This is a genomic window from Brevibacillus sp. SIMBA_040 (genome assembly GCF_046535075.1).
Taxonomy (GTDB): Bacteria; Bacillota; Bacilli; order Brevibacillales; family Brevibacillaceae; genus Brevibacillus.
The window spans coordinates 1-57,671 of sequence record NZ_JAWRXI010000015.1 but is presented as its reverse complement, the minus strand read 5'-3'; the positions used below and the strand labels follow the sequence as shown (position 1 = coordinate 57,671).

65 protein-coding genes, 2 tRNA genes and 1 pseudogene are annotated in these 57,671 nt (G+C 41.3%); 51 read left to right on the top strand and 17 right to left on the bottom strand.

Translation table 11 applies throughout. The annotated features are described in order from the left end of the window. The first annotated feature begins 87 nt into the window (after positions 1-87). The 6 genes from SB752_RS22860 (at position 88) to SB752_RS22835 (ending at position 4,512) form a co-directional block, all read left to right on the top strand. Positions 88-513, top strand: a complete 426-nt coding sequence (locus tag SB752_RS22860) for a TerB family tellurite resistance protein (RefSeq protein ID WP_103108791.1) — start codon at positions 88-90, stop codon at positions 511-513. A gap of 108 nt (positions 514-621) precedes the next feature. Next, positions 622-1,422 (top strand): 5'/3'-nucleotidase SurE, encoded by an 801-nt coding sequence (surE, locus tag SB752_RS22855; protein ID WP_410717840.1) that lies wholly within the window; start codon positions 622-624, stop codon positions 1,420-1,422. A gap of 4 nt (positions 1,423-1,426) precedes the next feature. Continuing rightward, a complete protein-coding gene (locus tag SB752_RS22850) occupies positions 1,427-2,467 on the top strand; it encodes a hypothetical protein (RefSeq protein ID WP_410717839.1) in 1,041 nt (346 codons plus the stop codon). A gap of 149 nt (positions 2,468-2,616) precedes the next feature. Further along, a complete protein-coding gene (locus tag SB752_RS22845; protein WP_410717838.1) occupies positions 2,617-3,105 on the top strand; it encodes a hypothetical protein in 489 nt (162 codons plus the stop codon). Between the two features lie 92 nt (positions 3,106-3,197). Next, positions 3,198-3,794: an RNA 2',3'-cyclic phosphodiesterase gene (gene thpR, locus SB752_RS22840; protein ID WP_410717837.1), complete on the top strand. Its 597-nt coding sequence runs from the start codon at positions 3,198-3,200 to the stop codon at positions 3,792-3,794. A gap of 49 nt (positions 3,795-3,843) precedes the next feature. Next, positions 3,844-4,512 carry a hypothetical protein gene (locus SB752_RS22835; RefSeq protein ID WP_410717836.1) on the top strand — a complete coding sequence of 223 codons (669 nt, stop codon included), beginning with the start codon at positions 3,844-3,846 and terminating at the stop codon, positions 4,510-4,512. A gap of 45 nt (positions 4,513-4,557) precedes the next feature. Here SB752_RS22835 and SB752_RS22830 read toward each other — a convergent pair whose 3' ends face one another. The 3 genes from SB752_RS22830 to SB752_RS22820 form a co-directional block, all read right to left on the bottom strand. Continuing rightward, a complete protein-coding gene (locus SB752_RS22830; RefSeq protein ID WP_410717835.1) occupies positions 4,558-4,986 on the bottom strand; it encodes a pentapeptide repeat-containing protein in 429 nt (142 codons plus the stop codon). Positions 4,987-5,228: 242 nt separating this feature from the next. Next, a complete protein-coding gene (locus SB752_RS22825; protein ID WP_410717834.1) occupies positions 5,229-5,705 on the bottom strand; it encodes a chemotaxis protein CheW in 477 nt (158 codons plus the stop codon). Positions 5,706-5,932: 227 nt separating this feature from the next. Then, positions 5,933-6,454, bottom strand: coding sequence for an ADP-heptose synthase (locus tag SB752_RS22820; protein WP_410717833.1), 522 nt, complete (start codon positions 6,452-6,454; stop codon positions 5,933-5,935). Between the two features lie 135 nt (positions 6,455-6,589). On the opposite strand from SB752_RS22820, the gene SB752_RS22815 reads away from it, so the two are divergent. Continuing rightward, positions 6,590-7,282, top strand: coding sequence for a TerC family protein (locus tag SB752_RS22815; protein WP_410717832.1), 693 nt, complete (start codon positions 6,590-6,592; stop codon positions 7,280-7,282). A 3-nt stretch (positions 7,283-7,285) separates the two neighbouring features. Here the strand turns inward: SB752_RS22815 and SB752_RS22810 are convergent, their stop codons facing one another. Beyond that, the gene (locus SB752_RS22810) at positions 7,286-8,374 is read right to left on the bottom strand and encodes an HD-GYP domain-containing protein (RefSeq protein ID WP_410717831.1); all 1,089 of its coding nucleotides are present in this window, start codon (positions 8,372-8,374) and stop codon (positions 7,286-7,288) included. A 181-nt stretch (positions 8,375-8,555) separates the two neighbouring features. Beyond that, positions 8,556-9,173, bottom strand: coding sequence for a MerR family transcriptional regulator (locus tag SB752_RS22805; protein ID WP_410717830.1), 618 nt, complete (start codon positions 9,171-9,173; stop codon positions 8,556-8,558). 235 nt (positions 9,174-9,408) lie between these two features. Here SB752_RS22805 and SB752_RS22800 point away from each other — a divergent pair, with 235 nt between their 5' ends. From SB752_RS22800 to fabI, 3 genes are all read left to right on the top strand, one after another. Further along, complete coding sequence (locus SB752_RS22800) at positions 9,409-10,131, top strand: ZIP family metal transporter (RefSeq protein ID WP_410717829.1); 723 nt, start codon at positions 9,409-9,411, stop codon at positions 10,129-10,131. Positions 10,132-10,198: 67 nt separating this feature from the next. After that, positions 10,199-10,354 (top strand): hypothetical protein, encoded by a 156-nt coding sequence (locus SB752_RS22795; RefSeq protein WP_410717828.1) that lies wholly within the window; start codon positions 10,199-10,201, stop codon positions 10,352-10,354. Positions 10,355-10,470: 116 nt separating this feature from the next. Then, positions 10,471-11,244 (top strand): enoyl-ACP reductase FabI, encoded by a 774-nt coding sequence (gene fabI / locus SB752_RS22790; protein ID WP_410717827.1) that lies wholly within the window; start codon positions 10,471-10,473, stop codon positions 11,242-11,244. 140 nt (positions 11,245-11,384) lie between these two features. Here fabI and SB752_RS22785 read toward each other — a convergent pair whose 3' ends face one another. After that, on the bottom strand, positions 11,385-13,838 hold the full coding sequence (locus SB752_RS22785) for a UvrD-helicase domain-containing protein (RefSeq protein ID WP_410717918.1): 2,454 nt from the start codon (positions 13,836-13,838) through the stop codon (positions 11,385-11,387). Between the two features lie 112 nt (positions 13,839-13,950). Beyond that, positions 13,951-15,270: a hemolysin family protein gene (locus tag SB752_RS22780; protein WP_410717917.1), complete on the bottom strand. Its 1,320-nt coding sequence runs from the start codon at positions 15,268-15,270 to the stop codon at positions 13,951-13,953. A gap of 295 nt (positions 15,271-15,565) precedes the next feature. Here SB752_RS22780 and SB752_RS22775 point away from each other — a divergent pair, with 295 nt between their 5' ends. Together SB752_RS22775 and SB752_RS22770 are read left to right on the top strand one after the other, a co-directional pair. Further along, on the top strand, positions 15,566-16,237 hold the full coding sequence (locus SB752_RS22775) for a YitT family protein (RefSeq protein ID WP_410717916.1): 672 nt from the start codon (positions 15,566-15,568) through the stop codon (positions 16,235-16,237). A gap of 51 nt (positions 16,238-16,288) precedes the next feature. Then, on the top strand, positions 16,289-17,209 hold the full coding sequence (locus SB752_RS22770) for an MBL fold metallo-hydrolase (RefSeq protein WP_410717915.1): 921 nt from the start codon (positions 16,289-16,291) through the stop codon (positions 17,207-17,209). Here SB752_RS22770 and SB752_RS22765 read toward each other — a convergent pair. Beyond that, positions 17,179-17,541 carry a hypothetical protein gene (locus SB752_RS22765; RefSeq protein ID WP_103108806.1) on the bottom strand — a complete coding sequence of 121 codons (363 nt, stop codon included), beginning with the start codon at positions 17,539-17,541 and terminating at the stop codon, positions 17,179-17,181. The genes SB752_RS22770 and SB752_RS22765 overlap by 31 nt on opposite strands. A gap of 108 nt (positions 17,542-17,649) precedes the next feature. Between SB752_RS22765 and SB752_RS22760 the strand changes: the two genes are divergently transcribed. Further along, positions 17,650-18,492 (top strand): PHP domain-containing protein, encoded by an 843-nt coding sequence (locus SB752_RS22760; protein ID WP_410717826.1) that lies wholly within the window; start codon positions 17,650-17,652, stop codon positions 18,490-18,492. Positions 18,493-18,588: 96 nt separating this feature from the next. On the opposite strand, the gene SB752_RS22755 is transcribed toward SB752_RS22760, so the two are convergent. From SB752_RS22755 to SB752_RS22740, 4 genes are all read right to left on the bottom strand, one after another. After that, positions 18,589-19,011 (bottom strand): DUF3995 domain-containing protein, encoded by a 423-nt coding sequence (locus SB752_RS22755; RefSeq protein WP_410717825.1) that lies wholly within the window; start codon positions 19,009-19,011, stop codon positions 18,589-18,591. Between the two features lie 211 nt (positions 19,012-19,222). Then, a complete protein-coding gene (locus SB752_RS22750; RefSeq protein ID WP_410717824.1) occupies positions 19,223-19,738 on the bottom strand; it encodes a TetR/AcrR family transcriptional regulator in 516 nt (171 codons plus the stop codon). Positions 19,739-19,871: 133 nt separating this feature from the next. Then, positions 19,872-20,330 (bottom strand): GNAT family N-acetyltransferase, encoded by a 459-nt coding sequence (locus tag SB752_RS22745; RefSeq protein ID WP_410717914.1) that lies wholly within the window; start codon positions 20,328-20,330, stop codon positions 19,872-19,874. 80 nt (positions 20,331-20,410) lie between these two features. Continuing rightward, positions 20,411-20,920, bottom strand: coding sequence for a YjcG family protein (locus tag SB752_RS22740; RefSeq protein WP_410717913.1), 510 nt, complete (start codon positions 20,918-20,920; stop codon positions 20,411-20,413). 147 nt (positions 20,921-21,067) lie between these two features. On the opposite strand from SB752_RS22740, the gene SB752_RS22735 reads away from it, so the two are divergent. Further along, on the top strand, positions 21,068-21,226 hold the full coding sequence (locus SB752_RS22735) for a hypothetical protein (RefSeq protein WP_162839524.1): 159 nt from the start codon (positions 21,068-21,070) through the stop codon (positions 21,224-21,226). 2 nt (positions 21,227-21,228) lie between these two features. Here the strand turns inward: SB752_RS22735 and SB752_RS22730 are convergent, their stop codons facing one another. Next, entirely contained in the window at positions 21,229-21,933 is a 705-nt protein-coding gene (locus SB752_RS22730; protein WP_410717823.1) for an alpha/beta hydrolase, read from the bottom strand. 170 nt (positions 21,934-22,103) lie between these two features. On the opposite strand from SB752_RS22730, the gene SB752_RS22725 reads away from it, so the two are divergent. The 12 genes from SB752_RS22725 (at position 22,104) to SB752_RS22670 (ending at position 32,864) form a co-directional block, all read left to right on the top strand. After that, positions 22,104-22,697 (top strand): phosphatidylglycerophosphatase A family protein, encoded by a 594-nt coding sequence (locus tag SB752_RS22725; RefSeq protein WP_410717822.1) that lies wholly within the window; start codon positions 22,104-22,106, stop codon positions 22,695-22,697. Positions 22,698-23,064: 367 nt separating this feature from the next. Then, positions 23,065-23,141: transfer RNA gene (locus SB752_RS22720), tRNA-Ile, on the top strand. Positions 23,142-23,169: 28 nt separating this feature from the next. Beyond that, positions 23,170-23,245: transfer RNA gene (locus SB752_RS22715), tRNA-Val, on the top strand. Between the two features lie 127 nt (positions 23,246-23,372). Beyond that, positions 23,373-24,293, top strand: coding sequence for a tyrosine-type recombinase/integrase (locus SB752_RS22710; protein ID WP_410717821.1), 921 nt, complete (start codon positions 23,373-23,375; stop codon positions 24,291-24,293). 450 nt (positions 24,294-24,743) lie between these two features. Next, positions 24,744-25,835, top strand: a complete 1,092-nt coding sequence (locus SB752_RS22705) for a stalk domain-containing protein (protein WP_410717820.1) — start codon at positions 24,744-24,746, stop codon at positions 25,833-25,835. A gap of 571 nt (positions 25,836-26,406) precedes the next feature. Further along, on the top strand, positions 26,407-26,622 hold the full coding sequence (locus tag SB752_RS22700) for a hypothetical protein (RefSeq protein WP_410717819.1): 216 nt from the start codon (positions 26,407-26,409) through the stop codon (positions 26,620-26,622). Positions 26,623-26,881: 259 nt separating this feature from the next. Then, positions 26,882-27,184, top strand: a complete 303-nt coding sequence (locus tag SB752_RS22695) for a MarR family transcriptional regulator (RefSeq protein ID WP_410717818.1) — start codon at positions 26,882-26,884, stop codon at positions 27,182-27,184. A 20-nt stretch (positions 27,185-27,204) separates the two neighbouring features. Then, positions 27,205-27,855, top strand: coding sequence for a hypothetical protein (locus tag SB752_RS22690; RefSeq protein ID WP_410717817.1), 651 nt, complete (start codon positions 27,205-27,207; stop codon positions 27,853-27,855). A gap of 63 nt (positions 27,856-27,918) precedes the next feature. Further along, complete coding sequence (locus SB752_RS22685; protein WP_410717816.1) at positions 27,919-28,605, top strand: HNH endonuclease; 687 nt, start codon at positions 27,919-27,921, stop codon at positions 28,603-28,605. Between the two features lie 23 nt (positions 28,606-28,628). Next, positions 28,629-28,898 carry a hypothetical protein gene (locus tag SB752_RS22680; protein WP_410717815.1) on the top strand — a complete coding sequence of 90 codons (270 nt, stop codon included), beginning with the start codon at positions 28,629-28,631 and terminating at the stop codon, positions 28,896-28,898. Between the two features lie 524 nt (positions 28,899-29,422). Beyond that, positions 29,423-30,862 (top strand): metallophosphoesterase family protein, encoded by a 1,440-nt coding sequence (locus SB752_RS22675; protein ID WP_410717814.1) that lies wholly within the window; start codon positions 29,423-29,425, stop codon positions 30,860-30,862. 244 nt (positions 30,863-31,106) lie between these two features. After that, the gene (locus SB752_RS22670) at positions 31,107-32,864 is read left to right on the top strand and encodes a DUF2326 domain-containing protein (RefSeq protein WP_410717813.1); all 1,758 of its coding nucleotides are present in this window, start codon (positions 31,107-31,109) and stop codon (positions 32,862-32,864) included. Positions 32,865-33,010: 146 nt separating this feature from the next. Here the strand turns inward: SB752_RS22670 and SB752_RS22665 are convergent, their stop codons facing one another. After that, positions 33,011-33,280: a hypothetical protein gene (locus SB752_RS22665; protein ID WP_410717812.1), complete on the bottom strand. Its 270-nt coding sequence runs from the start codon at positions 33,278-33,280 to the stop codon at positions 33,011-33,013. Positions 33,281-33,383: 103 nt separating this feature from the next. Between SB752_RS22665 and SB752_RS22660 the strand changes: the two genes are divergently transcribed. Then, on the top strand, positions 33,384-34,013 hold the full coding sequence (locus tag SB752_RS22660; RefSeq protein WP_410717811.1) for a MarR family transcriptional regulator: 630 nt from the start codon (positions 33,384-33,386) through the stop codon (positions 34,011-34,013). A 182-nt stretch (positions 34,014-34,195) separates the two neighbouring features. Continuing rightward, complete coding sequence (locus SB752_RS22655) at positions 34,196-35,140, top strand: ATP-binding protein (protein WP_410717810.1); 945 nt, start codon at positions 34,196-34,198, stop codon at positions 35,138-35,140. 236 nt (positions 35,141-35,376) lie between these two features. Here the strand turns inward: SB752_RS22655 and SB752_RS22650 are convergent, their stop codons facing one another. Next, positions 35,377-35,613 (bottom strand): hypothetical protein, encoded by a 237-nt coding sequence (locus tag SB752_RS22650; RefSeq protein WP_410717809.1) that lies wholly within the window; start codon positions 35,611-35,613, stop codon positions 35,377-35,379. Between the two features lie 154 nt (positions 35,614-35,767). Next, complete coding sequence (locus SB752_RS22645) at positions 35,768-36,388, bottom strand: hypothetical protein (protein WP_410717808.1); 621 nt, start codon at positions 36,386-36,388, stop codon at positions 35,768-35,770. A 639-nt stretch (positions 36,389-37,027) separates the two neighbouring features. Here SB752_RS22645 and SB752_RS22640 point away from each other — a divergent pair. From SB752_RS22640 to SB752_RS22615, 6 genes are all read left to right on the top strand, one after another. After that, entirely contained in the window at positions 37,028-37,159 is a 132-nt protein-coding gene (locus tag SB752_RS22640; RefSeq protein ID WP_410717807.1) for a hypothetical protein, read from the top strand. 23 nt (positions 37,160-37,182) lie between these two features. Next, entirely contained in the window at positions 37,183-37,401 is a 219-nt protein-coding gene (locus tag SB752_RS22635) for a hypothetical protein (RefSeq protein WP_410717806.1), read from the top strand. 27 nt (positions 37,402-37,428) lie between these two features. After that, a complete protein-coding gene (locus SB752_RS22630; RefSeq protein ID WP_410717805.1) occupies positions 37,429-37,680 on the top strand; it encodes a YgiT-type zinc finger domain-containing protein in 252 nt (83 codons plus the stop codon). A 561-nt stretch (positions 37,681-38,241) separates the two neighbouring features. Further along, a complete protein-coding gene (locus SB752_RS22625) occupies positions 38,242-38,877 on the top strand; it encodes a hypothetical protein (protein ID WP_410717804.1) in 636 nt (211 codons plus the stop codon). Between the two features lie 239 nt (positions 38,878-39,116). After that, on the top strand, positions 39,117-42,068 hold the full coding sequence (locus tag SB752_RS22620) for a hypothetical protein (RefSeq protein ID WP_410717803.1): 2,952 nt from the start codon (positions 39,117-39,119) through the stop codon (positions 42,066-42,068). Positions 42,069-42,325: 257 nt separating this feature from the next. Further along, a complete protein-coding gene (locus tag SB752_RS22615) occupies positions 42,326-42,736 on the top strand; it encodes a hypothetical protein (protein WP_410717802.1) in 411 nt (136 codons plus the stop codon). Positions 42,737-42,778: 42 nt separating this feature from the next. Here SB752_RS22615 and SB752_RS22610 read toward each other — a convergent pair whose 3' ends face one another. Continuing rightward, the gene (locus tag SB752_RS22610) at positions 42,779-43,141 is read right to left on the bottom strand and encodes a hypothetical protein (protein WP_410717801.1); all 363 of its coding nucleotides are present in this window, start codon (positions 43,139-43,141) and stop codon (positions 42,779-42,781) included. Positions 43,142-43,806: 665 nt separating this feature from the next. Here SB752_RS22610 and SB752_RS22605 point away from each other — a divergent pair. From SB752_RS22605 to SB752_RS22525, 17 genes and pseudogenes are all read left to right on the top strand, one after another. Further along, complete coding sequence (locus SB752_RS22605; RefSeq protein ID WP_410717800.1) at positions 43,807-44,502, top strand: hypothetical protein; 696 nt, start codon at positions 43,807-43,809, stop codon at positions 44,500-44,502. 143 nt (positions 44,503-44,645) lie between these two features. Continuing rightward, positions 44,646-45,845, top strand: coding sequence for a type I restriction enzyme HsdR N-terminal domain-containing protein (locus tag SB752_RS22600; protein ID WP_410717799.1), 1,200 nt, complete (start codon positions 44,646-44,648; stop codon positions 45,843-45,845). A gap of 126 nt (positions 45,846-45,971) precedes the next feature. After that, complete coding sequence (locus SB752_RS22595; RefSeq protein WP_410717798.1) at positions 45,972-46,391, top strand: hypothetical protein; 420 nt, start codon at positions 45,972-45,974, stop codon at positions 46,389-46,391. A gap of 515 nt (positions 46,392-46,906) precedes the next feature. Continuing rightward, on the top strand, positions 46,907-47,077 hold the full coding sequence (locus tag SB752_RS22590; RefSeq protein ID WP_410717797.1) for a hypothetical protein: 171 nt from the start codon (positions 46,907-46,909) through the stop codon (positions 47,075-47,077). Positions 47,078-47,425: 348 nt separating this feature from the next. Then, positions 47,426-47,920, top strand: coding sequence for a YgiT-type zinc finger protein (locus tag SB752_RS22585; RefSeq protein WP_410717796.1), 495 nt, complete (start codon positions 47,426-47,428; stop codon positions 47,918-47,920). 85 nt (positions 47,921-48,005) lie between these two features. Then, positions 48,006-48,602, top strand: a complete 597-nt coding sequence (locus SB752_RS22580; protein ID WP_410717795.1) for a hypothetical protein — start codon at positions 48,006-48,008, stop codon at positions 48,600-48,602. A gap of 253 nt (positions 48,603-48,855) precedes the next feature. Continuing rightward, the gene (locus SB752_RS22575) at positions 48,856-49,761 is read left to right on the top strand and encodes a UvrD-helicase domain-containing protein (protein ID WP_410717794.1); all 906 of its coding nucleotides are present in this window, start codon (positions 48,856-48,858) and stop codon (positions 49,759-49,761) included. A gap of 707 nt (positions 49,762-50,468) precedes the next feature. Then, positions 50,469-51,731: pseudogene (ltrA, locus tag SB752_RS22570) on the top strand (group II intron reverse transcriptase/maturase). Between the two features lie 986 nt (positions 51,732-52,717). Continuing rightward, a complete protein-coding gene (locus SB752_RS22565; RefSeq protein WP_410717793.1) occupies positions 52,718-53,455 on the top strand; it encodes a hypothetical protein in 738 nt (245 codons plus the stop codon). A gap of 12 nt (positions 53,456-53,467) precedes the next feature. After that, positions 53,468-54,163 carry a hypothetical protein gene (locus SB752_RS22560; RefSeq protein WP_410717792.1) on the top strand — a complete coding sequence of 232 codons (696 nt, stop codon included), beginning with the start codon at positions 53,468-53,470 and terminating at the stop codon, positions 54,161-54,163. Between the two features lie 47 nt (positions 54,164-54,210). Continuing rightward, on the top strand, positions 54,211-54,792 hold the full coding sequence (locus SB752_RS22555; protein ID WP_410717791.1) for an N-acetyltransferase: 582 nt from the start codon (positions 54,211-54,213) through the stop codon (positions 54,790-54,792). A gap of 63 nt (positions 54,793-54,855) precedes the next feature. Continuing rightward, positions 54,856-55,395 (top strand): hypothetical protein, encoded by a 540-nt coding sequence (locus tag SB752_RS22550; protein ID WP_410717790.1) that lies wholly within the window; start codon positions 54,856-54,858, stop codon positions 55,393-55,395. 43 nt (positions 55,396-55,438) lie between these two features. Beyond that, on the top strand, positions 55,439-55,936 hold the full coding sequence (locus SB752_RS22545) for a hypothetical protein (protein WP_410717789.1): 498 nt from the start codon (positions 55,439-55,441) through the stop codon (positions 55,934-55,936). 40 nt (positions 55,937-55,976) lie between these two features. Further along, a complete protein-coding gene (locus SB752_RS22540) occupies positions 55,977-56,273 on the top strand; it encodes a hypothetical protein (RefSeq protein ID WP_410717788.1) in 297 nt (98 codons plus the stop codon). A 25-nt stretch (positions 56,274-56,298) separates the two neighbouring features. Then, positions 56,299-56,694 (top strand): hypothetical protein, encoded by a 396-nt coding sequence (locus SB752_RS22535; RefSeq protein WP_410717787.1) that lies wholly within the window; start codon positions 56,299-56,301, stop codon positions 56,692-56,694. 49 nt (positions 56,695-56,743) lie between these two features. Continuing rightward, positions 56,744-57,211: a DUF2628 domain-containing protein gene (locus SB752_RS22530; RefSeq protein ID WP_410717786.1), complete on the top strand. Its 468-nt coding sequence runs from the start codon at positions 56,744-56,746 to the stop codon at positions 57,209-57,211. A gap of 34 nt (positions 57,212-57,245) precedes the next feature. Further along, positions 57,246-57,611, top strand: coding sequence for a hypothetical protein (locus tag SB752_RS22525; RefSeq protein WP_410717785.1), 366 nt, complete (start codon positions 57,246-57,248; stop codon positions 57,609-57,611). The last annotated feature ends 60 nt before the right edge of the window (positions 57,612-57,671 follow it).

Here is a 57,671-nt window from a genome sequence, read left to right as displayed (position 1 = left end):
CCGCTTTCCTCTTTCATCGTATAATTACGTAGAGAGATATTCTTATCAATAACATGACATCACCACGTTTGGAGGAGGAAGTGCGCGTTGTTTACAAGAACGGAAAAGGACAAACATATTTTGTTTGCTTCGATTCGATTGATGATATGCGTCGGACATGCAGACGGTTATATAGGAAATAAAGAATTCGATCAAATTCACGATATTGTGAATGCGGAGCATTTTACGTTAAAAGAACGGCAAATTTTGATGGATGATCTGGATTATCCGAAACGTCCAGAAGTGATCGTCGAAGATTTGGTGGACCTCACGCAAAACGAAAAGCTAATTATGATGCGTAAGCTGTACCACATGGCGCTGATTGATCGCAAGCTGTCTGCCATGGAGACGAGGGAAATTGCGCGGATCGCCTCTCTCATCGGTATATCAAAAGAAAAGCAGGCACAGGTAGAAGAGTGGATTCGCGAAGGCATCGCATGGCGCGAGCGTTGGAAAGAAATCGTTGGAGACTAGGGAAGGGCCCCATTTCAATTGGGGTCCTTTCACTTTTTTTGGTACAATAGGAAGTGTACAGGGGTAATGAAAATGAGAGTATTTGTGCCACGATGAAGGAGGAAACGTATGTTTCGAATCTTAGTTACGAATGACGACGGCATTGAAGCACTGGGGATTAAACGGTTAACAGAAGCTTTGCTCACCCTGGAAGGTGCAGAAATCTATGTGGTTGCCCCTGTGGAGGAAAAAAGCGGGGTAGGTCATGGTGTGACGTATCGGAGTGCACTAGCTCCAGAGAAGCATGATTTTTACGGTTTGCCGGTAAAGGCATGGGCGATTAACGGGAATCCCGCCGATTGTGTAAAATCCGCTTACTATTTGCTGTTTGAAGATGGTCACAAGCCAGATATCGTGTTTTCCGGGATCAATGTCGGCACAAACCTGGGCAGAGATATTTATTACTCGGGAACGTGCAGCGGTGCCCGTGAAGCTGTTCTGCTCGGAATACCTGGGATTGCCCTTTCCTACGATAACTGGTTCGATCAGGATAACTACGGCGAAGTAGTCGAAATGATACAACCGCTGGTAAAGGAATTTCGTGAAAAGGCGCAAAAACGGGAGCTACCACCGAATGTTTTCTGGAACATCAACATCCCGCATGTTCCACTTAACAAAATCAAAGGCATTGTGCCTGCAACTCTCTCCATGAATCACTATGAGGACAAATATAGTGAAGAGGCAGAAGGATTCTTTTTGATGCGTGAATATCCTGAGGTTATGCCGCTTGCCGAGCCACTTGATTATGATCTGGTCAAGCATGATTACATCGCGGTCACGCCTGTCCACATTGACGCGACAGATCGGCCCTTTTTGCAGGAAATGGGAGAGTGGTCTTTCGTAAAAGAGTGGGGAAAGCGAGAGGAATAACGGGATGGAGAATGAATTTTTTCCGCAGCTGACACCGGATTCAACCCTGGTAGCCCCTGACGAGAGCACTCAGGGAGAAGTTTTGGACAAGGAAAAATATCATGATCTATACAAACTGGTAGAAGAAGACGGACTCCCGTATTTCACCCGGTTAAACGGACATGGTGAGGTTGAGCTATATTTGGTATTTGAAACAGTGGATGCCTTTAGTGAGCAAACAAGAGATGCTGTTTCGATCGAATTCAAGACCTATCAAAATAAATTGTTAGCCGTCATTTGGACGCTTACCGATCCTTTGCAGCCGCTTGGCTTTCCGCTTAGCTTTGATATATGCTCAGCAGAGGAAAGATTTATGGCGCTAACGATCCTGCAGCAGCCGTTTACGTATCTTCACTATCTTGCCTATGAAGATGGACAGATCACTCACATCTATTCGGAGGATATTCATTTTTCTACGGATGAATTAGCGCGTGCACACAAAATGATTCGCTCGCTTTACGACGGCACACCCGAGTCGATGCCAGAGGCTGCCGAGGTCCGGGAAGAAGAGACACAGACGATATCCGCGTTGTCCTTGCCTGACGCTGTGCTTCTGGAAGCTGGCATGGCCTTTGTTTTACAGTACAAAAGGATGCTGGCGACGCATGGAGAAGAGGAAGCCCAGCAGCTTTTGATGAGCACGGCCCTGCAAGCGGTTTGGGTGATGCGCAGGCACTCCCGCAGCGAGGTAAGAGATTCCTCCTTTACGGTTTGGGCAGCTGAACGGGACGATCAGTTTCGTTTGGTGGTGACCCCGAGCCTTGCTCATTTGTTTGAGGTGGTACATATGTCAGAGGATGAAGCCAATCCCTTCTCTCGCTTTTTGATGACGCTGCCTGAATTCGTACAAACCGAAGACGCTTCTCCGCTTCAGCTTGGAGCCTTTCCACTTTTGCGCTATGAAAGCGGGCAGCTCTATCATTTAGAGCTGGATGAAACGGTTCAGGAGCATCTCGGCGGCTTGTTTACGCAAGCGTTTCCAGCGGTTCCGAATCCATACGTGTGATTGTTGAAACATTGCGAAAAATAGTTTCATAGGAATTTTTTGCGCTTCGATGAAATAAGGGTAAATAAGTCATTTTTCAACAAAGGATATGACAAGGGGGATTTCGAAGTTAAGTAGTACAGATAATCCGCTGGGGAGAGGTGACGACGATGTACGCTGTTAAATCCGATGTTTTTCAGGTTGTATCTGATTGCGCTCACCGTTTTCAAGAAGAGATTGAGCAAGTGGCAGGGCGTCATTCGCTAACAATCGAAAGGGGATTTCCAGCTCTGGAACTGCAAGTCCATCCACAATTCCAAGCGTTGTTGGAATACACACTGTGGGGGGAATCGGGCTTAGTCGCCATCCATGGCAAATTAAACGTGCGCGATGATGTTGGGGCACAAACGGATTCATTTTCTATTATGATGAAATTCTCTTTGTCATACGATCCTACGCTGGATATGGAAGCGAAAAAGCAGCGTATTGAAGAATTTTTGTATGGCGAAGTGGACCTTTTCTGGAACATTCCACCTGCAGGCCATATCGGTCACGTCGAATTGACAATTCGCTTTATGTATCAACCCGGTTCAGGCAGGCTTGGTGAATACGTACGCAGTGTTCTGGGCATCGTAACCGGAAAGATGCTCGCTGCTTAAAAAAAGCAATGGAAAAATAGCTCTCCGATCAGGGAGGGCTATTTGTTTTCGTTTAGGTAGCATTTTTCCAAAAGAGGATAGGTGATTGACTCATGCGTATATTCGTAGCGTTAGACATACCACAAGAAGCGGCAGCGTACATGGCTGACATACAGTCGCGACTCAAGCAGGAAATTAGCGTGAGACGCTGGCAGCCTTTGCATAACTTGCATTTGACCCTGCATTTTTTAGGTGATGTCAACGAAGATCTTGTGCCCGCGATATGCGAGGATATGGATATTGTCAGTGCGATTATCAATCCGTTCACCTTGCGTGTCGGAGGGTTTGGCGCTTTTCCGCATGCGGATAAACCGCGAGTATTGTGGCTCGGGCTACGCGGCCAGGTAAGCTCGCTTAAGCAACTACATCTATTGCTGGGAAAACGGTTTGATTTGCATCAGGACTTAGCCTATGATCGAAAAAGCTATCGTCCGCATGTTACCCTGGCGCACGGACCCGAAGAGCAGGAAAACGGATTGCCACTCGATGAATGGAATGACAGATATCTGGCCTTGGAACCTCCACAGTGGAAGGCGAAGCATGTGCATCTGTACCGATCTGAGCTGTTGCCGACAGGAGCGGTACATACGATTATACATACGAGCACGTTTGATAAAGATCACAGCAAAAAACAAGCGGTACCTGAATAGAATAGGAAGAGTGATTAGGGAAAGCCTTCCAGAAAGCGGTGGAAAACGAATGGGTGAGTTCACGACCGGCATTCTTTATCCACGCAAATACGAACCGAAAGTATTGATTGCCTTGTCCAAGATCGATCAGTCATACTTCCACAGAAACGTCAACGGCGACTGGAACGCTTTTTTCCTGCAGGATGAGTGGCTGCAAACCTCATCGACCGTCCAATTTTTATTGCAGCTGTCGAAGCACTACGTGCCGCTTCTATGGTTTCATGATGCGGAAGACAACGGCTGGGGGTTTCGATTGTTCGATGCCGGCTATGAAGTATCCTCTGCAACGATTAGCTACTCACTCGACGTTGAAATGGCAGAAGAGGAATTTGGTCGGCTCTATCCGGATGTAAACCTGCAGGAAAGGATTACAGACAGCGAGGACGTTCGCCAAAAGTATGAGGACATATTGGATCGGGTTGTACGTTCGGAGTTGTATCGGCGAGAGGTTGGGAAAGGGATTACCCGAATCAGGCCGCAATCCTTTAACCGGATCACGGGACCAAAACAGGTGCAACAACTGCGCTCGCTCTTTGACTTGCAGCTATTGACTGACGTGGATGACGAGACCGGGGCTTCTTTGTTATACGACTCAGTAGACCTGTTTAAGGAGATTCTGGGAATCGAAGAAATGGTATGGGTCAATTACGCGTATTTGGCCAGTGGTGGAAGGGAGTGAGAAGTGAGGAAAAGGGTGGGAAAAGCTCCCGCCCTTTTTAACGTGTTATTTTGGTTCAGTAGTTCCGTACTGTTTCATTAACTTCTCAATATCTACTCCGTTTATCACCAATCCGGAAATGTTGCAGTTGTCCATCCTGACATTCGATAAATTACAATCCCGAAACAGGCCTTGATCGAAATTGCATTTGCTGAATTGAACTGGGGTAGTATTGAATTCGACATCGGGCTGATTTGGGTTGCCAAATCCTATGCATTCGAAATGGGCGCCACCCCACTGTGCACCATTAATATGTAGCTCGCTCAAATTGGCATCAGCGATACGAAAACCCGTCAAGTTTACATCATGCATATTCATACCACTAAGGTTACAGCACTGAAGACTGAGCTGCTCCGCCCGTACATTTTTGAAGGTGGAATGGGATACATCTGCATTCGTAACATCCAGGGCAGCCTTGTCATTTTCTACTTTCATGGTCTCACTCCTATACGAAAAGGAATTGAATGATGCTTCCAGTGTAGAATGTTTGTTCTGTTTTGTCTATGTTAACCCTACTCGACACCAGCAATCGCGGAAATATTGCAGGTGGTCACAGCATATCACACTCCGAGTCCAAATAAGTACAATCATATAGTACGGATGGCACGGCAGAGAGGTTTCCGGGATGTAAAAAACCCAGAACCATCGAAGGTCTGGGCTAGACGAGCAAACGAGTATTATTTTTTCCACTGTCCAAAAATTTCATCCACATCCAAAAGCATGATCAGCTTGTCATTCATACGGGCAATTCCTTGCAAATACTTGCCGTCCACACCAGCGATGATCGGCGGTGCGGGTTCAATCAGCCTTTGAGGAATATTCAAGACCTCTGACACAGCTTCCACGATAATTCCGATACCCAGTCCTTCTAATTGCAAATCGACGAATCGTGTATCATCTGTCTCGGGCGTTGCCTCCAACCCGAACATCTTCGGCAGGTTGATGATCGGCAAAATCCGTCCGCGTAGATCAATAACCCCTTCCACATAAAGCGGTGATTTTGGAAAGCGTGTTACTGGCAAAGGCTTGATAATTTCACGTACTAATGAGATGGGAAGTCCGTAGTACTCATTCCCCATTTTGAACAAAATGGATTGGGCGGTCGTTCCTTCTGTATCCCATTCCGCTGAATTGCTTCGTTGTGTCAGTTCCATACAAACATTCCTCCCCGGACCACTTTCCATTCTTTACCCATATTGTACCATGGACAAACCTATCCAGTGAGGTTTTTCTTCCTCTCGAAGGCCCGATTCGAGAGGAAACCGATCGTCAAAGACTAAAAAGAAAAGACGAGCCATTTTCTTTTGGAGAAATAGCCATAATAGGAAATAGACCGACAAGCATTGCCTGTCAGTCTTTCTCTAATCAGCAAATCAGGAGGCTAGGGCTCACGCAAATCGTTCAGCGAAATACCTTGCTCCAAGGCAAAGTCAAAATCATCCACATCGTAAAATTGAACGGGCACAATATATTCCAAAATCCGATCCTGGTAGTCTGGCTGATCGGTAATCAGCGGAACTTCAAATCGTATCGATGTAAGCAGAAGCTGGGTTTCAACAGGATCAAAAATCTCACCCCACATTGCGTTATCCTCGACTTTGATGATCGTCAAGGTAACACCGTTAGGAAAAGTGAAGGGCACCTTGGACCAAGGGGCGACCAATCCTTTTTCCAGTCGCTTACGATTGAATGGATCGGAAAAAAACTGACTCATTTCCTGCATGACCCGGCGCACGTACTGATCGTCGCCAGAGTAGGGCATGATAGGTTCTGGGCTTTGGATAAATTCGTCCAATTCATAGATTGTCGACGCGGGTATCAGGTATTCTACCGGTTGCGATGGCGCCATCAACTCCCCGTAGATAGCCAGCATAATCGCTTCAATAACGAATTGTTTCGACATTTCGACAACCCTCCTCGTTACCATCATACTGAAATCCTCGATGGACAACAACCCCGGACAAAAAGGGGAGTGCAGGGCACGTATTCGATTTTCCACCAAACAGACACTGCTGACAGCATAAGAGGAAGTAGGAGGGTGCATTACTTGCTGGAATCGACATTTTTCTCATCACTGTTACTCATCATTACGATTAATATCGTGCTTAGCGGGGACAACGCGGTGGTTATTGCAGTAGCATGTCGCAAGCTGCCGCCTGTACAACGCAAAAAAGCAATTTTGTGGGGGACGTTTCTCGCCGTTATCGTCAGGGTAATGGCTACGATCCTTGCTGTTTATTTGCTACAAATCCCTTACCTGTATCTCGTGGGGGGCGTTATTCTTTTATGGATCAGCTACAAGCTGCTGCGGGATGAAGAGGAGAGCGAACAAATAGATGCAAGTGACGATCTCGTCCAGGCTGTCAAAACCATCGTTGTCGCTGATGTGATGATGGGGCTTGATAATGTTCTGGCGATTGCCGGCGCAGCAAAAGGAAGCATTCTCTTGATCGTGCTCGGTCTACTGATCAGCATTCCACTCATGATTTTTGGCAGTCAGCTCATTTTAAAAGCGATGGAGCGGTTTCAATGGCTCGTCTACGTGGGGGCTGCTGTACTTGCGCTGGCTGCAGCCAATATGATCGTGACAGAGAGAGTCGTATCTGATTGGATCGCGGGCCAAGGCTGGCTTGAGGCGAGTATAAAGATTGCGATAGTCGCCCTCGTCTTGATACTGGGGCTGTGGCAGCGTACCCATACGGGTGAAAAAGAGCAGCAAAGCGAGCGCTGATGATTACAACGATTTTACGATGGTAACCGATACCCATTCCTTGTCATACAGATTGATCTCGTAAGGGGAGTCCACTGGCGATCCGTCCTCCTCTTGCAGGATACGAATGATGGGCCGATTAACTGCAAGCGGGTTTACATAGGAAACGACACCAATGTGTCCTGAGCTTAAAAGGACTGTGGTCGCGATTGGATAGATAGCCACGTGCTGGAGAAAGATTTTGAGCAGATCAATATCAAAATAAGTATTCCCAGAAGCAAACAAAAATTCAGTGGCATCGCTAGGCGAGTAGCTTTTACGAAAAGGGCGGGGAGAAATCAGCGCATCGTATACGTCCGCGATGGCGACAATACGTGCATACTCATGGATATTTTTTTCACAGAGCTGCCTGGGGTAGCCCGTTCCGTTATAACGCTCATGATGCTGCAGGGCACAGTGAGCAGAGACGACAGAAATATTGTGCTGATGCCGCAAAATGTTGAAGCCATCCTCCGTATGGTATTGAATGCGCTGACGCTCTTCCTGTGACAGCTCTGTTCGCATCGTCAACAGCTCCTTTGGAACCTGAGTCATCCCGATATCGAACAGAAGAGCTCCAATACCTAGCTCCATCATCTGACTTTGGTTATAACCCTTTGCGAGTCCCACTACGCCAGCCAGTACGGCTACGTTGACAGCGTGGTGAAAAAAATAACCATCCAATACGTGGAGGTTGGACAGATTGACCATGACATCTCTGCGGCCGCTGAGATCGGTTAAAATTTCTCGAAACACCTTTTGAAAGCTGCTGCCAAAGTCAGGCACGGATGTGCGCCCTTTTATATGGGGCTGATCCATCAATGTCGTCATCGTCTTGTAAACCGTATCTACTGCATCTTTCCGAGTCTCATCGCGAATGACATCTTCAGGTATGATATCGTCAGTGTACTTGTCCTGAACGTAGAGGGTATCAATCCCTAAACGAACAAGCCGTTCAATGTAACGGGCTGTCAATTCCACCCCTTGACCCAAGAGAACGTTTCCATTTTCCAGGAACACGCTTTTGGCTATTACATCTCCCGGCTTGACCGAGGTAATATGCAGTTTTCTCACAACGAAAGACCCCTGTCCTTTTTTGTTTTAATGTGAATAGTCCTACTTTTTCGGTTAGTTGTCCTAGTGCAAATATATCACAAGAAAAGGAAGGAGACTACCTTTGACCCATTCTTTCAAAAATTATTTTAACGAATAATAATTTATATGCGGTTATGCAGAAGCCTCAATAGGGGCTTTCTTACTGTTCCGCGGCTCGATCCGATCTCGTAAACCAACGGAACGGGTTGAGTGACCAGCGTGGTTCATAACGAGCGTAGCGCTCTTTGCGCCGGGTCAAGCGCTGCTGCATCAGATCCATTTCAAAAGTAACACGACGCATTTCCAAGCGCAGAGACTCTTGCATCTCTTCGATGTCAGCGATTTTTTGCAGAATGGTTGCTTGCATATGGTTTAAAGAAGAGAGCTGAGTCAGTTCGTTTTGGAACTGCATCAACGTTTCTTGTACCGTCAATTCCATCTCGCGCATGCCGCTAGAAGGCTTATTCGGTGTGCCTACAGTGACCGCCGTTTCATCTGACAGAGACAACTCTTCGGAAAAGAGCATGTCCTCTGAAATCCGGCCTTCCTCAATGAGTTGCTTTTGAATCTCTTTTAGGGAGCTATTTCCACTGTCTTTACGTTCCTTTACTTCCTTCAGAAGCGTAAAGCCCTTCTCGCTGATCAAATAGTGACCCTGCGGATTTTTCAGACGCTCTTGTAAGGGTACAAACAAGTCAAGCCAGTTACGCAGCGTACGAACATGTACGTCTAGGCGATCAGCTACCTCTTTCGAAGCCATCCAAACTTGTACATCCATCCCGAATCACTCCTTTTTTTCCCCTCAGTATTCCCGGTGGACTCATTATAGCACCATTTTTTTCCGGGAAAGGCAAAATCGACAAAGGTTCTAAAAAGAAGTGATGTTTCGTCCGATTTGGACAGGCACGCATATTTTGTCAAAAGGAAGTGGGCCATTCATAATGACCCGGACATGAGCGTACACATGGAAAGAATACACGTCCATACCTATTGATGAGGAGAGGACCGTACGTATGCAGCCTGAGTTCTGGTTAGTTTTTGGATCTGCCGCAGTAGCGAGTAGTGTCGGCGGATTGCTGCTATGCTTGCGCGCGTGGTCTACCCAGTCCTTATTTGCCATGATCAGTGCAGGAGCGGGACTGCTTTTCGCAATTACGATGCTGGACCTAGTGCCACACGTACTAGAACAAGAAGGGCAGCGAGTCATGCCTTTTGTTTTGATAGGCTTCGTGCTGATGTTCACGCTTGAATTGATTGGCAAGGCTGGAAAAGAAGTGGGCTCGACCGGGGTCATTGGTGTGTTGACGGGTTTCTTGCTGCATGCATTTGTCGAAGGCATGTCGCTGATTGCGAGCTTTCAAATGAACGCAAACGTAGGAGTATCCGTGCTTCTGGCTATGCTTTTGCATAAAGTTCCTGACGGCGTGACGGTGGCTTCCTTGTTGCTTGCGGCTACGCGTTCTCGACAAAAAGCTTTTTGGGGGGCTTCCTCTCTCGGGCTTGCGACGATTATCGGAGCGGGAAGTGTTGGTATTGTAGAGCGCATTTTTCCCCCAAGCTGGTCAGGCGTCATTCTGGCTATGACCGCAGGCATTTTTTTGTATGTCTCGGCAAGCCACCTCATTCCTTATATTTTGAGTGCGAAAAAGGCGCAGCTCGGTGCTTATTTTGTCGGAGCGATTCTCGTTTACATGGTGTTGACCACTTATTTGCAAGGAAGTCATGTGCATGTATAAACAGCGGACTCCGTTGCCAGTCTAAGAAAAGAATGGCATTCTCTATCCGAGAAAAGGAGTCCTGAAGATGAAAACAACGAAAGCAAACAGCAGCATGGAGGAACAAGTACATAGACAGGCTGAATTCCCGGCAAAAGGAACCTCGCTCAATCCGCTGGACGAAGAATGGGTGTTTTCAGGCACTCAATTGACTTCAGTTGACCAGCCTGCCAGCACGGAATAGGTCAGGGTGTGTTATGCTTGGTCCCTTTTCGAGAAAATCCCTACCCAGCCCCTCTCGTAACCGTGGACGAGATCGGTTATAATGGCAGGGGAATATGTTGGAAAGGGGCATACATAATGAATACATTGTTACAAGGCAAAAATATCGTCATCATGGGTGTTGCGAATCACCGTAGCATTGCCTGGGGAATTGCACAATCCTTGCATAATGCAGGAGCGAACCTGATCTTTACCTATCAGGGAGAACGTCTGCGTGAGAACGTAGCGGAATTGACAGAGAAAATCGGAGCAGATTCGCTCCTCGTAAACTGCGATGTGACCAAGGACGAGGACGTAGAAGCAGCATTTGCGTTGATCAAGGAAAAAGTCGGCGTTATCCATGGTTTGGCACACTGCATCGCTTTTGCCAAAACAGAGGAGCTGGAAGGTGAGTACGTCAACACTTCCCGCGACGGCTATGCATTGGCGCAAGACATCAGCGCGTACTCTCTGGTAGCGGTAGCTCGTGCAGCACGTCCTTTGATGACCGAAGGCGGAAGCATCGTGACCATGACTTATCTGGGTGGCGAGCGTGCAGTACCTAACTACAACGTCATGGGTGTTGCCAAAGCGGCACTTGATGCATCCGTTCGCTATTTGGCTAACGACCTGGGCAAGGAAAACATCCGTGTAAATGCGATCTCGGCAGGTCCGATTCGTACGCTGGCTGCAAAAGGAATCCGCAACTTCAACTCCGTATTGAAGGAAATTGAAGAAAAAGCACCTTTGCGCCGTACGATTGACCAATCCGAGGTAGGCGACACAGCACTGTTTTTGTTCAGCAATCTGTCGAGAGGCATTACCGGAGAAATCCTGCACGTCGATGCTGGCTATAGCATCATTGGCGGCTAAATGAATAACAGGCTCCTGTTCCCCGCATACTATACAAAACAATCGTTTTGTTAACTGCGAGGAAGGGAGCCTTACTTATGTTTCCATTGATTACGAACATGGAAGAATTTTTAATTTATATGGGCGGAGGGTTTCAGTATTTACCTGCCCATTTCGGCGATGAAGCGGGAGGTTCTGGTCTTGCGTCCGAATCGCTCCCGGGGGATACCGATACAGAGGCTGTGCCTGGCACGGGTAATCGCAACATATAACAGTCTGCGTTCTTCCTCCAGGGCAGCATTTCCACCCTTGCGCAGCTCGTCCAGCGTGTATTCATGAGGGATTGCGCCTTCTACCAGATCGGGTAAAAAGACGTGATCGTACTCAAGTCCCTTGGCACGATGAATACTAAGTACATGTACTGCTTCATCAGGGAGTGGCCGCTGCGTGCGCCACTCTTTTTCGTTTTGGGTCATCTGCTGGATGTAGGCCAAAAAGTCACTGACTGTGGCATGTCGTTTCGCTGCTGCCAAGATCTGTTGCAGCTCGTCGCTCCAGCGTTCCCGGCCATCTTCCCGGTCGCGGGAGCGTTTTTTCAAATAATCCCGCAGCTTGCCATCCTCATATATCAGCTCGAGTGCTTGTGCGGGCGGACAGTCCTTTGCAGCAGATAATATTTCGGTAACCGCCTGCAAATGCTTTCGCTGGTATGGCTTTAGCTGGGTGAGAAGAGGCAGGACATGCAAAATCGGAATATCCTCGATAATGGCTTGGCTGCGTAGCGCGTTCCACATATCTGCTGAGATGTAGAGCGTTGGCAAGATTTCTTTCAAAGCGTCAGTATCATCCGGGTTGACTGCAAGTCGCAAGTAATGCAGTGTCCAGCGCACTGTTTGCCGTTGATAAAAGGAGTCTTCCTCCTGTGTATAGTGAAAGGGGATGCCAGCTTCACTCAAACGCTCCAGGATTGGGCGGGCGGATTCGTTTGTCCGATACAGAACGGCGCACTCGCCTAGAATGGCCCCTTGCTCGCGGCGATGAATGATTTCATCAACGATGCGTGATGCCTGTTCTTCCTCGTCTTCGGGCTCGAATATATACGTGTCTCCTTCCTCGCTATGAAAGGAGAGGCATTCCTTTGCCCAGCGAGCACGATTGTGGCCAATCAAGGAGTACCCCAGACTGACGATAGAAGCATGTGAACGATAATTCACTTCCAGTGTAATAGATTTGGCCTCCGGAAAATCGTTGGTGAAGCCCAGTATGTATTGGGGATCACTGCCGCGAAATCCGTAGATCGACTGGTCGTCGTCACCGATGACACATAGATTGTTTTGCGGCGCGGCAAGCAGCTTGACTGTTTCGTACTGGATGCGGTTGATGTCTTGAAACTCATCGATCATCACGTGTGTAATTCGATTTTGGTAGCGCTGCAATAGCTGAGTGTCTTCACGCAGCATTTCATAGCAGCCGAGCAGCATGTCGTCAAAGTCAAACCAATTATGCTTTTTCTTGGTTGCTTCGTAAATCGGATAGAGTGCTTGTGCTCGTTTCTCCGAGGAGCTGTCGAGCTCTCGATACGCAACGTCCTGAGGGAGGAGGTATTCGTTTTTCCAGCGACTGACGATCCCCAGCGCTTCCTGTATGTCATTTTCCTTTAGGGCGATCAGATCATCATGTCCAAGTAAAGCACCTGTTTCCCTCAACAGGCGCCACTTTTGCCAATCCTTTTTCAAGAGACGCTGCTGGTCCCAACGATCAGGCTGATGGTGCATAAGCATACGGTAAAAAATGCTGTGAAACGTACCTGCTATCAGCTCGCGTGCTTGGTGGGGAGGAAGCTGACGGGCAATGCGCTGCTTGATTTCATCCGCTGCCTTGGTTGTAAAGGTGACCACCATAATTTGTTTCGGCTCTATGCCGCAAGCTTGAATCAGATGGGCAGTGCGCGCCGTCATCACTCTTGTTTTGCCGCTGCCAGCTCCTGCTAAAATGAGTAAAGTTCCGTCTGTTGTCTCGACTGCCTGTCGTTGACCGGGGTGCAGCGGCTCATCTCTTTTTTGCTCAAGCAGATGCTGGATGCTTTTCTTTGGCGTCAAACGCTTGCGAAAAATCGGCGGCTTGGGTGGTGGCGGGGGAGTTGTGGTGCTACTGCCAATTGTTCTTTTTTTAGGCATGCGAAAGGAACCGATCATCACGGAATCATCATCTTCTATCGTATCGGCTTGCGGAGGATCTGATTGATCCGAAGAGAAAGCGAGTTCATCCTTGTTCAAGTCGTGCGCGGTTTGCCCATTCGTGTATGCTTGTCCACCGTCTGCGCCCGTATCTTTGCGCAAGGCTGCCTCAAAGGCGGTTGCTGCCGTCTCATCCAGCGCTTGCAGCCAGTTCGAATTTTCGGAACCAGCTCGGTCGCTATCCAAAAGCGGGCAGACAGCTCCTTCTGGATGAGCAAAATAAGGCTCGTAGCTTATCCCTGCAATCAATCGAAGCGCCGCTGCGCAGGCTGGACACCGTACCTGATCCTGCCGGGCAGCCATGCGCCAAAACGGTATGCGATTGTATGTCTCAGGTAGCAACAGGATGGGTTTGTTGTCTAGTAGGGCAAAGTTCATCATGACACCTCGAAAAGATGATAGGGAGTACCGGCGTATCTAATCGCTCGCCTTTACATGGAAAGAAGAAGTGCCCCCTGGCGGCAGGGGACACTTGCCAATAATCGTGTCGTTAGGATTGAGCGTGCAAAAGCACGGTATCTTCTGGCAGGGCTTCTGGTGCGTCTTCGCCCACGTAGGAAATGTTTACCCGCGTAATCCGGTGGTTTTCCAGCTCGCTGATGGTGAAGAGATAGCCCTGGAACATAACCGTCTTGCCATTTGCGACTTCCTCGTTTAGCTGGCTGTAGAGCCAACCAGCAATCGTGTCTACCTCATCGGAAACGACTTCGATGGTAATGTAGTCGTTCAATTCATTTAACAGCGTTTTTCCTGAAACGGAGAGAGCGTTGTTGGTGCTTTCTTCAATTTCGGGACGTTCATTCTCGTCAAATTCGTCCTGGATATCCCCAACAATTTCTTCGAGAATGTCTTCCATTGTGAGAAGACCTGCTGTTCCTCCATACTCATCGATGACGATTGCCAGCTGTGAGCGGCGTTTTTGCATCAATCGCAGCACGTGACTGATCTCCATCGATTCAGGTACAGTGAGGAGCGGACGGAGGAAGTTTTTTAATTCTGCCTTGCCTGTACTCAGAGCAGACAGGTAAAAATCAGAGATGTGGACAAAGCCGATCAATCTGTCCTTGTCTTCGTGAGCGACAGGGAAGCGGGAATGACGCGATTCCTTCATGATCTGGAGGTTTTCCTCAAAGGTGTTGTCATCGTACAGACAAATCATGTCAATCCGGGGAATCATGATTTCCCGGGCAAGCCGTTCGGAAAACTCAAAAACATTGTCAACAAGCGCCATTTCTGTTTGGTCGATATGCCCGCTTTTGTGACTCTGGTTAACCAGCAGACGAATTTCCTCTTCGGTATGAGCCGACTCATTCTCTGAAGCCGGTTCAATTCCAAATCGTCTGATTAAAAGATTTGCTGCTCCATTCAAAAACCAGATGAGCGGATAGCTCAGCTTGTAGAAAAACATGAGTGGAGCGGCCGTCCAAAGCGAGGTTGCCTCTGCTTTTTGAATAGCCAACGACTTGGGCGCTAGTTCGCCTAAAACGATATGCAAAAAAGTAATGATCGCAAAAGCAATAGCGAGTGAAATCGGGCCACCCAAGTATTGAGGTAAGTGGAAAAATGCTACCATGGGTTCGACGTAATGGGCGATTGCAGGCTCACCAACCCAGCCTAACCCGAGTGATGCCAGCGTGATTCCGAGCTGGCAGGCGGACAGATAGGCGTCTAGTTGCTTAGTGACCTTTTGCGCGTAGCGGGCTCTTTGGTTGTTGCCTTCGCTTACGAGCTGGGTCAGGCGGGTTTGGCGAACTTTTACCAACGAGAATTCTGCTGCGACGAAGAATCCGTTCAAAAGAACCAAAAACATCACGAGCAGCAGATTCAGCGTAATCTCCCCTATCGGACTCTCCAAGCATACCTCCAGCCTCCCGCAGTACGAAAGGTGGAGAATTCACCTCCGTTATTGTAAATGTACTTTCAATGTACGAAATCATTTGTGTAAACATTCGTATATTCGTTGTTATAGGTTAGTATACCAATTGGTCAACCGAAGAGTCAAAACGTTCCGATTCCCATATGTGCTAACAACGAGACGGATGGACATACCCGAAACCACTGAATCATACACATAAACGAGTAACTGTCCAAGGGAGGGGAGGAGACTGAACTGGCTGCATAAAAGCGTTGCAATTCTATCAGGTAGTGTGTTGGTCGCAGCAGGAGTCAACCTGTTTCTCGTCCCGCACCGTTTGATGGATGGAGGAATGATCGGAATTGGTCTTTTGGCGACGTATTACATGCAATTACCACCTGGTCTAGTGATGATTTTTGTGAGTCTTCCTGTGTATGTGATCGTATTTTTTTATGATAGACGGCTGTTTTATCACAGCTTTCATGGGATGCTCATCTCCTCGTTTTTCATCGATGTGCTTTCCGATTTACGAGGGTGGAATCTATGGTCAACCTCCAGCTCCGCAGTTACCGGAGGTGTTATGATCGGGATGGGGGTGGGTCTGATGCTTGCCTACGAAACGAATACGGGAGGGACAGACTTGCTTGCCCAATTTTTAGCCAGACGCTTCAAGCTGCGTGTCGCCCTCCTGATTCTAGCGATAGATGGATTGATCGTGGCATGCTCTCTGCAAACGATTGGGATGGAACGGACAATTTTTTCTTTCATCACGATTATTGCCGTTGCAGCGACGACGCATATGTTCAGTGGAATCAGCAGTAAGCGGCGGCCACCATACACTGTCATCGGTCCTCTCGCTACTTTTGAGAACCTGCAAATCCCTCAAAAGGGGAAGGGATGGCGATTGCTTTGGAGAAAATAAGTAGGAAAAGGATGAAATGAGGGACAAATTTTGTCTACCAATACACCACAAATGATAACGGAGCGTGTCGGTTATTTTCCCGGTCACGTCAATATTGGCTTGATCATCGGGAGCACGGGGGCGGTCTTGATTGATTCTGGACTCGATACTCAAACAGCCAAGAAAATTAAGAAAGGACTGGACGCCATCGCCCAGCCCTTGTGTGCTATCATACAAACGCACGCGCATGCCGACCACTTCGGGGGCAACGCCTATCTACTCGGATGCTGGCCCGAAGCACAGGTCTACGCGTCACCGCTAGAAGAGGCTATCATTCGTTATCCAATTCTCGAACCAATCTACCTGAATATGGGGGCAGAACCACTTGCGGACCTTCGTAACAAATTCCTTCTTGCCCAAGCTTCGCGGGTGGACCACCTCCTTCCCCTGGAGGATTCAGTAGAGATTGATGGCATAACCTTCTATATCCTTTCTCTGCCGGGACATAGCTGGCAACAAGTCGGTGTCGTGTGCGAAAATATTTGCTTTGCCGCCGACAGTTATTTAGGCGAAGAGGTATTGGAGAAGCATAAACTCCCCTTTCTCGTAGATGCTTATGAAACCTTGCTCAGCCTAAACAAGCTCTTGGACACGAGTTACGCGGGATATTTGCCTGGTCACGGACCATATATCACCTCCCCGGTCAGCGCCGTGCAAAAAAATGTCGAATGGCATCAGCGAATCTATGCGGTAATCGAAGAAATTTTGGAAGAAGAGCATACGTTGGAGAATGCATTGGCGCTCTTATGTGAGCGGTTACACATTTCGATGGAGAACGCTTCCAGTTTCGTCCTGTTTCGGACGGCGTTCATGGGGTATCTCATCGGACTTCAAAAAGAAGAGAGAGTTGAATACCGGTTTGCCCAAAATCGATGGCTGTGGAGAAGAGTCAAAACAGAAGTTCAGGATGGTGCAGTAGGGGACGAGAGGTAGTCTGCAATTTCGGCGAGCTTATGCTCCGCTGCTTCACGCACGGCTTTGGGAATGAAGAAAAGCTCTTCGGAAGCTGTGCTCATGTAGAATTTGGCTTCCAGATACGGATGCCCCAGCTTGACGGTGAGCTCGCCTTTTCCTGTTGTCGTACTGGTGAAGTTCGTCGGGATGCGTAGAAAATAAGTACTGCTGCTTGCGGAGTCGTACATGACGACATCATACGTGGGCATGGAATCCCCACCTGATCGGCGAAAGCCCTGCTGTCGCAGCATTTTATCGACATAGGAGAGTGGCTGCACGACGCCGGTCAGGGTTTTGTTTTTTAACCGCATGGACATCCTCCTCGGCTCACCCTATAAGAAATCGGGTTTGGTACCATCCTATGTGCGGCAATCAGAATTCAGACGTAGAGAAAAAAGAAATGAAGGAGTGGTAGTACCATGTACCAACAAGCAGATTTACATACCCATACAAAAGCGTCAGACGGAACCTGCGAACCGGCAGAAAACGTGCGATTGGCAAAAGAGGCAGGCTTAAAGGCTCTCGCTATCACGGATCATGATACAGTGGCAGGAGTTCCTGAGGCGCTCGCAGCTGGCAGGGAGCTTGGGATCGAAGTCATTCCCGGCGTAGAGGTCAGCTCGGTAGGGCGAGGACAGGATATTCACGTACTTGGGTATTTTATCCCGTATGAGGACAGCACTTTTCAGGAGCGCCTGGTCGGCTTGCGTGAGACGCGTCATGAGCGTAATCAGCTGTTGATTGCAAAGCTGCAGGAGCTGGGAATTCCCATTACGCTCGAAAACGTATACCGCCGCAAGCAGGGCACGGACAAAAATATTGGGCGTCCACATATTGCCGAAGAACTGATTGAGCTAGGAATTGTGAACACGATCGAAGAGGCTTTTGAGAAGTATTTGGGAAAAGGGGCGGCAGCGTATGTGAATCCCCCGCGCATTACTCCACAAGAAGCGATCCGATTGATACAGGAGGCAGGGGGAGCCGCTGTCTTGGCACATCCGGGTCTTTATGACGATGACGAGCTGGTGCAGGAGCTGATTGCTTTTGGGCTGGACGGCATTGAGGTCAATCACCCAGACAATACAGAGGAGCAAAGACTCGTATACAGCAGCTGGGCAAAGGAGAATGGCCTCGTCATGACCGGAGGCTCGGATTTCCACGGCTGGCGCGGTGAAGAGCCGTTTCATGCTATGCTTGGTTCCCATACAGCCCAGATTGAGGCAGTGGAGCGGCTCAGGGAGATTGCAGCAAAAAGAAAATAATGGCTCACGAAGAAACCCCCGTCTGAAACGTTGTTTGCACGTTTGGAGACGGGGGTTGTCGTTTTTGCAGCGGTTAGCTGCTCGGCCATCCATCATCTAAAGTATGGCGAGAACGAAGGAGAAGCCAAGCCATAAACATAGTGGACTGAACAGCCATGTATCGTTATGGGCAAATCGAGTATGTCTGACTTTTTTGAAGAAGCCGATATAGCGGAAATCGCCCACGGCGCGGAGGAAAAATACGACTGCGCAAATCAAGCTCCCCCATCTCAGAAGGGCAGGGGGAAACGATAAGGAAAGGTATCCGCTTTGTGTCAGTAGTAAAAAAGCGGTCAGTGTCAGCAAAAGAGCAACGATTAATGTCGGTCCCTTACCTGGGGTAAAGAGGCGGCGGGATTCATCGGAAGTACGTGGAATGACTTCACCCAAGCTCCAGCGTCCTCCCACTGCCCAGTAAATATGAAGCAGAGAAACGAAGAGCAAGATGGCTGCTGACGATACAACAAAAAAGGTGGTCATATGATTCTCTCCTCTACTCATTTTTGATAAAAAGTGCGTGTGGGTAACTGTTTGGCGGCAAGATACGGTAGCGTATGTTTTGGGTATGAAAGCCCTCGGCTATCTCATTTTGTACAGGTAGGGATTAATAAAATTCCGTTACGATGTAAGGGTAAACGCGGCTCCGCCAAAAGGTAAGGCGTAGCCGGGATTATGGATGAGAAAGCGATTGTTACTTCCATGCCAGAAAATGAGCAAGTGCTGCCTGTACATCCATTTCAGCGTTGATTTCGGTACGCAGGAGCCAGCCTACGTATATGAAATAGGCGAGCTCAGCTCGTGCTACAGCCTCGGTTCTCGAGACCCCATTCTTTTGGTACAGAGATGCTACATAATCAATTCTGCGTTTTTCGATTTCGATGAGGCGTTGACGGAGGGCTGCATTTTGCTTCGCCCACGCATACATGGCCGCTTCGAGTTTTTGTTCCCTTGAAAAAAGCTCGCCGAGAAGCTGCCCCAATGTCTGGTTTGCTGAGTCCGGGGTATGAATAATTCTTTCTGTTGTATGTTCTTCCCAGTAGCTGATCATGGAATCGAGCAAATCCTGACGATCCTGGAAGTGGTGATAAAAGCTTCCCTTGCTAATGTTCATTTCACGGGCGAGTGCTTCCACACGGACTGATTCGATGCCTGCTTCAGTGAGCTTGGTGAGTGCAGCCCTGACCCAGTCCTCGCGCATATATTGCATGGTTCACCTCATAGATACGCTAGCGTATGTTTTGTTTGTTTCCAGCATAATCCAACGGGGGAGGGAAGTCAAACAAAAAACAACCTTGCCGTCAGGTCTCGTAACGACAAGGCTGTTTCGTAAAAGAGAAGATCTATTTTTTGCGCAAATTTTTTACCATAGCGATGTGCTCGATACCAGCGTCATCGAAAATGTCTCCATACGCTTCATAGCCCAATTTTTCATAAAAACGCTGCGCATGAGTCTGTGCATTCAGCTTTAGTGTTTCGTAGCCTTGGTTCTGCGCTGTTTCTTCCATCACCATCATAATTTGACGACCCAGTCCCGTACCGCGCTCCGATTGGAGGACGGCAACGCGCTCGATTTTCCCTACACCAGGTGCATATGTACGCAGACGGCTCGCAGCTACTGGCTGTTCTTCCTTATAAACGACAAAATGAATCGTTTCGCTATTCGCCTCGTCGTGTTCATCGATTTCTATTTCTGCGGGAACTTCCTGTTCCACAATGAATACTGCTTTGCGGACGGACAGGGCATCGGCCATTTCTTTTTCGCTGCTGACGGATTGAATTTGGTATGTTGTTTGGTTCATCATGTCACACGTCCTTTGCTTTGGAAAAAAGATTCCTCCCTGCCAGTGAATGCACAGGGAGGGTTGTTATCTACTTTACGTTACTTTTTTAAGAGGAAAGTCTGGTAAACGCTCCAAATGCCATCTTCCAATTGGTAGATCAGGTGGAAACGGTCAATTTCACTTGTTAAATCGAGCTTCGCCATGCTCAACTGACCTGTTACATCCCGTAGCTCATCGTCGGACAGATCTCGTCCGATGGTCAGATGCGGAACGAAAGCATAGGTCTCTTTTTCGTGTACACATTGGTTCACGATTTTTTGGTGCAGCTCATTGAATGGCTCCTTGTTCTGGACAGCCATGTAGATGACGTTGTTCGTCGGATGGAAAGAAGAAAAACGGTGGAAATTTGCTGTAAAGCTATCAGTTGAGGAGGCAACCTGCTCCAGATGGCTAACCAGCTCTGGCAGCTTGGATTCGTCCAGTTCGAAGCCTTCTTTCAAGCGCATATATGGCGGTACCAAAGCATATGCCGGGTCGTAACGCTTTCGGTAAGAATTGGCGACTTCTTGCACCTTGCTGGATGGGAAAACTACGATACTGTACATCATAAGAACCACTCCTCCTTCACTATCTCTCATGCTCTTACATCCTATTATTTTAACAGAAAATTCTTCATTTGTGTAATGTTACGCGTGGGTCCGTATATTCCTGAGGCCGCAGGAAAGACTGTGTAGTGCAAGGAGGTGCCGTACAACATGTATATGGCCATGATGATTACATTCATTTTTCTCGTCCTGCTCTTGCTGTCTGTACTGACCTTCACCATCCTGTCGGCTATACGGAAAGGTGATTTCGAAGACGCACTCGTCCCGGCAGTGAAGGAAGAAGGTCCGCAGGAAGAACAGCCACGGTAAGTTTACCCGTAAAGCGTGCACAGCATGCGCGGCAGATTGGCTTGCCAAAAGCCCCACGTATGGTCACCCTCAAAGGTCTCATAGACCAGGGTGGCCATTTTCTTTTGCAAAATATCGCGCAACTCGGCGTTAGCAGAGACGAGATCGAGAGTCCCACGACCAGACTCAACAGCAGTCTCTTCTGTACCAATTTCCAGATAAAGGTTCAGGGGCACGATAAAGTCAGTTTCTTCAACACGCTTGTTTAATGCTGCGTCCATCGCAGCAGATTGGCATGCCACTTGGCCAAAGGTATGCGGGTAAGATAAAGCCGTAAAAAGGGAAACCACACCTCCGAGCGATTCGCCCAGGAGCGTCCGGCCGTTGCCGAGTGGGTGCGTAGAATAATGTGTATCGATGTAGCTGACAACCTCTTCTGCCAAAAAGCGACGATAGGCCAGATGCTCCTGCCCATCGGGATGGTAGCGGCTTTGCCGTTTCGTTTTATCCACAGGAAGGAAGACGGCCAGCAGATCAGGGAGCCTTTTTTCTTCGATTAGCTTGTCCAATAGTGTTGCCATTCTGCCCATAGACAAGTAATCTTCTCCATCCTGTACATAGATGACCGGATAAGAGTAGAGCGGCGAATAACGGGCAGGGGTGTAGACAATCAGCTTTTCCGGCGAACCGAGATGCCGACTGTCCATAAAGATTTCCTCAAGAGCCACAGCGTTGTCCTCCTTATGGGATGTTCTGGTGCTAATTATACAGGAGTGGGGAAGGCTTGCCCAAGTGTTTCGTGTGCTCGATTTGAATGAAAGGTTGTCGCAATTTTGACACCGTATGATACTATGATAAAAACGACTTCACTCGATTTGCGGAAGGGGTTGTCTCTTATATGAAGAAGCAGGTTCACAGCATCGAAGTCAGAAACGCTGCACTCGCACGCCTGTCAGAACGCGGCGTGACAGTAGAAGATATCGCGGAGATTGTGTACCTCATGCAGTCACCATACCATCCTGGCTTGACGATGGAGCCATGCATTGAAAGCGTCAAAGCTGTACTCGAAAAACGCGAAATGCAGCATGCCATTTTAGTTGGCATTGAACTCGATACATTGGCTGAAAAAGGACTTTTGTCTGAGCCGCTCCAATCCATCATCGCATCAGACGAAGGCTTGTTTGGTTGCGACGAGACATTGGCACTTGGTTCTGTATTTGGATATGGAAGCATCGCGGTAACGACCTTTGGTCATTTGGATAAGCACAAGGTTGGCGTGATTAAACGATTGGATACGAAAACGGCTGAGGGCCGTGTGCATACGTTTTTAGATGATTTGGTCGCCAGTGTGGCTGCCAATGCGTCCAGCCGGATGGCTCACCGGATGAGAGATGAGCAGGAGGCAGAAATGGCGAGAGCAGAGGCGCTGCGTGAGCACGAGGCTGAGCTGCGTGTGGAGGAGAAAGGGAAAGGGACTGAGCAGGCTGGGTAGGTTTTTGGTGGGCTTTCCTTTGGGGGAATTGTTACCTAACTACCTTTGAGCAGGCTAGCATGAAAAGCCATTTTCTTTGCGGGTACTGTTTTTGTATGCGAGGCGGTTTGTGGTTGTGAGCTGCTTTGGGTATGAGGGAGGGAGCCTGTGGAGGGGGTGGCTTTTTTTGCTGGGAGTGGCGAGATTAAACCTTACTGTTTTGTTTTGGGAAGTGGATGACGAAATCGCTCATGCAAGGTGTTTTACTTGGGTTTTTTAGTGTTCTTTTGGTATGAGTGAAAAAAATTACAAAAAATCATTATTTCCTCTTGAAATTGAATTAGTGATGCTGTATAGTAATAAATGTGATCGACGTCCGAGACGATTCGGGCCCTTAGCTCAGTTGGTCAGAGCGGTCGGCTCATAACCGATTGGTCGTAGGTTCGAGTCCTACAGGGCCCACCATTAAATGATTACATAAGTAAGTCCCAATGATCCGGTAGCTCAGTTGGGAGAGCACCATCTTGACAGGGTGGGGGTCGCTGGTTCGAACCCAGTCCGGATCACCATATATTGAAAAATCAGGGTTTGTAGGGCTACAGGGCTTAGGAAAAAGATTGTGGTCGAGTACAAACCGATTTTCTTAGAGAAAGCACACTATCTTTTAGTTGATTAAAACTAAAGGGGTGTGCTTTTATGTTGTTGAAATTTGCAATCAAGGATTTTCGGGATGACAGGGAGTATAAGAACTTGTCCTCTCGGACAATTGAGAATTACTTAGGCAATCTGCAAGAGTTCCATGATTATTGCGTCACTAAATCACTGCTTAATGTTTCAGATGTTACACTGAACATCATCAAGGAATATTTGCTTTATTGTCAAAGAGAGAAGAAAAACAACATCACAACTTCAAATAGTAAACTGCATGTACTTAAAATATTTTTTAATTATCTCCAAGAAATTGAGTTGATTACAGAAAAAGAAAATCCGACAAAACGTTTGAAGTATGGGAAGGAGGATATTAAGATTGAAGTCTTTCAAGATTCCCATATTAAAAAGATGTTGGGGTACTATCAGAGAATAAAGCAACGTGAAAAATCCTTTTATGCTTATCGAGATTATACGATTATTGTTTTCTTGCTTGGAACAGGAGTCAGACTTGGAGAACTTGTTAATCTTAGATGGTCTGAAATTAACATGGTAAGCGGAACCATTACTGTTTGGGGGAAGAAACGTCAGCAAAGTAGTATACCGATAACAGATAAGTTAATGAAGGAGCTTTGTGAGTATAAAGTCTTCTGCCAACAAGTATTTGGCAGTGTCAGTGATTTTGTCTTCACTTCCACTGAAAACGAAAAGCTTACCGAGAATGCACTGAAGTGCATTTTTAAGAGGTTAAAGACAATTATGAATTTCACTGATGTACGTCTTTCAGCCCACACGTTCAGACACAGTTTCGCACATCGGATGCTGATGAATGGTTGTGATGTTTTCACCTTGCAGAAAATGCTTAGGCATACCAACATTGCAATGACACAGCGATATCTTGCAATTTGGGGAACTGCATTAAAAGAGCAAAATGATCGTTACAATCCGCTGAATAACATAAATTTATAGTTATTGTAATGGATAAGGAGCAAGAGTAAGAAAGCAAGAGACATGCAAGGTTAAGGACAGAGGGAAGAAAAAAATTGTCTCACCTCAAGCACTGACCATTTCCTTCCCCAAGACTTATTTTTAACTGGCAATGGAAGAATTCGGTCTAAGAGGGGGAAAGGGTTTATTCTTCTAAGGGGTTAGAATTTTGAAAGGGACCATCCAGATACCTTAGAAAAAGTAAAAAATCCCAATAAAGTCGAGTTGGACTCAGAGATACTTTTCTGAAGTCCTTCGGCTTTTCTTATAGTTATAAGGTGTTGGGGGAGAGTATTCGATAAGAAAAATGATAAATCCATAAATCGAATTCAAGGGAAGAGAGTTGAAGAGTTTAAAAATTTTAATAAAGTGGTATATATTGTATTGGTATAATATTCCTAACATCTGAACAAAGGAAGTGAGGAAAGCATCTTGAGAAAACAAGCTATAGCTCTGACAGCTATGCTATCTATGACCTTGACCCTATCAACACCATTTGCTGTTCCAACCTGGGCGAATACTGCTCCAGTGAAGCAACAACCTGGCCAATCGATAGCACCTAAGCCTCCAGTAACGGTTCCAAGCACAACAACCCCGTCTTCTCCTGCTTTTTATGTAAATGGAAAAGACGTTACCAAACAGGGTGAGGCTACCTATCGCGCTGGAGTCTTGTATCTCCCTCTCGAATCTGTGGTAACAGGCATGGGTGATTCCTTTACATGGATTACAAAGCCGAGAGTCGCAAATGTGAAAACAAAAAGCGGTAAAGAGGTAATAGTTACGATTGCAAAAGCAGATGTTGTCGTAAGTGGCAAAAATGTGCCTGTTTCAACGTTACAACTTCAAGGGACGAGCGTGCGGATGCAGGCAAAGCCAGTTGTTATTAATGACATGCTTTATGTTCCTTACGACTTCTTCAAGAACGTTTTGGGATACCCAGTTGAGATCAACAAAAACGGTAGCAAAGAAAATATCACGGTTGGACAAGGTGCTCCGATCCCTACTCCTGTACCCTTACCGACAAAGCCGATTACAATCGATCCACGCTATCCTTTGCCAACTGGCACAATAATTCCTCAAATCACTTCCACTTGGACTTCTGATAAGCAGAAGAATATGCAAATTCTTGCAGATGAGTTGGAGTTTACAAATCTTGGAGCTGGAGCTGTTTACAGTCCTTATGGTAGAGGTGCTACAGCAATTGGTCTTTCGGCGAATGATCTTGAGAAATATGACACTTCTATTCAAATCGATGTGTGGATGGGATCAGAATATACTCCTCTCGACCATAAGATTCCTTATATTGCTAAGTCTCTTTTCCACTTCTATTTCTCACAAGACGGAGACAAACTTTGGAAAATTGCAGACGATGCTTTCAATGGAAAAAATGTGAGCCAGTATTTGAATAAGATGTTGACCTACAACAATCGTCAAGTCAAACTGATGAATGTTAAGGGGAGTCTTGTAATAATCGTAGGTAAACCAGGAATAAAATACGACAAAGACTGGAACGTAAGCAAATAGTTTCTTATTTTTCTCAAAGGACTTAAACCTTATATAGATCTCTATGATCACTTGTTTTTCACAATGACTGGGTGAATAATGGAGTATTATCTAATCCCAGCTTTACGTTTCTAAAACAAAAGCATAATTTAAAAGAGAGGGTAATACGATGAGCAGTAGATTGAATCAAGCCGACCTATGGCTTATTGAGGAGATTACCATCGAGTTACAAAAAGAATTTAATATCTCTATCGAGAAAGCCAAGGATTGCATTCGAAATTCTAATCTAATGCCAATGTTGTATTCGAATCCGGTATTTGTTCATCATGAAGACCCTACCTCTTGGGTTCGAATCATTGCACATCAAAATAAGTTGAAGAAGTTTATTGTCTAATGAGTTTTGGAATCTGTAAGACCAGGCATTTCGCTCTGGTCTTTTTGTTACTCTGAACAGTTTAAGCCTCCGTACTATTGATTGTTCTCTTACTCCCTTTCCCTTCAAGCATCTTCAAACACCAAATCGGTAGTAAACAATTAGTTTCTACATAAAATCTATTGGAGATGACAAATCAAATAGAGGAGGTGCTTTCTATTGTATGGGCATCAGTTTTATCGGATCTCACTTTCAAAAAGAATTGAGTATCTAAACAAAGAATTGCAATCAGGGAAATATGAATCATTAGAGGTATTAGCGGCGGCATTATTCATTGATATCGAAGATTTGAAGGAAGAATTTAGGAAGGAGGGATACTTCTTCGTTCAGGACTTGAATCAGTTTGTGCACATTCAAATGGGGAAGACGGGGTAAAAGGATGATATTTTATATATCCTCTTTGAGGAGTGGCCGATGGCGATGTGTAGGTTGACAATTATGGTAATGAGCCATGGGTATACAATAAGTCAAAATAGTGGCTCTTCTCTCCTGGGGAGCCGCTATTTTATGTTAAATGTCTATAGTGGAAATCAATTATTCTAATATACGCAAACTTAGTTAATATAAAAAAACATATTTGTATATTCTCTAAAGTTATTGTAGCATATAGTCAGATTCAGGAGGGATTATGTGGATGGGAGTAAAACAGTCTAAGAATAAAGATTCGGTAAAGGTAACACATGATTTTTTACTCGATTGTGCAAAAAATAAAAATCTTACTAAGAAGAGCTACAGGATCTTGCTATACTTGCTCACGGTCGCATCATCAAAGAGATTGGAACAGATTAGCCAAAAAGAAATTTCTGAAGAATTGGACATGGACAAATCATCGGTTTCGCTTGCCATTCGCAGTCTTGTCGAAGAAGGGTATATAAGTCACATTCCTTTTTTACAGAGTTGCCTTTTTATTGATCCAGATGATAATGATGAATTTTAGTGAGGAAGGGTTGTATAAACATGAGTAAAAATCGAAATGTGAAAGAAGTAAAAAATGATTATAAAAAACAGGACGAAAACGCTAAGAAGTTAATTAAAATCTTGGCGAAGATGCAAATGTTGGAGGAAGATTTCGGATATTTTCACGATTATTTTCATCAAGAAATTGAAAGTGCATTAAAAGAGCAACACCTACTTCAAAAAAGAAGGAAATATCAATTGATTTGTTTCACTCTATGGGGATATCAGGTCAATCTGATTCAATCCATGAGCATAGCGGTTGATTTTTTAAACAAATCAACGCTAAAGGAATATATGACGAAAAAATTCAAATTGGATAAAGCTATTGATGAATTGGTAAGGATTCGAAATCAATCGGCACATCCCAATCTTGATTTTGCAGGATTAGACATTTTGTTCAAAAGGAAAACTGCATCATACATGATTCAGATTATAACTAATCATTTGACCGAAAAATTAAAAGAGAAGTATGGTCTCAAAAATTATCAACTCAGTGAACTAACACAGTATCATTATGAAAAACAAATGAAAAAAGATGTTGATCGTGAAAAAGATTACTTTGTAAGTGCGATTGGAAATAAATTCAAGAGAAGCGGTTATGAAACAACAGAATCGTTTAAAACCAGAAGAGAATTCGAAAGTGGTAATTAACTTATCTGGAGAAATGAAAAATAATTAAAATGATTTGATTAGAAAGGTAAATGGTCAATATCCATGAACAAAGAAGGCTTCATAATCTGGTTGAGAAGTAGTCGCGAAATCAAAGAATATTCGATAAATAAATATGCGAATGCAATTGTAACTATCTCATTTGAGCTCAAGGGCTATGGACTAAGGGAATTGAATCTGTTCGAAATCTCAGATTCATCGTTAATTGATAGGATTCTCCTGCATCCTGAGTTTAAAGCTAAGGATAAAAAAGGAAATCGGATGTACAGTACAGCGTTGAAACATTTAAAAAAATACATCGAGCAATTTAGGAATGCAGAATCTAAGCCTCATATTGTGCCGTTAGTTGAGGAAGTAGAAACTGAAGTGGAAGTTACTAATAGGATTGATTCGGAGTATGAAGAAGGGAAAGAACAACTTCGATTACATAAGATTAGAGAACGTGACCCTCGACTTATTAAGGAAGCTAAGAGGAGATTCAAGAAAAAGTATGGAGAATTATTCTGTGAAGCCTGTGGAATTAATTTCGAGAAGATATACGGAGAGCGAGGGAAAGATTTTATCGAGGGTCATCATAAGAAACCAGTTTCGGAGATGAATGAAGGTGAGACTACAAAAGTTGAAGATATCGGAATGATGTGCTCCAATTGTCATCGAATGATACATCGTATTCCAATGATTAGTATAGAGGAATTAAAAAGGAGTCTCAAAGTTAATTTCTTTGAGGTATAGGGCAACAACCTGGGGGATTGTCTATGGTAATATTTTTTCATCATCGAGAACAAGACTATGAAGATTGGTGTAACGAACACAAAGAGGGATATGTATTTAATCATGCAGGAGGAATGACAGGTAATGTGCTTCACGTTGTTGGTTGTAAGCATTTAACAGCTTCACGTTACATTGGCACTTACACAACACGCTATCCAAAGTATTGCTCAGATAACATAAAGGAGCTATCTGACAAAGCCGATGAAGTCAGCAAACCGTATGGTTGGAGACAATGTAAGGACTGTTTTAAATAATAAGTATGAGATTAGCAAAAAAACTCAGTTGAATAAATACAGTGGGATTGTGATTGTGAACATTTCGTCAACTGGTGTCGTTACTGAGTTACCTCGCTAAGATTAGCTCAATAAATCCATTTCTTCGCCCGCTATCTGTAGAGGGACATGATATAATGTTCCTTTTCAAGTAATCGATACATAAACTGTTATTGAGAAAAATAGAGATGTGTCAGATCATTTGCTGATAAATCTCTATTTTTTATTTATCCAGAAAACGTGTCTTTTCATAAATGGTAATGTCCTCAAAGTTCCCCAATTTTCAAAAATGACAAATTGCTTCACGTTTCGACTCTTGGTCTTATCCCTCTATAACTGTATCAACATGTACGCTTTTACCACAAGGATTCCTCTTAAAAAGTACAAAATTAGCCATACAGTGGCGCAAGATAACAGAGAGACTTACCAACATAATGAAGGATTTGGAAATTTTTTGTCGAATGATTATGACGAATATAACAATGAAATTAGCAAAGAGGGATCATATGCTTATTAAGTGGGCACATCTTTCTGATATACATTACATGTACAAAAATTATGAGACTACGGTAATGAGGGACAAGCTAATTGAGTATCTTGAATCAAACAAAAATGATGTTGACTACCTCTTCATAACTGGTGATATAACACATAAAGGTAGCGAGTACAGCTCTGAAGTGATCAGTTTCTTAGATGATGTAATAGCCGCTATAGAAATTGAAAAAAGTGAAATCTTTTTGGTTCCAGGAAACCATGATATAAAACGTAACCCTATGGCAGACAGATTGGTTGCCAATATTTTAAGTTCAAACGATGCAAAACAGGAGATAAATAGTTTGGATGACGATACATATCAATTCCTCGTATCTGGACAACAACCGTTTTTTGATTTCTATAGGAGTTTTTTGGGGGATGAATATCCTAAAGATGCTTTACATTTTGTAAAAAAGCGTGAGGGATTTAATGTCATCCATATTAATACTTGTTTAGCTGCTGGAACAACAGGATCAGAGGGTAACATCCTTGTAGGGCTGAATAAGCTATACGAGACTTTTAAGCAAATTCCTGACGATGATACCATCAATATTGCAATTGGCCACCATACAATTGGATGCATTCATGAATCAGAGAAAGAAAGTTTACTGCATAGATTCTCTGATGCGAAAATAGATATTTATCTAAATGGCCATGTCCATAGAGCAAAATATCATCACGATACAAATAACTATAATGAAACTTATTTCTTTACATCAGGGTCGTTTATGGTAGACGAATATTCTGATCCACTTTTTATGACAGGATTCATTGACACAGAAGAAGCTTCTGGCGAAGTTGTTTATCATAAGTGGAATAGCAGAGGTGAGTTTTGGCATATTGACAACACAGTGGGGAGGAAAGCAAAAACTGGTAACTATCCCTTTGAAATCAACCGATTAAAAAAAAAGACAAATATAGCTGAGTGCCAACATTTGAAATCTGAGGTTGATGAAGTTGACGTTGATGAAGATGATTTTAAGGATTTCTTAATTGATTTTCATACTACCCTAAGTTCTGGATACCAAGTGAATGAAGCATTAGTTCCAAAAGATATTACCGAGAAATTTGTTAATATGCTGTGTTCTCCAACGTTCAGATATCAATTTGATAAATGTTCAATATACTTCCCGATAATCAATAAAATGTTGGGTACAACATCATTTTTCGGCATTGATAAAAGGTTCATTATTCCAAATGTCATTTTTACTGAATACTTACACGTTCTATATAGTCAAAGTAATGGAGATTTAATACTGCTCCATATGATAAATAATTTGTATAGCAAGTATGGGAGTAAAGTTAGTTATTCTGAGGACAGGCTTAAATCTTATATTCGCATACTAATTTTTTGGAGTATTTATGAGTGTGATATTTTCAATGAAGATAAGCGACAAAAGGATGTAATATAAATGGATTTTTTTTTAATGAATAAGTACCAATCTGTTGAGGAAAATGTTCTTGTTACATCTAAGATCTTGTATGAATTATTAGATAAACAAAAGCATATAGACCAACTTTTTCTGGAGTTTGCTCAAAGCCGAAACATCACTTTGAATTTGAATATTGAAAGGGTACTTTATTTATCTCTGACTTTTTTATATTCCTTTGATTTAATTTGTTTGAATAACAATCTTGTGATGAGGACGAAGAAGAATGATACTTAATGAGGTAATTATATATAGTCATCAACATAAAGAAGTTTTGAAGGAATACAAGTTTAATCCTTTTGGATTAAATGTTATTGTCGGTGAAAAAAAGGGGAAAGGTCAGGAAACCAATGGGGTAGGAAAGACCACAATGGTTGAGTCAATAAACTACCTCTTGGGTGGATCTTGTCCTGAAGATTTTTTCGGAAAACAGCCTCTTACTGAGAAGGATATTATGATCATTCTTCAACTTGTCTCTGAGGGTAAGATTCTTTATTTAGGTCGTTTAATAAATCAGCCCAATAAAGGCTTTATTCTTCCTGGAGAGACACTATCATTTGACTTATCCAATTGGATTGATAAAGAAGATGAGGATTATAAAAAGTATATACAAGATGTAATCATAGGTTTGAAACCTGAAGATCCTTCGTTCTCTGCACTTAGAGAATATATAATTCGTGACGAAAAAGCAGGTTTTATAAAAATTGGATTGCCTGACAGAAATGCAATGTATGAAGCAATTTATCTTGCTTTTTTGTTTGGTTTACCACATGACTTTGAAAAAGAAATAGCAAAATATAAGAAGATGCAGAGAGATAACAATCAAAAATTAAACCTAATAAACGCTCTAAAAGATGAAATTAGTGATTTAAGATTGCGCGAAAGAAAGCTAAACAAGGAAATTCAAGAATTGGATGCTATTATCCAAAAGGTTAACTTATCCAAAAAATTAACCAAGGATGCAGAAAACTATCAAATTTCTAAAACGGAATACAATCAAATCCAAAATTCACTCTTTGAATTACAACATATAAAAAAACAGTATCAGAGCAATATTAATGATTTGCAAGCAAAATTGGAGGAAATCAAAACAATAAATGATATACAACCGTTTTATGAGCAGATAATTGGATATTTTCCAGAACGGGTCAAGAAAAATCAAGAAGATCTACAACAATTTTATAGCTTTATGGTGGAAAGTAGAGGCAAGTATTTTTCCCATAAAATAAGTGAAATTGATTACGAAATCCAACAAAAACAAAATAGAATTGAAGAGCTAAATAAGGCGATAAAGAGGCAGACGAAATCATTTAGAAATACGGATATCATTTCAGATATTACGAAAATTACTGAAGACAAGAATATAAAATATGAAGAATTAGCGCAAATTAAAGTAAAAATAAGTATGTACCAAGAGAAGACAAATATAACGGCTGAAATAAATAGGATAAAGCAAGAGGTACTAAGGCAAATTGACATGAAACTCGATATTTTCAAGAGTTATGGAAATAAGATTTCAGAAATTAAGGAGTTGTTCAATAAACTTGTATCAGAAGCATATGATGAAACTGGAGTTTTTGACATCGAGTTAGTAAATGATACTGCTCTGAATGCTACAACTGGAAGGGTGAAAATTAACTGTACAATTGATGATGAAAAATCACACGGGCGTCTACATATGAAAATCAACATGTTTGACTTAACTTGGTTATTACACGGACTGGATAAAAGAGACAATTTAACATTTTTAATACATGACGGTTCTTATTCGAAGCCAAACGGAATAGCTAAATTCAAACTTTTAAAGTGTATAGATAAAGAATTAAAGGTTCGTAAAAAAGGACAATACTTTGTTACGATTAATGTAAATGAATTAGAGGAATCCGAAATTTCCGAGCTGAATGATGACAAATGTATTGTAGCAAAGCTTATTAGAACAGAAGATAATAAGCAACGATTTTTTGGTTTTAGATATACCTCATAGATGAATCTAAGAAATAGATATAAAAAAGTCTGAGCCACCTTTATTTAAGGTGGCTTCATTGTGGTGCCTTACGGAACCAAAAACATCATTTCAGACCTGTTAGTACAACTCTATTGTATGATGAAAGGGATAGATAAAATACTTAATTAGTTTCGAGAAATATCTTCACCTTGAGCGACGTCAGCAATAATGCTCCAGCACTTCTTCAACTCCTCGAAAACTTCAGGATTTTCACTGTATCGTCTGTTTTCAAGGAGGTCTTTTAGATTGGATGGTAAATCAACTGTTAAGGGGGATGTCTTTTGTAAGAAAGTATGTAAGACCTTTAAAAGTACACAGCATCTAATAGGATCATCATCTTTAAAAAGCTCTACGGCATGCTGAAATATTAACCGATCTTCTTGAGTGATTTTCATACTTTTCAGTCCCATCCATTCAATTTATTCAATTATACTTGTCTCATCATGTTGTGAATAGCAAATTAAGTTCTCATAAACTTATTAAAAGGGGAATGTTCATTTGAGATCCTTAAAGGATAAAATTATTGAACTACTAAAAGATCAAAGTGGTTTAACCGATAGAGAAATTACCGATATACTGTTAGGAAAAGGAATGCCGCAGCAGTCAGTTAATCAGGCATGTAGATCTCTTGTAGAGAAGGGGATAATCGAACGAGTCAATAGAAATAACGGATTATTAGGAAATTACATCGTTACTGGCTCACTAAAAACAGAATCGATTATGATACAGAAGCTTGAGATCTTGGAAAAGAGTGCATCTGTATTGACAGAGGATACCTTGAAAGAGGTATTGAAAAAACATCTACAATCGGATGGCTGGGAAATGGAGATAGCATGGGGGAGAACTCCTGGAATCGACATAAATGCGTATAGAGGTACGGAACGGTGGATTATTGAAGTGAAAGGCTTAGGGTCATCGAACCCAATGAACGTAAACTACTTTTTGGGAGTCCTGGCAGAGACACTACAAAGAATGGATGACCCAGATGCGAAGTACAGCATTGCACTACCTGATGTTAAACAATTTCGCAACCTTTGGGGAAGGCTACCGCTATTGGCTAAGAAAAGGACTGGAATTTCGGCTATCTTCATTAATGAAGCAGGGGAAGTAATCGAGAGCACAACCTAAAAGGTAAAATGTTCTATTCTGCCCAGGGGATGACGAGAACTATCATTCTTTTTGCTGTTGAGATATTAGTCTCAGTTGTTTTGAGTGTAGGAATTCCCTGCACTTATGAACGACTCTAAAGTCATAATATATGTAATAATCACTACAACTCCTTTAATGAGAGGAAATAGGGGGAGATAGAAGTGGATTTATCTCAAATCATTGAGTTTGAAAACGAAAGTACCTATGTAGATTTCAAGAAGAGTCAATACCAAAACAACGAAGATCTATTGAAAGATATCATGGCGATGGCAAATGCTAATATTGAAAATAATAAGCGATACATAATCATTGGCGTTAAGCATTTACCAGATGGAAGTAGAGAGGTTCATCCGATTCCCAAAAATGAGTTTAGGGATGATTCAGTCTATCAGGAATTAATCAGAAGTAATATTGAACCAGAAATTCAGTTTCAATATGTGCCATTCACTTATAAGGGCAATCTTCTCGGTGTCTTTGAGATTACGGGATGCAATAATCGTCCATATGTAATGAAGAAGCCGTACAAAAATCTGGATCAAGGCCTTTGCTATATTCGTAGAGGTTCCCAAAACGGGAGAGCGATAAGGGAAGATCTTGAAGTCATGTATGAGGAAAGGTATAAACGGCAACGAGAGCTTGAGATCAAGAACTCCTATTTACATCTCTTAAAACAAGAATTTAAGAATAACAGTTGGCTTTTGTGGCGTATGGATATATTCGTCTCAGAGGGACCTATCATCAAAGAACTTTGGGCGACAGCAGGTGAAATCTCAAATCATTTTGTTTTTGAGGCATGGGATTCATTAATGCGATCAGGCATCATCGCTTCTCTTGAGTTTGAAGAAATGGAAACATATCGCTATGCGATCAAGGCCATGCGGGATGCCATTTATTATGTTAGAGAGGCATCTGCAAATTGGATGCGAATACTTGCCTGGGATCACCCTATTGTAGAGTCGAAGGTTACAATACTTGAACTACGACAATCAATTCCGCCTAAGCAGGTACTTCAACAAAACGTTAAGAATTGTAAGGATGCAATAAATACCGCAAAAGAAGCAATTCGTGTGGCGATAGAACGTTTAGAATCCAGGCACAATGTATAGATAGGGCGCTCATTTTTAAGCAGAATTGCTTTTTTAACAAGTTGGAAAAGGGGTAAAGGATTGAGCAACCGATAGGAAGCCTACAAGTTAACAGATCGGAGAAGAGGAGTATCTCATCTCTCACCGATTCCAACTTATATTTAATATCTAATGGATCGCATCCCTGAGCGTTGGTGATATTTTTTGATAACTGGATTTCAATGTTTGAGATTGAAGACTGTCGTCGTTTAGATTTATTAATAATTGAACAAACCTTCTTTTAGTTCTTCTCCATGACCAGTACCATCACCATTGTCAATCATTTTGAATAACGTCCATCTAACTCTACTTTCTGTAAAGTCCCAGGTTCTAATCGTGTATTCTTCTTCGTTCCTCGTAATCCAGACTCTATCCAAATCAAAATCTTCAATTTCAAAGTTTTCATCTCCAAACACTTCGATAGCAAGGCTTCTAACTGCCATAGGAATTTCCATTATGATTTCTCCTTTGTAATTTGATTTCCGATTTTCAGTATAGGTATTTGGTCAATACATTTGAACGAGAAAACGATCGAGTAACATCTGCTACCTTCAAAAGTAGAGGGGAGACCAGAGAGAGGAGAGTGTGTGAATTTTTCCCTTCTCCCAACTACTCCTCAATCCCTACAACAACACCATAATCATGGCATTGGATGGTCATGTACTCCTTATTATAAGGAATTGCTATTGGAACACTTCCATTTGCTCTGATGACAAGCATAATTGTGGGATTGAGTTCGTCTACATATGCAACATATTGGCTCACGATTTGATAAGAGCTACCTTTTTTTAAAGGAATGATTGTCTCTTCCCAGATAACTTGCGAGTCTTTCCAGATATCTATCACTCTGCATCTTTCCATTCTGTGGATTTTTCCAAGGAACTTATAATCATTTGCTTCCCAATTCCACGAAAACACACCCTCTCGGCAAGCGATAAAGCCATCTTCTTCCCATGGATAGATTTGATCATCCTCGGTTTCGTTTCCGTATTTGTCTACACCTGTATCTAATGCTTGTTGCTGATCTAAGATTTCCTGGCGTAAGCAATCGATACTTGCCAACTCTTCGTGATCGATAATGGACAAAACTCCGCACAAATCATCTTCATGATCCCCGTATATATACATGACCTGTGTTAGATTTGCATTGCTTTTGGGTAAATGCAATAGCTGAACCTCTTCCTCTTTGTTGCTGCCTTTCCAGTTGTTTAGCTCAATTACGTTGTTCATGGTTATTACCTTCTTTTTTTACTGTTACTCGATTAAACGGAGGACTTGGCAAGAAGTTGCACCTGGAGAAAAATTTTATAATCTGCCCACAGAAACAGCCTAACAGGGTCATTGGTATAGTGTATAAGCCTACTCCCTGTCTTTCCTTCCCAATCAGTCAGGAAGAATTAAAAGCCAGGTTAGATCAATTGAATGTTTCTCATTATGATGATGAGGTGTACATTAATATCTACTTGATTGATTCCGATTTTCGCTCAAAAAAAGCAGGCCTTGATAGCATGGGGATGCTCAGACATGTCCATGTCACATCTGATTTTTTGAACTGGTACATGTCAGAAGGCATTGGGTATTTGAATCGAATCTGGATGTTAGATTAAACTGATACTGTTTGTTATACAACAGCATTGAGTTTATCGTCGGTCTGTATCATTTGGCGTATTGACTTGACTTGGCAACTTAGGTAGAATACAAAATTATTAGTCCAATATAAAAACAAGGGTGATCTAAATGAAAAGGTCAAAAAACTTTATCAAGAACAACCTAATAAAACGTTGAACGCTCAGGTAGAGATGCCTGAGCGTTTTTTAATGGTGTTTTGAATGCAACTCTATTAACAATCAAACAAGGAGATGGTATCAAATGAAAACTCTGTTACACAAATTTACTCAAAAGCAGTTTGTCCAGAACGTCATTATTGAAGTAGTCGCTGATTTACTCATGATTGTTATGGCCATCGTCGTTGCTTACTATATCAGGACTATATTGTTTTAGTCCGTATCACAGGGAGGAGAATTATGATGAGTCAAAACCAAGAAATCGACCATTACCATCGTTTTATTTCGATTTTGGAGAACGAGGACGAGTGCCTGTTTGTTATTCCAACATCGATCCTCAAGCAAGCTGACATGCAGATCGGTGACGAGTTTATCGCCATGCCGAAAAAAGGCGGAGGACTGGTTATCAAAAAGTTGAATGATACGGAACTGTTTCTGAATTTGGAGATTACCTTTTGATAAACCTCATAGGAAAGAGGTGGAATTATGTTAGCAGACGAAGAATGTACACTTCAAATAACTGTGAAGGCTTGCATATGCGGAAGCATTGCAAGATATAAAACAGGCACAGTAGCACATTATATAGGTGCTAATCGAATCTTGTTGCACAATGATCCTCACTACTATTGTTCTTTTTGCAAGCAAATTACCTATGATATCAATTTGAAAATCACTCCATTATTGAAATTTGCTTATTCAAATGGATTAAAGGAGATTGATTGGAATCAAAGAGAATGAGGTCTGACAAGTAATGTGATACGCAAAAATGGACAAATGTACCAAAGGAGAAAAAGAAGAAGCATAAAAAAACAAGGATATCAATTGATGGGGGCATTGTTATGGAAAATGACTTCGAAAAAGTAGCCGTAATCGAAAAGAAATACCCTAATCTTTGGAAGTGGAGAGCCACAGAATGTATAGCGTCGGTTTGTTCTCAAGCGGTAATGGATGAAGTTGATCAAAAAGCTTGATAGCTAATTACGTAAAATAAACTATTGATGGCTGCAACAAAAATAACATTTGTTCGTTTAATCGAGTATACAGGATTGTTGTAGACAAGCTGACTTGGAGAAGCATAACTTATTATGAAAGACTTCATATAACTTATTCATATTATTCATACAGGTTGTGTATCAATTGCACAATTTTTATGCAAGACATCACACATAGTATGAAGAAGTTACACAAATGTTATGAATAAGTTTCATAACTTAGTATGAAATATCTCAAGGTCAGAACGAAAAACTGTACCGTTGTTTGTTGATACAATCGAAAAAATAAAAAAAGGAGTGATTGGAAGTGATAAAAAAATTGAAAGTAGTAGCAACTGTGTTGTCTACGGCAAGCGCATTGTTAGCGAGTGTTACCGCTGTTTATGCGGCGGAAAAATATTCACTAACTCAAGTCGGAAAAAACTATGCTATAAGGGCTCCTGAGAAGCCGGATCAAAGGTATCCATTCCCAGAGGGGTGGACTCCAAATCAAATCATGGCTACATGGACCTCTGATAAACAGAAGAATATGCAAATTTTAGCGGATGAGTTGGAGTTTGTAAATCTTGGAGCGGGTGCGGCATATAGTCCATATGGTAAAGGGCCAGGGACTACATCAATTCTTGTGTCCGCAGATGCAACTGAAAATTACGATACTCTAATCACTATCAGTGTTTGGAAGGGCTCCAACTACCTACCACTTGATAATAAGATTCCATATATTATGAAAGAACTTTTCCGATTCTACTTCCCAAATGAGGGATCGAAGCTATGGCAAATAGCAGATGATGCGTTTAATAATAAGAATGTTGACAAGTACCTTAATAAAACTCTGACATATGATGACCGTCAAGTAAAAATGATGAATGTACAAGGAAATCTTGTTATCGTTGTCGGTAAACCAGGTACCAAATACGATAGTGAATGGAATGTAATTAGATAGTATTGTTCTCAATTCTAAGTAGGAGCTGAAAAAGCTCCTATTTTTTATGAGGTTTAAGAAGAAGGTTTAATTGTGTTTTGGTTTATCCACCCCCCGATCTTTTTTCCACCGTAAAATTATGAGTCGACTACCTTAACAATATGATAATTATACGATTAATAGTCAGACGTGCTTCGACCAATTATCTCTATCAACCTATCAAGGAAAGGTAAATAATTAAAGGAAAAAGGAGGGGGAAAATGAGAAAAATAAAATGGACTGGAATAATTACTACTGTACTTCTAACAGGGGTTGCTCTGATTGGAATAAGTAGTACAGGAAGTGAATCAATTAAAGGTCAAGCGGCAGGATTTGGTGGGGATAGGAAAGTCATTCCGGATTATGCTGGTCGTAATCCAGATGTTGATCCACCGTATTCATTTATTTTCAATCCAAAGTATAACGGACCACAGAACAAATACTATGGATCCAATGTGAGGTTCTACGAAGAGCTATATCGTGGAGAGTTTCTTTGGTATTCAAAAGTTCCGCCTATAGATGCTACAGAAGCAGACAAAGACATGTCCACGATGTATGAAAACCGACTAAGGGTTTGGGGCGGAAATGATGCAGACTGGTTAGTAAACCCCAGCTATAGTTGGAACCTAAAAAAAGGACGAAGCGCTCCGGGGAAACAAGATTATTGGGGCGACAATACGGGAACAACGCTCATTACATCAGGACCGTATGCGGGAAAGGAGTATGAATGGAGATATTTGGGCTATACATTTGACGGAAATAGCCCAGTGGACAACCCTTACTTTCCGCCAGATATCACACCTTCTAAATGGGAGCCTTGGAAGAAAAATTGGATTGAAAGGCCATGGAGTAAAGGATATACCACGCAGACTTATTATGATGGATTAGCAGAAAAAGTCCAATTTTTCATTGACTACTTTTTCCCCGCAAATCCAAATTTTCGAAGACCATCAATGGATATTCGAGCAGACGCGGCGGATTGGGCAAACAAATTCACTCTTCAATCGGATCCGACTCGCTCAACAGCAATCGTCACGGGATTCCACGTCGTAAATGGTAAAGTTTTCTATGCCAGCTTATTGCTCAAGACGCCCTCTCAGCCCAATTTGAGGCTGATCACCTATGAGGTCTACGACAAAGAGACTGGAAAACTCATTGGACAGCAATTGCTGAATGCTAACGACAATAAAGATTTTACAGAAACTCGCAACTACTTTGACTCAAATGGAAATAAAGTTGAAAAAGCCTCTATTGAGAAAGGAAAAACCTATGTCATTAAGGCAAAAGTCAAAAACATGGTTGTACCTGAATTGGCTGGTAAAGATACTACCTATACCCCCATTCGTTTGAATCAAAAATATGCGTATGATTTGACTTCTTATAAGTATGGTGAATGGGAAGAAACCTACATGGATTCTGTAGTAACTACTCAATCAGCTACTACGATCAAGTATGGTGGAACTGTTGATTTCTCGAAGCAGCAACGAGGTGGATCGGGTGAAATGACGTGGGAATACACAGTTCCTGATGAGGTTAAGAAGGAAATCGTATTTGAAGCTGATATCGTAGAAGGTTTTAAGAAAAAACGTGAAAATATTTGGTCACAAGACGATGTGGGACGACTGCGTTTCTTCATCAAACCAGAAGATATTTCCATTGGCGATGCACAACTCATTGATAGCAAAGGAAATGTTGTGGAAGATGTGATCCCAGATCAAACGTATGGACTTCGTATCTTCGTTAAAAAGTTCGAAGGTGATAAAATCGTTGGTGATCCAAAGGATCCAAAGAATCCGTACGCTTCTGTTGACGTTGAGATAACGGATAAAGGGTCTGTTTCTCGCACCATCCCAGGAACGGTAGCTAAAGATTCTTTAACGAAAAAAGGAGACACCATTGCTATTGATGTCCCAAGGGCGATCACTCCAAAAACGTCAATTATCTTTGCAAGATGGCAAATTGCTCAAAAGCATCGAGACAATGGACATAGCCAAATTCCTGAGAATGATGGATGGCGTTCAAAAACATGGGCATCTGAGGTTAACATCAGTGTTAAAGACTTTAGAGTAAAACCTCAAGCAATCCTGCGTCCGAAAGACAAAGAAGCAGGAAAAGAGAACTTGACTTTCCAATTCACAGTTATGAACCAAAACAGAGAGAAGCAAACGAAAGATATTTCGTATGTGATTCGAAGTCAAGGAAATGATGTGTATAAGGGTTCCATTTCTGCTCCAGCGAACAAGCAAATCCCTGTTAGCGTATCGGTTCCGAATGTTCCCCTCTTCTTCGGAGAAGTTCCATTTGAAGTAGAGGTCAATCCAGCGCCTCGTAAATGGATTGAATTCAAGAAGGACGGTTCAGATCCTTACATCGATAATAAGGCAAATAACGCTATTCACGTATACCAAAATCAAGAGCCAATTGCAAAATGTGAAATTGTCCATCCGCAGAACAATTGGACGACAACTTATTCCTTGTATGAATGGGAAGGACACCGAGAATCTTATGAATCATGCCACACGAATTCAGATGGAGAAGAGAGCTGTCGGACTGTCACCTATTGTGTAACAGATTGGGATCATGAATGGGAAGAAACGAAATCTCACTATGAACGTTACGAAATTAAGAATGTATTCTTCCGAAGCAAACTCACCGATGATACACAAGGTGGATGGGTGGATATACTGAAACAACCAGGTAAAGTGAAGGCTGGTTATGGCTTTGAAATAAAATTTGTTGTTCAGTATACAACGAATAATTACTCAGCTGCACCGAAACCATGGAGATCTGGATGTAGTGGTAAAACAGTGAGTCCAGGATGGAGTTCAGTTGAAACGCCTCAAAGCATCACAGTGACAATGCCATACTCTGATCAAAGCGGTCAACCGGTAGTTTATAATTTGACACCAACTTCCACATCGGGAACATGGGATAATAAGACTGAGGTATATGAAATGCCAATGCGAAATGCGTTCAACATGAAATCCACAAGAGAAATCTTCGTGAACGAAGGGGCAAGAGACGCAAAATATAGCATTCGCATAGATACCTTCCCATTCTATGGTTCATATGACAAGCCACCGACTGATGATATCCTTTGTGACACAAAGCAAATCATTATTCAAATTCTCGGTGCCAATAGTGATGACGTAAAAAGTCATGTGACCCAATGATTTATTGATACATGTAATAAAGGGATTAGGCGTAAAATGCTCCTAATCCTTTTTTTTATGCTAAGCAGCAAGAACATTTGTATTGTTGCCTTGAAAACTCTATCATCTTATTTCCATCTGTCTGTTTTTCCGTTATCAGAACATCAATACCAAACTATAATATGGCAAACATAAATGAAAAGGCGAATGAAAGATTCAAATTTGTAGCAAGGCAGGGTTTTGTTCAGGAAATAAAAATTAAGAAGGGAATTGATATCATGATCAAGAAGATGGTTTCTTATTTTGTAGGTTTGTTGATTCTTTCCTTTTTGTTGGGAGGCGCTATATCTTTTGCTTTGGATTATGTATCATATTTAATTCTGTTTATTTTGTCGATTTCTCCGATTTATGGAGCGTTCAGAATTCAAAGAAATTGGTCAAAAGGAATGTTTTCTCTTTTTAAGATGTTCCTTTTTCGTAAAGTATCAGTAACTTTATTATTGGCAGGCTTTATCGTAATGTTGATGCTCTACAAGGTCATTTTTGTGACACTTGCTTATGGTTTGTTGCTTAGTATCGGGGGAACGGCAACAATTTATCTGTTGTGGGAGAGTGTCCGATATGGACTACAAAGGTGGAAATCAATACAGATCGTATCATTCTTTCAGGCATTTAAAAGTGCCTGGTAAAATGGAAAAAGACAGCCTTACAAGCTGTCTTTTTTTGCGTATTTACGACAAATAGGTATCTAATACTTCATCCATAATTTCAACGGGTATCGACCATTTAGAACCCATAATGTCTATGATTTTCACGGAAGAGAGATTGAGTGTATTTGCCTGCTCGACTGGAATCCCAAACTCATGAGCAAACTTTAAACCAGCTTCAATTTTGTGAGCCTCTATATCCAAGAAATTCATAAAGTCATCTTGCTCTTTCTCAGAGGAGAATAGGTCATCTTTTTGGATACCGTATATAGTAGTTCCTATCAATTCACCAAATTGTGAATAAATCTCGAAATTCATATCATGCTTATCCAGTTTTGTTGGTTCCAGAAAAAAGTTACGATCTTTGAATTGAACAATGTTTGTCATTGAAAAAACCTCCTGATAGTATTTGGGCAATCTTCTTATTCTTCAATACGATAGTTGATGAACTGTAAACCTACTCCTTCCTAACTCTGTTTTTGCGGAATCCAAATCCCAACCTGTTAATATTGCGAACGAAAAGCGTCCACCTTATCTCTACATCTGCTGATATCATAGGCAATTGCCGACGAGAACATAACAGATTCTTCTATATTTTGTTCAAACACTTGTTCTTATTTTAGGGAATTACAGGAATGAACACAAGGTTTTTTTGCTATTTAAGTAAAATAAAACCTATAAAATTATGAAGAAAACTCTATTGAAACTACAAATAGAATAATATAGTAGAAACGGTAATTAACAGCATCCTCAAAATCGACTAAACATACTGGGACTACTATGAGGTATGCCTAATATCAACACTCTATTAATTTCTTTATCACGGGGGTATGGAGAATACGTCATAAACCTCGCTCACTCATGCACACTCGTTGTAATGTATTAGAAAATCATGGTAACTTATGTGTAGGCCTCTGGAAATTTATACAGCAAGGTTTGACGTTATTCGTTTTCATGAGGTAGAGGTGAGGATCTGGTTCACGCTTGGATAATTGGTAGGCTTGTTTACTGCCTTCCAGTGGCCTTAACAATAATGCATTAGGGGGCAGTTGATGTTGGGTAAAGAGATTATCAAAGATTTTATTCTTGATCACGATGAGGTTCTAAAAAATCCAAATGCAACATGTGCAGACCTAATAGAGCTGAAAGATAAGTTTTATAAGAGGTATATGAAGAAGCCAAGGATAACGGAAGCTATTATTTTGCGTTGGTTTCATCATTTTTTAGAAATGGATCAAAGCGTTTATGAAAACGAGGTAATGAAAAGTAGTGTCATACTCAGATCAGAGAAAAAGTATAAAGCTGACATAGGAAATCAAACATTGGACATTTCCATTCTAAAAGGATCTGAGTTAAAGATTGGAGTATCTATAAAGGTTAGCACTTCAACATCAGCGTATCTGGATGGGGCAGACTTTGCTAATCCAGTCATTGAACGGTATAAAGAGCATTTTGTAAAAAGCGTAGAGGAATACAATCACAAATATGAGCTTAGGAAGAGAATCGGTGTCCCAACCTTATTGCAAGATATGGCGAGGATTGAAAATATCCAAAAGGCACGAGAAAAAAGGTTTGAATCATTAACCATAATTTTTGGACAAAAAAAGCCAAAAGATGAATTTTGGATTCGTGAGTTCGAAAATAACTTTAATCACTACTATATTTTTTTGGGGGATACATCAGAAAAAATAATTAAAGAAGAGATTGTTGCAAAAATACCATCCATAGAACAATGTATTTTTTCTTGAGTATGGAACATCACAAGGTTGTTATTCATAAAAATAAATGGGAGTTGTCAATAGTTTCTCTTCAATTATGAGTATTTCATCTATTTCCCTATATTTGCTATGACTAAAACCAGATAGCCATCATGAAGGAGATATGAGAAACCATGTCAATTGACCATTACCCTCTTCCTCCAGTGTATATGAGGAATAACAAAGAGTGCTTTCTTGATCCTATCAGGAACAGTTTAATTGTAATAACACCTGAAGAAATTGTAAGACAACGGATGGTATCTTACTTACAGGATGTATTAGGTGCTCCTAAAGAAATGATTAAACTGGAAGAACCCATGACTTATTTTCAAAAAGGTGCAAAAGGTAGAGCAGATATTATCGTTTATCGTAAAGAAGAAGATGAATTATATTCTGTGATTCTTGTAGAGTGTAAAAGCCCTGATATTGAATTAACTGATAAAGTATTTGAACAAGCGGTAAAATATGATCAATTGATAACAGCGGATGTTTTGGTGCTGACCAATGGCAAAAGAGCAGAATGGTATGCTTGGCATGAAGAAGATGAACAGTACTATTTACTAACAGAAATCCCAACATATTTGAGTTTACTGGAAAACAGGCCTTTGCATTATGACAGAAGCGAACCATATGTTTGGAAACGACCATCGTTTGGGTCATTATCAGCTAATGTGACATATATAAATTTTGTAGGTATGGGGTGGATCGGTGAAGGGACAGATGCTGTATTACAAGGTTTTATTATGAACCTGTCTGGATGTCTGCAAGATTCAGTGGAATTAATAAATCCAGGCTATTATGAAGGAGTCCATGTAATTCGAGATGGAGGAATACGGAACACTCGATTCGGAAATGCCGCTGGAGGCAGTTGGACTGGCGAATATAGATATGTCGTCATTGAAGATGAGGATAAAAACAATCAAATTATTAGTTTTGCAATTCTCGGTGAAATGAAATCGACAAATGACCCCGTATTTGGCAACCGTAAAGGACATAGTGTATTAGTTGTAGCAATAGATGACTTTGACAAGAGCCATAACTCACTACAACTTAATTTAGATCGTTATACAAAAAAAGAAGATGATACTACATTTACCATTTGGCATGACGGAAAATTAACAAATGGTAAAAAGGGTAGGGTTAGAAACTCAGATGTGATTGCATACATCAAGGAATATGCACCTGGTCTACTTGACGAGAATGATCAGGTATTTCTTGGGAGGTTCTCTCACTCGAAAAATTTTCGAATCTCTGATACAGAAATGAAGGAGTTCTTGGGGAGGATTCTTAAATACTCATTGATAAGAGACGAATATCGTAGAAAGAATAGTTGAGAAAGTTGTGAGTTCGGGCTGGCTAATCACTAAAAAACGGGAGTAGCCATAGGATATTAATTAGAAGGAAGAGTTTACTCCCCTTGTAACCAAAACCCTATCTTTCTGCTTTTGAGGAGGTCCCTAATGGGAAAAAAAGAAGAAGAACTGTTGAGTGAAATGATCGAGTTTGACGATGCTTTTCCGAAAGGGGTATATGCGGTACCAATTCCAAAGTGCTCAACTCGATATAACATAAGGAAAATTGCCGAGTATATGAGGGAAAATGGGCTTAAAGGTCCGTTAAGTGAAGACGAACTCCAACGTTTTAGGATTGAGCCTAAAGGTTTTATCTGTAGGGCAGTGGTTAACGTTGAAGAGGCAACGCACTGGTTGCCGACCTTTGACGATGAAATTGGAGATTGTGAAGTAACGCCTTTCCAATTATATCGGATATTTCTCGACAAATATGGTGATGAATGTGTTATCGTTGACGATGAAAAAAACTTCTCGCTCATTTATCTCTGGCACAATGGTCGATTCGTGGTTCTTGAGGAAACAAGGTAAAAACAGAGCAGATTGAGGGAGAAAATAAGAGCAATGGGAGGGGGCTTCTGAAATATCCAATAGAGTTTGTTATATAACGCCATTAGGTAATATTTGACAATGCCGATAACGTTGATTATGATAGCATCAAAGCAGTCTATGAAACATGGGAAGGGTGGGTAATCATGATAAGGGATGTTCGTACAATCTATAACAGACACATACGTAAACGAGTATGCACTCAATCTCAATAAGAGAATGGGTGCTTTTTTAATACCGTTGCATTTCAAACTGTATTGAAATCTTATTTGTAGGATCTCGGAGGCACAACAATTATTTCACTAAAAATTTGGAACTGGAAAATTATGAAAGGAATGTTGAGAAAACAAACTGTACACAACGTCCTCATTGAAGTTGCGGCAGATCTATTCATGGTGGCTGTTGGTATTGGTATAGCTTATTCGATCAAGTCATGGATTGCCTTCTAAGGGAAGTAAGATATTGGATTAGAATTATGAAGAGGGGGAAGTGGCTACATGGAAAAGAATGCACACTATTACCACAGGATTATCGATTGCTTAGGAGACGAAAGTGGAGAAGTAGTATTAGTAATCTCTGTAGAGCAGATGAAACGGGCTGGCCTGGTAGTCGGTGATGAACTACTGGTTATTGCGAGGGAAAACGAGCTCATTATCAAGAAAAAATAGAAACAAACTGGGAGAGGATAGGAATGAGGTTGCGGAGGGGTGGTCTTAGGCGTGCTAAAAAGATTCACCGTAGTAAACTATGTCCACATACGACGATAGAAGCTTGGGAAACAAAGCGGCTTATAAAACAAATTGATTGTAAATTAAAACTGCTCGATAAGTGGAGGAGGTGAAGGGTTCATTGAATATAAGTCATCTGAAATTTCGAGACTTACAATAATTTGCAGTAAGAAACTTATCAATGAAAACGGTAGAAATTGAGAGACAACAGACAGAAGCAAGAGGGGAAGAACTTCTTGATACCGGGTTTACGAATTCTATCCGAAACCCTTGTTAGGGGTTGTGACAATGGAATTTCTATATAGACACAAAAGTACAATTGATGATAAAGAAGAAATTTTGGAGTTTGGAAGTGAGGTAATGGTAGATAGAGAACGAATAGAGCGGGAATGTATTTGTGGTAAAACAATGATACAAAAAATTGGTACGGTCGATCATCATATTGATAATCTAAAAATCGAACTTCACAATGTTCCGCATTATTATTGCAGCCAATGTGAAAGAGTTGCATATGATATCGATACAGATATAATGCCACTACTAAAGGTTGCATATAAGCTCCGATTAAAAGAAGTAGATTGGCAAAATAGAAATAACATGAACATTGTTTTTACTTTCAATGCCGCTGACGATTTGAAACAAGAAATCCAGGGCATCATTAACGAAAATATTGATAACATCAAGGATGAGTCATTTGTAATCATGCTTGGAAGTAGGGTAATTGTTGGACAGAGAATAGGGAGTATCATTGTGGTTGAGAAAATGATCGGGAAAGTAATTTGATAAAGGAGGCGAAGGAAACTTGGATGGAAGAAAAAGTAAGAGTTCGTAGTTGTTATTATTGGAATTCCGAGGAGATAGGGATAAAATGGAGCGTAGAGATGTAGCTATAACCATTATTGGTTCCGTTCTCTCTAAACAACTATTTTTGCGTTTCGAATGGGAACCGCCTCGGCGTTGGGAAGCTAAGGGGCGGTTTTTCGCATCTATAAAGGCAGGGGGAAGTGAAATGTGGGATCAGGAATTGTTTATTACTTATCTTACTGAACTGCGAAAGCATCTATTTGCCAAATTGACGATAGAAGAAATTCTCGAATTAGCGAAACATGAGCATCACCGGGCAAGACGATTCATGAATCTCTATATCATACAGGATAAAGCGACCTTCCATAATTACTACTTGAAGCGAGCAGAGCTTGAAATCCAATTCATACTTGACCAGGTGATTTCTGCCCTATTACATGAGAATTGGAATATGTCAGTGAAGAAGGAGATCATCGATTTGCTGGGAATTAAGCAAGATATGATCGTGAATCAGGTAGTGGGTTATCAGGCGAGAGAATTTGAAAAAGATTTATTAACCTACATCATGTATTGGAGAAAAAGAAAAGGCGATTTAGTCAATTCAAGAGAAGAGATAAGATACAAGGTGGAAGAAATAATGAACGAGTCAACCGAAGATTAATAGTAAACCAGAATTCATCTGATTTCTAAACGAATAAAGTCAATTTTAATATGAACCCGCACCAAATCTCTTCCAATTCTATTCCTGACTCTTCAACTTTTTTCTAAAACCTGAAGATTTGATACCCGAGTCCATGAGGAAGAGCCTCTGGACTTTTTTATTGGTAACTTTTGGGGACAAAAGACCTTGAAGGGAATTATAATAAATATAGGAAATAGTTCCCCCTACTATAAACGACTTTAGGAGTATGAAAATGTTTAGTTTATTCTCAAAGATAATAGCTTACTTCAAGATTCGAAAATCAATCCTGTTGATCAGAAAAGTCACTACCTATATAAACGTGTTAGATAATAAGTACCGATCTTTGAGCCAAAAAACTCAAGTTGCACACGAGAAACCCGTTTATGTTCCAAGGTCTTATTTTGATTCGCTGTTTAAGAGCTTTGAAACAGATCGAACCTATCTTGAAGGGGAGTGTCCATTTAAGATCACTACCTCAATTGAGGAACAGTATATAAGGCTTAAACCGTGGCTCACAACACTGCCAGAGTATCGGGAAATGTTAAAGAAATACAGATCAGTCCAAACCATGTATAAGCATTCATATATAGAGCTTCAGGATAGAGCGCAAGAAATGGACAGTTTGGTTCGATCATATAAATTAAAGCTTCAATTATTTTATAAAGATATATCGGAGATGAGAACAGAGTATATTTCAGAGTCCACGAAAAATAGCTTTTTGAAACAGTATGTCGATCTATATTTGTTTTATAAGGATGCGAATCCTAACGATATTGCCGATCCAGTAGCTCTTACTTTTCTAAACATCATGAAGGATTCAACTAATCATGTAGTGAAATGGAATTCTGAATACATACAACGTGAACTTCAAAACAATCAACATTTCTTTGATGACATCGACGGAAAATCTCTTGATCAGCAACAGAGAATTGCGGTTTTGACTGATGAAGATAATAACTTGGTTCTTGCAGGAGCTGGTTCCGGCAAAACGTTGACAATTTCCGGCAGCGGTCGGCAGCAGAGCTTATGTTTACTGAAAATAGAAAAAGCAAGGGGGGACGGTGGGGACAAATTGGGGACGCGCTTCACTCGGAAACCCAAAGATTCACTCGGATGCGAACGGATACGAACGGTTTAAAGCCTTGAATATAAAGGGTTTTAAAGATTGGCTCTGTACTAATAAGAATACCCTGTCTTTTTGACAGGGTGGGGTCGCTGGTTCGAACCCAGTCCGGATCACCATATGAGTTGATATTGAAAACCCTTATCCCATAAGGGTTTTTATTATTTTAGTGCGCCCAGTATGGGCGATAGCTCTAGGGTGTAAGTCCCGAACGGGGGTTGGCTGTACCAACCGTTAGCCCAAGGCAAGGGTGTCCATCGCGAGGTGGAATCTGAAGGAAGCCGGCGGCAAAGTCCCGACCTGAGGTACACGAATCTAATTTGAGGCTGTTGTACTCGGACGAGTTTGCTAAACAAAACGAAGTCCAATACAGCCAAGGGGTATAACAGTAAATTAGGCAGGTACATGGGATGAAAGTTATCGTTCTTACCTGGGGAGGTCTGCATGAAGTGCCTTCAAATGTTGGTAACCGACTCCGTAAGGAGTCGCTGAACATGCAGAAGTCAGCAGAAGCCATAGTACCCAAGTAAAGGACGCTTGAACGGGGAAGGGCTGAACATTAAGTCAACACATCCACTAATCACTTTCGTGATAATACTGTGAAGCAGAACTCCGTAAGGATCTACTCTTGGAGAATAAGGGTGAAGCCCTGAGGGTACAAGAGAGGGCCGAGTATTATCCGGCAAGACTAGAAGGATGTGTGCGAAGGAAAGGGTATCGTCATGGAATTGCTGGGTAAAGTCCTATCACGGGAAAATCTATTAGTGGCACTCGAAAGAGTGGAAAGAAACAGAGGATCGGCAGGAATCGACGGTGTTTCAACCGAACAACTGCGCGATTATATCCGTGAACACTGGTTAACCATTAAAGAACAGATTATGAAAGGAACCTATAAACCTTCTCCTGTCCGCAGAGTCGAAATCCCGAAAACTGACGGAGGAGTAAGGTTATTAGGTATTCCTACTGTGGTAGACCGTTTCATTCAGCAAGCCATTCTCCAAGTACTTACTCCAATCTTTGACCCGTATTTTTCAGAATCAAGTTTCGGATTCTGACCGAATCGAAGTGCGCATGACGCCATGAGACAGGCACAATCTTATATTTCCGAAGGATATCGCTTTGTCGTGGATATGGACCTAGAGAAATTCTTCGATCGGGTAAATCACGATATTTTAATGAGCCGGGTTGCTCGGAAAGTACAAGATAAAGCTTTGTTGAAACTCATTCGCGCATACTTACAAGCAGGCATCATGGTTAACGGTATCTGCCTTTCGGCAGTAAAGGGCACACCACAAGGAGGCACGCTTAGTCCGTTATTGGCGAACATCCTGCTTGACGACTTGGATAAAGAACTGGAAAAGAGAGGACATCGCTTTTGTCGATACGCAGACGATAACAACATCTATGTGAAAACAAAGCGGGCAGGAGAACGGGTAAAAGAAAGTATTCAAAACTATTTGGAGAAGGTACTTAAGCTAAAAGTAAATGAGCAGAAAAGTGCAGTGGATCGACCTTGGAAACGTAAGTTCCTCGGTTTCAGTTTCACTAGTTCAAAGCAAGCAAGGATTCGGCTTCATCCAAAATCACTTCTGAAGTTGAAAGAGAAAATCCGCTTCATTACAAATCCGATATGGAGCATTTCGATGGATGAAAGGATTCAGAAGTTAAACCAGTATCTTATGGGATGGATCGGATATTTCGCCCTTGCGGATGCAAAGAAAATACTACAATCCATCGAGGAATGGATACGGCGTAGACTTCGACTTTGCTTGTGGTCTCAGTGGAAACGAATAAGAACCCGATATCGAGAATTTCGTTCTCTGGGTTTATCGCACGTCCAAGCCATAGAAATTGCAAACACCCGAAAGGGTGCATGGCGTACCACAAAGACTCCTCAAATACACAAAGCCCTCGGAGTTGCATATTGGCAACAACAAGGTCTGAAAAGCTTAGTACAACGATATTCTGTCATTCGTCAAGCTTAATGAACCGCCGTATACCGAACGGTACGCACGGCGGTGTGAGAGGACGGGAGAGTTAGCCACTCCCTCCTACTCGATTCTAATACGATACTTTCACTTCAAACAATGTAAGGATGACAAGCACATTGACGGGTAAGAAGACACAAAAGATGAGTGGAATAAAACTATAACTAATACGAAGTTATATTGATGTAGATGGCAGTCATGTTGAGGAAAATGATTGCCCATCGATTGCAAATAGTAGCAGAAAAAATGGGAAAAATCATTGTCATATGGCAATTTGATTTGGATACCCTTTAGACCAATTTTCTGTTGTTATATAAATAGAGTGACACAATGTCCACCCTACCCAAACTGACTAGTGGGACAACTTGTACTAGATCATAGAAGGTATTATGAATTGTGAAAACCTGAGAACGGAAAAGTTAGTTTTCTAACATCGCAAAATGCGAGAATAGAACATCGGATACTTGGTCATTCATCTGTGGGAGTTACGCAAGAATGCTACCTTGATTTTTCGGATGAAGAAATTGGGGAGATGTATCAGAAACACAGTCTATTGGCTCATTTGAACGAAATGTAAAATACAAAAGGGCATTAGCACACACTGGCTAGTGTCCTTTTGTATTGGTTGTACGGGAGTCATATTTTGCCACTTAGTGATTCGTTTACATAGTGTGTTTATACTGTTCAAATGAAAGTTAGAGCGTCCTATAAACGCCTATTGACGGTTTCTGCTTCATATCGAAGCTTGAGGAAATCTTTGGTATAATTAGTATGGGTATTTAGCCTTAGAACGAAATCAATACTGTGTAGAAATTAGGTGATTAATATAAATATCATTGACTCAGATATATTTTACTCCTATTGTAGTTATTTTTTAGAGGATAATTTGGAATTAGAATCAATTGCGAAAAGGATTATTACTCTTGATGCGGCTGAAATGGTGGTAGATTCCAATAACATTGCTTATTGGCGAGATAGAGATAGTGGTTATAAGACGGCACATCTATCTCCAAAAAAAAGTTAACGAGAATCGTTTCGAGATAACTATTCCTTCAGAAATGTCATCCCTACAAGCCGAATTACTTTATCAATTTCAATCAATGAAATTCCATGAACAAAAACTGTATAAACATTTTGAAGAGAACAATAAATATATAAGAATTTTCTTTGGTGGGTGCTATCTACGAGAGAATAATAGGCTGATTTCTATTTATCCACAGATAAAACTATACAAAAATGGAATTGTACTTATTTCCTTTAGAAAGATGTTACCTGATATTCATTTAACGTCAGAAGAATTTATTGAGGACGAGGTTAATATCGTTACTAAGTCTTTTAACGAAATTTTACTTCCACCAGGCATCATTTTTGCCAATGAACTAGAAAGTCGAAAAAGTAGTAAGTATAGAATTTTTAACAGAAAATCACAGTATAAGACAATAGCGAGAATTCTTGTGACAATCAAAATGGCAACACAACCTATTCATGAGACTGATTTTAGTTTTAATGTAATTCCTATGACTACTGATCAGGCCAATGAAGAATTGAACTTGGATTTAATAAAGGATATGTTTCTAGTCTACATACGGTACTTTGCTAATTTTAGTTCTTTAAAGCCTCTCAATAAACGTAGAAACGAGAAGTATAATCTATACACATATTTTAGAGGTGTACCTTCCATTTATTTAATTGATTTTACTAATCAACCAGACTCAAAATAGGAATTCGATTTAATGCATTATCGCTTTTTCAATCAAGTATTGGCCAGATCTGTTGGGATTGAAAAGGATAACATCGAGGAAAAAGACTACAGACATTATGATGATTATAGTCTTTATGTAAACGAAGCTGTAATACTTTGGGCGTTAAGTAAAAAAGGACTTACTTCAAATAGTGAATATTCAGACCCCAACAGAAATCACTTGATTTTCGATAAACAAATTCAATCTGAGATGCTGATGTATATGTTTGGCTTAAAACATAGGTTATACACTCTATCTGCTTTAAAGGATTACACGGTATTGGAAATAGTGAGACAAAAAATTGCTATTAATACTATGGAGAGACAGTTTATAGAAGCTAGTAATTTTGGTGAAATTAACAATTTGACAAAAGGCTATTCACAGTTGTTAGATAAATTCGAAAAACTCACCGAAGTAAATTTATCGTTAAAAAAAGAGTTTAATGACGAATTAGATCAAAAAAGAACAACTACTTTTTCATGGATTATTGCGATTTTCTTTGGTTTATTTAGTATTTCATCTTTTTCAAAGGACTTTCTGTTACCACTTTGGAATGTATATTCACAACCTAACAATTCGGGGCATAACCAAGATTTGCAAATCATTTTTGCTTATAGTACAAGTGCATTGATTACAATAGTCTTTCTTGCACTACTTTATTTCTTGATCTATCGACGTAGAAGATGACACTACATTAAAAAATTCAACCCAAATAAAATAAAAGGAGAAATTGAATGGGAAAGAAAAGTGAAGATTTACTTGATTTTAATTTCATTGACTTATTTGAAGAACTTCCAGTAGACCATGTGAGCGAAGCCTCAAATATTCCGTTTGAGCCAGTGCGTTTAAATTGGACATTAGTACAAAGTCTATCTCATAGAGAGCTAGAAGCCCACCTACGAAACTTGCATATTATAGATATGGAGCAGCTTGTATTTGATGTAGTTAAGACAAAAAGTGATGAGTTGATGATACTTACGGGCTATGCCTACGATAAGTACTACACCAGAGCAATTATTGTTAAGCCTGATAACAATATTAATGGTGTGAGCATTGGAGCATTTGAAATGAAAGATGGCAGGTTGCATATAACTGACATAAGGGTTAATAAGAAGGATGCGAACAAGGGCTATGGTGCGCAATTGATTAAGGCTGCAATCAACAATGACATTAAAGTGATTACAGGGGAAATAACACCAGAGGATTATAGGAGTCACAGTGATAGATTATTCCACTTTTACGATAAACATGGCTTTATTATCGAAGACTTTGGTCACTTTGCCAAGATAAAATGGGAAAATCTTATTATTGATTAAAAGAAGATCTTTATCAAGTTTATTCAAAAAAATGTTGTAGTTGAAATAAACGGAGTGAATGATATGACAGTAGCGAATTGGTTAGGTGTCTATGGCCTGCTTATGGATATTGTTGGTACATATTTTCTAATTTCAGGTTTTTTTGGAAAAAAATACGAAACAATGCTAAGAGAAATGCAATCAGCATTTGACTACAATAAAGAAGCTTTTATCAATGTGGCAGATCAAAAAGCATCAGCTTTGACTGGCTTTAGAATTCTAATTCTTGGATTCATACTGCAAATTGTAGGTAATTTACCGATAACAGAGTTACTGAATATACAATTAGTAGCTAGTATTGGATTTTTGTTATGTTTTTCTCTCGTATTTATTCTTATTATGTACAAACGAACATTGACAAACTTTTATATCGGACTATTATCAATTAATTGGGAATACCCAAGCAAATTAGAAGAATTACCTCAAGTTCTACAACAATTAATAGAGAAAAGTGGAACACCAGGATACAATTCAGCAGTGATGATTGAGAAGAAATCAAAACTAAATATTCGATTATTTCTTGCTGTTGCTAGTTTGGGGGAAGAAAGTAGTAAACATAATTAAGAGATGACAATAAAAGATGGTTTTTATTAGAGAGGGATAAGGAATGACAATTTTTTTATATAGCTGTGCTTTTGCATACATTCTATTCGCCGTCATCGCACCATTTAGTGAGATTCCTCCCCATTACGCTAACTCTGCTGGAGTAGTGGCATTCTTCATCTCATGCTTTGATTTCTTTGAGGCTTCTTTCAAGATAGTAAAGGATTATAGAAAAAGAGAGACTCTGGAGAAACTGGTGAAATGGAAATTTTCATGGAGAATTATTTGTAAGAATGCTAAGAGTATTGGTTCAATAATCGGATTATGGATATCCTTAATTTTTTCTAAGATTGCGATCTTATCAGCAGTATCAACTGCAATTTTAGGTGCTTTTATATTGGAGAAGTATAAGGATGATCTAGTAGTAATATCTCAATTGGGCAACTATGTAACATTTAGTGCGATTGGCGTTGTGTTTTTGACCAAAGCAATGGCCTCACGGTACTCTGTTTATGTAGCAAGGAAAAAGAGCTTGATGCCATTGAAGAAGAATGTTGATTGATATTCTAATAAAAACAAGATTTGATTAGGAGGAAAGTGAAATGGAACTTATCAAAATTGGTCATGAATATGAATTACCTCTTGGAGATTATTGTGGAGTAAGAATCGAAGAAAACGGTATTTCTAAGTTTGAAGTCAGATTGACTGGCACAGCAGCCGCTGTGATGAACGCAAACAAGGATAGATATGAGGAAGTGTATGATTGGCTTGAACAAATTGCAGTTAATGTTTTTAACACTGGAGAAGTTGGCGAAAATCGAGTGATTGTAATTGATTCGACACTGATCAATGACAAACAGTACATCATAAGGAACTGGAAGAACCTTATTAAAGGGTAATTCGATTGAGTTTGGAGTGAAAAAAATGCTTCTAACAGAAAAAGAAATAGCCAGTCACAGCATTCCTTTTGTTGAAAGGCCACATCTCTATTTCTTATTAAAAGGAGATGAGGTCACATATGTTGGCTCTTGTTCTAAAAGCACTCCCAATTTGTTCAGTCACAATGATAAAGACTTTGATTGTTATTACATGTTAAGTGTTGAGCAAGATGTCGATCTGAATGTGTTATTAGCCGAGTATATTATTAAACTAGTTCCAAAACATAATGGTAACTTACAATCAAATGAAAAGTATATGTCAAAGTCACAAATCAAAAAGAAATTCAATATGAGTGGTTATGATATTAACAAAGTAATAAAAGAAAAAAAGATAAATACTGTTTACCTTGACTACTATGACATTGATGAATTTTTTCAATGATGATTATTTGCTTTTGGTGGAATCAGATAATACAGCGATTTAATAGAAGGTGGAGGAATTCCCTTTGGACACCCAATTAATTGTGAACTATTTGACGTCATTCGTTCAGGGTAATCAGTATTATTTAGAAAAATGGAGAAAAAGGGGTTTCTCATGGAATTGGGGAGCGGCTTTTTTTGGTATAACATGGCTTGCTTATAGGAAAATGCACTTGTATACCACTTTGATATTCTTGATTAATTCATTATTTGGGTTCATGTTAGGTTACATTGGAATGGAAGAGCGTGAGTTCAGGAATCTGCTAATTTTGTTCTTTTTGTTCCAAAGAGTGGTACTAGGTATATTTGCTAACTTAATTTACTATGTGTTTACCATCAAAAAGATAAAAAATGCTTACATTAAAAATCCATTAATTTCAACAGAAGAGATTCAAAAACTTGGTGGTGTTAGTGCAATTGGAGTCTTTACTGTCCTATTGGTAAGTTTCTGCGTTAATTTTCTATCGTATTCGTTCTGAATAAAATATCGTTTTTATTTGGAGTAAATTACTGGTGTTGGATAAAGAGCTGTTAGGGTTTAAATTGAAATATTGGTTTGCTGTACTAATGGTACCAATTGCAGTAAATATTTTGGCATTGATCCCCAATCCTTTTGCAATTCAAGATGACAATGTATGGATTGGTTTCTTTGGTAATTATGCTGGTGGTATTGTTGGTGCTTTTGTCGCATTAATAATTGCTAGAAGGCAAACAGAAATTGCTTTAAAACAATTAGATGACGAGAAAAAGGTTAGAGAAGAGGAAAAGTTAACACAAAAAGAAGCAGAAGAGAAGGTCAGACAAAAATATCTGAAGATTATTCACTTATTCATTTATGAAGAAATAGAAACTAACATCAAGAGAGAGTCTGTAAAATAATTTGTGTAAACTCTCAACCTCTAAACTACAATTAGTATTAGAAAGGTTGGGAGATTTTTA

Excerpts from the sequence above, each read along its gene's own strand:
- SB752_RS22780 (WP_410717917.1), bottom strand. The coding sequence starts at position 15,270 with ATGTTTTTGGTTCTTTTGAACGGATTCTTCGTCGCAGCAGAATTCTCG.
- SB752_RS22820 (WP_410717833.1), bottom strand. The coding sequence starts at position 6,454 with ATGTCGAAACAATTCGTTATTGAAGCGATTATGCTGGCTATCTACGGG.
- SB752_RS22695 (WP_410717818.1), top strand. The coding sequence starts at position 26,882 with ATGGGAGTAAAACAGTCTAAGAATAAAGATTCGGTAAAGGTAACACAT.
- SB752_RS22755 (WP_410717825.1), bottom strand. The coding sequence starts at position 19,011 with ATGACCACCTTTTTTGTTGTATCGTCAGCAGCCATCTTGCTCTTCGTT.
- SB752_RS22825 (WP_410717834.1), bottom strand. The coding sequence starts at position 5,705 with ATGGAACTGACACAACGAAGCAATTCAGCGGAATGGGATACAGAAGGA.
- SB752_RS22550 (WP_410717790.1), top strand. The coding sequence starts at position 54,856 with ATGACAGTAGCGAATTGGTTAGGTGTCTATGGCCTGCTTATGGATATT.
- SB752_RS22750 (WP_410717824.1), bottom strand. The coding sequence starts at position 19,738 with ATGCAATATATGCGCGAGGACTGGGTCAGGGCTGCACTCACCAAGCTC.
- SB752_RS22690 (WP_410717817.1), top strand. The coding sequence starts at position 27,205 with ATGAGTAAAAATCGAAATGTGAAAGAAGTAAAAAATGATTATAAAAAA.
- surE (WP_410717840.1), top strand. The coding sequence starts at position 622 with ATGTTTCGAATCTTAGTTACGAATGACGACGGCATTGAAGCACTGGGG.
- SB752_RS22665 (WP_410717812.1), bottom strand. The coding sequence starts at position 33,280 with ATGAAAATCACTCAAGAAGATCGGTTAATATTTCAGCATGCCGTAGAG.
- SB752_RS22590 (WP_410717797.1), top strand. The coding sequence starts at position 46,907 with ATGGAAAAGAATGCACACTATTACCACAGGATTATCGATTGCTTAGGA.
- SB752_RS22850 (WP_410717839.1), top strand. The coding sequence starts at position 1,427 with ATGGAGAATGAATTTTTTCCGCAGCTGACACCGGATTCAACCCTGGTA.
- SB752_RS22685 (WP_410717816.1), top strand. The coding sequence starts at position 27,919 with ATGAACAAAGAAGGCTTCATAATCTGGTTGAGAAGTAGTCGCGAAATC.
- fabI (WP_410717827.1), top strand. The coding sequence starts at position 10,471 with ATGAATACATTGTTACAAGGCAAAAATATCGTCATCATGGGTGTTGCG.
- SB752_RS22580 (WP_410717795.1), top strand. The coding sequence starts at position 48,006 with ATGGAGCGTAGAGATGTAGCTATAACCATTATTGGTTCCGTTCTCTCT.
- SB752_RS22555 (WP_410717791.1), top strand. The coding sequence starts at position 54,211 with ATGGGAAAGAAAAGTGAAGATTTACTTGATTTTAATTTCATTGACTTA.
- SB752_RS22585 (WP_410717796.1), top strand. The coding sequence starts at position 47,426 with ATGGAATTTCTATATAGACACAAAAGTACAATTGATGATAAAGAAGAA.
- SB752_RS22560 (WP_410717792.1), top strand. The coding sequence starts at position 53,468 with ATGCATTATCGCTTTTTCAATCAAGTATTGGCCAGATCTGTTGGGATT.
- SB752_RS22630 (WP_410717805.1), top strand. The coding sequence starts at position 37,429 with ATGTTAGCAGACGAAGAATGTACACTTCAAATAACTGTGAAGGCTTGC.
- SB752_RS22805 (WP_410717830.1), bottom strand. The coding sequence starts at position 9,173 with ATGGATGTACAAGTTTGGATGGCTTCGAAAGAGGTAGCTGATCGCCTA.
- SB752_RS22615 (WP_410717802.1), top strand. The coding sequence starts at position 42,326 with ATGATCAAGAAGATGGTTTCTTATTTTGTAGGTTTGTTGATTCTTTCC.
- SB752_RS22770 (WP_410717915.1), top strand. The coding sequence starts at position 16,289 with ATGATAACGGAGCGTGTCGGTTATTTTCCCGGTCACGTCAATATTGGC.
- SB752_RS22735 (WP_162839524.1), top strand. The coding sequence starts at position 21,068 with ATGTATATGGCCATGATGATTACATTCATTTTTCTCGTCCTGCTCTTG.
- SB752_RS22760 (WP_410717826.1), top strand. The coding sequence starts at position 17,650 with ATGTACCAACAAGCAGATTTACATACCCATACAAAAGCGTCAGACGGA.
- SB752_RS22645 (WP_410717808.1), bottom strand. The coding sequence starts at position 36,388 with ATGAACAACGTAATTGAGCTAAACAACTGGAAAGGCAGCAACAAAGAG.
- SB752_RS22845 (WP_410717838.1), top strand. The coding sequence starts at position 2,617 with ATGTACGCTGTTAAATCCGATGTTTTTCAGGTTGTATCTGATTGCGCT.
- SB752_RS22800 (WP_410717829.1), top strand. The coding sequence starts at position 9,409 with ATGCAGCCTGAGTTCTGGTTAGTTTTTGGATCTGCCGCAGTAGCGAGT.
- SB752_RS22595 (WP_410717798.1), top strand. The coding sequence starts at position 45,972 with ATGGGAAAAAAAGAAGAAGAACTGTTGAGTGAAATGATCGAGTTTGAC.
- SB752_RS22610 (WP_410717801.1), bottom strand. The coding sequence starts at position 43,141 with ATGACAAACATTGTTCAATTCAAAGATCGTAACTTTTTTCTGGAACCA.
- SB752_RS22795 (WP_410717828.1), top strand. The coding sequence starts at position 10,199 with ATGAAAACAACGAAAGCAAACAGCAGCATGGAGGAACAAGTACATAGA.
- SB752_RS22605 (WP_410717800.1), top strand. The coding sequence starts at position 43,807 with ATGTTGGGTAAAGAGATTATCAAAGATTTTATTCTTGATCACGATGAG.
- SB752_RS22670 (WP_410717813.1), top strand. The coding sequence starts at position 31,107 with ATGATACTTAATGAGGTAATTATATATAGTCATCAACATAAAGAAGTT.
- SB752_RS22600 (WP_410717799.1), top strand. The coding sequence starts at position 44,646 with ATGTCAATTGACCATTACCCTCTTCCTCCAGTGTATATGAGGAATAAC.
- SB752_RS22680 (WP_410717815.1), top strand. The coding sequence starts at position 28,629 with ATGGTAATATTTTTTCATCATCGAGAACAAGACTATGAAGATTGGTGT.
- SB752_RS22745 (WP_410717914.1), bottom strand. The coding sequence starts at position 20,330 with ATGAACCAAACAACATACCAAATTCAATCCGTCAGCAGCGAAAAAGAA.
- SB752_RS22785 (WP_410717918.1), bottom strand. The coding sequence starts at position 13,838 with ATGAACTTTGCCCTACTAGACAACAAACCCATCCTGTTGCTACCTGAG.
- thpR (WP_410717837.1), top strand. The coding sequence starts at position 3,198 with ATGCGTATATTCGTAGCGTTAGACATACCACAAGAAGCGGCAGCGTAC.
- SB752_RS22535 (WP_410717787.1), top strand. The coding sequence starts at position 56,299 with ATGCTTCTAACAGAAAAAGAAATAGCCAGTCACAGCATTCCTTTTGTT.
- SB752_RS22725 (WP_410717822.1), top strand. The coding sequence starts at position 22,104 with ATGAAGAAGCAGGTTCACAGCATCGAAGTCAGAAACGCTGCACTCGCA.
- SB752_RS22540 (WP_410717788.1), top strand. The coding sequence starts at position 55,977 with ATGGAACTTATCAAAATTGGTCATGAATATGAATTACCTCTTGGAGAT.
- SB752_RS22740 (WP_410717913.1), bottom strand. The coding sequence starts at position 20,920 with ATGATGTACAGTATCGTAGTTTTCCCATCCAGCAAGGTGCAAGAAGTC.
- SB752_RS22710 (WP_410717821.1), top strand. The coding sequence starts at position 23,373 with ATGTTGTTGAAATTTGCAATCAAGGATTTTCGGGATGACAGGGAGTAT.
- SB752_RS22640 (WP_410717807.1), top strand. The coding sequence starts at position 37,028 with ATGAAAACTCTGTTACACAAATTTACTCAAAAGCAGTTTGTCCAGAAC.
- SB752_RS22575 (WP_410717794.1), top strand. The coding sequence starts at position 48,856 with ATGTTTAGTTTATTCTCAAAGATAATAGCTTACTTCAAGATTCGAAAA.
- SB752_RS22650 (WP_410717809.1), bottom strand. The coding sequence starts at position 35,613 with ATGGAAATTCCTATGGCAGTTAGAAGCCTTGCTATCGAAGTGTTTGGA.
- SB752_RS22545 (WP_410717789.1), top strand. The coding sequence starts at position 55,439 with ATGACAATTTTTTTATATAGCTGTGCTTTTGCATACATTCTATTCGCC.
- SB752_RS22830 (WP_410717835.1), bottom strand. The coding sequence starts at position 4,986 with ATGAAAGTAGAAAATGACAAGGCTGCCCTGGATGTTACGAATGCAGAT.
- SB752_RS22675 (WP_410717814.1), top strand. The coding sequence starts at position 29,423 with ATGCTTATTAAGTGGGCACATCTTTCTGATATACATTACATGTACAAA.
- SB752_RS22835 (WP_410717836.1), top strand. The coding sequence starts at position 3,844 with ATGGGTGAGTTCACGACCGGCATTCTTTATCCACGCAAATACGAACCG.
- SB752_RS22635 (WP_410717806.1), top strand. The coding sequence starts at position 37,183 with ATGATGAGTCAAAACCAAGAAATCGACCATTACCATCGTTTTATTTCG.
- SB752_RS22765 (WP_103108806.1), bottom strand. The coding sequence starts at position 17,541 with ATGCGGTTAAAAAACAAAACCCTGACCGGCGTCGTGCAGCCACTCTCC.
- SB752_RS22620 (WP_410717803.1), top strand. The coding sequence starts at position 39,117 with ATGAGAAAAATAAAATGGACTGGAATAATTACTACTGTACTTCTAACA.